At 48.4% G+C, this 55,047-nt stretch carries 62 protein-coding genes, 3 tRNA genes and 1 rRNA gene (1 of these 66 only partly in view); 27 read left to right on the top strand and 39 right to left on the bottom strand.

What is annotated here, in order from left to right; all coding sequences use genetic code 11:
• The 6 genes from KNQ14_RS00330 to rpoE all read right to left on the bottom strand — a co-directional run.
• A protein-coding gene (locus tag KNQ14_RS00330; protein WP_214859190.1) for a GH1 family beta-glucosidase crosses the window boundary here: on the bottom strand, positions 1 to 1,131 show its 5' portion. It extends 276 nt beyond the left edge of the window; 1,131 of the gene's 1,407 nt are visible here — the first part of the coding sequence; the start codon lies at positions 1,129 to 1,131; its stop codon lies off the left edge, out of view.
• 12 nt (positions 1,132 to 1,143) lie between these two features.
• Positions 1,144 to 1,452, bottom strand: a complete 309-nt coding sequence (locus KNQ14_RS00325) for a PTS sugar transporter subunit IIB (RefSeq protein ID WP_055969344.1) — start codon at positions 1,450 to 1,452, stop codon at positions 1,144 to 1,146.
• Positions 1,452 to 1,796 (bottom strand): PTS lactose/cellobiose transporter subunit IIA, encoded by a 345-nt coding sequence (locus KNQ14_RS00320; RefSeq protein WP_214859188.1) that lies wholly within the window; start codon positions 1,794 to 1,796, stop codon positions 1,452 to 1,454. Before KNQ14_RS00320 ends, KNQ14_RS00325 begins: the two co-directional genes overlap by 1 nt.
• A 151-nt stretch (positions 1,797 to 1,947) precedes the next feature.
• Positions 1,948 to 2,655, bottom strand: a complete 708-nt coding sequence (locus tag KNQ14_RS00315) for a GntR family transcriptional regulator (protein WP_023469560.1) — start codon at positions 2,653 to 2,655, stop codon at positions 1,948 to 1,950.
• A 132-nt stretch (positions 2,656 to 2,787) separates the two neighbouring features.
• Positions 2,788 to 4,383, bottom strand: coding sequence for a CTP synthase (locus tag KNQ14_RS00310; RefSeq protein ID WP_023469561.1), 1,596 nt, complete (start codon positions 4,381 to 4,383; stop codon positions 2,788 to 2,790).
• 270 nt (positions 4,384 to 4,653) lie between these two features.
• Positions 4,654 to 5,190, bottom strand: coding sequence for a DNA-directed RNA polymerase subunit delta (rpoE, locus tag KNQ14_RS00305; RefSeq protein ID WP_235609843.1), 537 nt, complete (start codon positions 5,188 to 5,190; stop codon positions 4,654 to 4,656).
• Between the two features lie 158 nt (positions 5,191 to 5,348).
• Here rpoE and KNQ14_RS00300 point away from each other — a divergent pair, with 158 nt between their 5' ends.
• The 4 genes from KNQ14_RS00300 (at position 5,349) to KNQ14_RS00285 (ending at position 7,141) form a co-directional block, all read left to right on the top strand.
• The gene (locus KNQ14_RS00300; protein WP_023469563.1) at positions 5,349 to 5,792 is read left to right on the top strand and encodes a GNAT family N-acetyltransferase; all 444 of its coding nucleotides are present in this window, start codon (positions 5,349 to 5,351) and stop codon (positions 5,790 to 5,792) included.
• Between the two features lie 45 nt (positions 5,793 to 5,837).
• Entirely contained in the window at positions 5,838 to 6,155 is a 318-nt protein-coding gene (locus KNQ14_RS00295) for an ArsR/SmtB family transcription factor (RefSeq protein WP_023469564.1), read from the top strand.
• Between the two features lie 65 nt (positions 6,156 to 6,220).
• Positions 6,221 to 6,649, top strand: a complete 429-nt coding sequence (locus KNQ14_RS00290; protein WP_149427945.1) for a DMT family transporter — start codon at positions 6,221 to 6,223, stop codon at positions 6,647 to 6,649.
• A gap of 12 nt (positions 6,650 to 6,661) precedes the next feature.
• Positions 6,662 to 7,141, top strand: coding sequence for a DMT family transporter (locus tag KNQ14_RS00285; protein WP_035395771.1), 480 nt, complete (start codon positions 6,662 to 6,664; stop codon positions 7,139 to 7,141).
• 394 nt (positions 7,142 to 7,535) lie between these two features.
• Here the strand turns inward: KNQ14_RS00285 and KNQ14_RS00280 are convergent, their stop codons facing one another.
• Genes KNQ14_RS00280 through KNQ14_RS00270 form a run of 3 tightly spaced genes read right to left on the bottom strand, consistent with a single transcriptional unit; the run spans position 7,536 to position 9,795 of the window.
• Positions 7,536 to 8,006, bottom strand: coding sequence for a heme-degrading domain-containing protein (locus KNQ14_RS00280; protein WP_214859186.1), 471 nt, complete (start codon positions 8,004 to 8,006; stop codon positions 7,536 to 7,538).
• On the bottom strand, positions 7,994 to 9,043 hold the full coding sequence (locus KNQ14_RS00275; RefSeq protein WP_214859184.1) for a Gfo/Idh/MocA family oxidoreductase: 1,050 nt from the start codon (positions 9,041 to 9,043) through the stop codon (positions 7,994 to 7,996). The genes KNQ14_RS00280 and KNQ14_RS00275 overlap by 13 nt, the downstream gene beginning before the upstream one ends.
• A complete protein-coding gene (locus KNQ14_RS00270; protein WP_214858482.1) occupies positions 9,040 to 9,795 on the bottom strand; it encodes a DeoR/GlpR family DNA-binding transcription regulator in 756 nt (251 codons plus the stop codon). Before KNQ14_RS00270 ends, KNQ14_RS00275 begins: the two co-directional genes overlap by 4 nt.
• A 127-nt stretch (positions 9,796 to 9,922) precedes the next feature.
• Between KNQ14_RS00270 and KNQ14_RS00265 the strand changes: the two genes are divergently transcribed.
• The 4 genes from KNQ14_RS00265 to KNQ14_RS00250 all read left to right on the top strand — a co-directional run bounded on the left by KNQ14_RS00265 (position 9,923) and on the right by KNQ14_RS00250 (position 13,422).
• Entirely contained in the window at positions 9,923 to 10,756 is an 834-nt protein-coding gene (locus KNQ14_RS00265; RefSeq protein WP_055969361.1) for an SDR family oxidoreductase, read from the top strand.
• 94 nt (positions 10,757 to 10,850) lie between these two features.
• The gene (locus KNQ14_RS00260) at positions 10,851 to 12,416 is read left to right on the top strand and encodes a sensor domain-containing diguanylate cyclase (protein ID WP_055969363.1); all 1,566 of its coding nucleotides are present in this window, start codon (positions 10,851 to 10,853) and stop codon (positions 12,414 to 12,416) included.
• Between the two features lie 12 nt (positions 12,417 to 12,428).
• Positions 12,429 to 12,758 (top strand): potassium channel family protein, encoded by a 330-nt coding sequence (locus KNQ14_RS00255; protein ID WP_023469572.1) that lies wholly within the window; start codon positions 12,429 to 12,431, stop codon positions 12,756 to 12,758.
• 13 nt (positions 12,759 to 12,771) lie between these two features.
• Positions 12,772 to 13,422, top strand: a complete 651-nt coding sequence (locus KNQ14_RS00250; protein WP_055969367.1) for a hypothetical protein — start codon at positions 12,772 to 12,774, stop codon at positions 13,420 to 13,422.
• A 54-nt stretch (positions 13,423 to 13,476) separates the two neighbouring features.
• Here KNQ14_RS00250 and mgtE read toward each other — a convergent pair whose 3' ends face one another.
• The gene (gene mgtE / locus KNQ14_RS00245) at positions 13,477 to 14,829 is read right to left on the bottom strand and encodes a magnesium transporter (RefSeq protein ID WP_023469574.1); all 1,353 of its coding nucleotides are present in this window, start codon (positions 14,827 to 14,829) and stop codon (positions 13,477 to 13,479) included.
• Between the two features lie 230 nt (positions 14,830 to 15,059).
• Here mgtE and KNQ14_RS00240 point away from each other — a divergent pair, with 230 nt between their 5' ends.
• The 4 genes from KNQ14_RS00240 (at position 15,060) to KNQ14_RS00225 (ending at position 18,142) form a co-directional block, all read left to right on the top strand.
• Complete coding sequence (locus tag KNQ14_RS00240) at positions 15,060 to 15,797, top strand: metal ABC transporter ATP-binding protein (protein ID WP_055969370.1); 738 nt, start codon at positions 15,060 to 15,062, stop codon at positions 15,795 to 15,797.
• Entirely contained in the window at positions 15,794 to 16,639 is an 846-nt protein-coding gene (locus KNQ14_RS00235) for a metal ABC transporter permease (RefSeq protein ID WP_214859182.1), read from the top strand. Before KNQ14_RS00240 ends, KNQ14_RS00235 begins: the two co-directional genes overlap by 4 nt.
• Positions 16,636 to 17,553, top strand: coding sequence for a metal ABC transporter substrate-binding protein (locus tag KNQ14_RS00230; RefSeq protein ID WP_214859180.1), 918 nt, complete (start codon positions 16,636 to 16,638; stop codon positions 17,551 to 17,553). The genes KNQ14_RS00235 and KNQ14_RS00230 overlap by 4 nt, the downstream gene beginning before the upstream one ends.
• A gap of 76 nt (positions 17,554 to 17,629) precedes the next feature.
• On the top strand, positions 17,630 to 18,142 hold the full coding sequence (locus tag KNQ14_RS00225; RefSeq protein WP_023469578.1) for a PCYCGC motif-containing (lipo)protein: 513 nt from the start codon (positions 17,630 to 17,632) through the stop codon (positions 18,140 to 18,142).
• 71 nt (positions 18,143 to 18,213) lie between these two features.
• Here the strand turns inward: KNQ14_RS00225 and KNQ14_RS00220 are convergent, their stop codons facing one another.
• Positions 18,214 to 18,654 carry a hypothetical protein gene (locus KNQ14_RS00220; protein ID WP_035395742.1) on the bottom strand — a complete coding sequence of 147 codons (441 nt, stop codon included), beginning with the start codon at positions 18,652 to 18,654 and terminating at the stop codon, positions 18,214 to 18,216.
• A gap of 180 nt (positions 18,655 to 18,834) precedes the next feature.
• On the opposite strand from KNQ14_RS00220, the gene KNQ14_RS00215 reads away from it, so the two are divergent.
• Together KNQ14_RS00215 and KNQ14_RS00210 are read left to right on the top strand one after the other, a co-directional pair.
• The gene (locus tag KNQ14_RS00215) at positions 18,835 to 19,857 is read left to right on the top strand and encodes a zinc-binding alcohol dehydrogenase family protein (RefSeq protein ID WP_055969375.1); all 1,023 of its coding nucleotides are present in this window, start codon (positions 18,835 to 18,837) and stop codon (positions 19,855 to 19,857) included.
• A gap of 215 nt (positions 19,858 to 20,072) precedes the next feature.
• A complete protein-coding gene (locus KNQ14_RS00210) occupies positions 20,073 to 22,505 on the top strand; it encodes a HAMP domain-containing sensor histidine kinase (RefSeq protein ID WP_214859178.1) in 2,433 nt (810 codons plus the stop codon).
• Between the two features lie 61 nt (positions 22,506 to 22,566).
• Here KNQ14_RS00210 and wrbA read toward each other — a convergent pair whose 3' ends face one another.
• A complete protein-coding gene (gene wrbA / locus KNQ14_RS00205) occupies positions 22,567 to 23,169 on the bottom strand; it encodes an NAD(P)H:quinone oxidoreductase (protein ID WP_214859176.1) in 603 nt (200 codons plus the stop codon).
• Positions 23,170 to 23,395: 226 nt separating this feature from the next.
• Here wrbA and KNQ14_RS00200 point away from each other — a divergent pair, with 226 nt between their 5' ends.
• Positions 23,396 to 25,186: an LTA synthase family protein gene (locus tag KNQ14_RS00200; RefSeq protein WP_035395732.1), complete on the top strand. Its 1,791-nt coding sequence runs from the start codon at positions 23,396 to 23,398 to the stop codon at positions 25,184 to 25,186.
• A 107-nt stretch (positions 25,187 to 25,293) separates the two neighbouring features.
• Here the strand turns inward: KNQ14_RS00200 and KNQ14_RS00195 are convergent, their stop codons facing one another.
• The 4 genes from KNQ14_RS00195 to groES all read right to left on the bottom strand — a co-directional run bounded on the left by KNQ14_RS00195 (position 25,294) and on the right by groES (position 28,994).
• Positions 25,294 to 26,196, bottom strand: a complete 903-nt coding sequence (locus tag KNQ14_RS00195) for a HEAT repeat domain-containing protein (protein ID WP_203229904.1) — start codon at positions 26,194 to 26,196, stop codon at positions 25,294 to 25,296.
• A 72-nt stretch (positions 26,197 to 26,268) separates the two neighbouring features.
• Positions 26,269 to 26,889 carry a LysE/ArgO family amino acid transporter gene (locus KNQ14_RS00190; protein WP_035395728.1) on the bottom strand — a complete coding sequence of 207 codons (621 nt, stop codon included), beginning with the start codon at positions 26,887 to 26,889 and terminating at the stop codon, positions 26,269 to 26,271.
• 147 nt (positions 26,890 to 27,036) lie between these two features.
• Complete coding sequence (gene groL, locus KNQ14_RS00185) at positions 27,037 to 28,677, bottom strand: chaperonin GroEL (RefSeq protein ID WP_214859174.1); 1,641 nt, start codon at positions 28,675 to 28,677, stop codon at positions 27,037 to 27,039.
• Between the two features lie 32 nt (positions 28,678 to 28,709).
• A complete protein-coding gene (gene groES / locus KNQ14_RS00180) occupies positions 28,710 to 28,994 on the bottom strand; it encodes a co-chaperone GroES (RefSeq protein WP_023469587.1) in 285 nt (94 codons plus the stop codon).
• 220 nt (positions 28,995 to 29,214) lie between these two features.
• On the opposite strand from groES, the gene KNQ14_RS00175 reads away from it, so the two are divergent.
• Positions 29,215 to 29,907, top strand: coding sequence for a CPBP family intramembrane glutamic endopeptidase (locus KNQ14_RS00175; protein ID WP_023469588.1), 693 nt, complete (start codon positions 29,215 to 29,217; stop codon positions 29,905 to 29,907).
• A gap of 21 nt (positions 29,908 to 29,928) precedes the next feature.
• Positions 29,929 to 30,162 carry a DUF4305 domain-containing protein gene (locus tag KNQ14_RS00170; protein WP_214859172.1) on the top strand — a complete coding sequence of 78 codons (234 nt, stop codon included), beginning with the start codon at positions 29,929 to 29,931 and terminating at the stop codon, positions 30,160 to 30,162.
• Positions 30,163 to 30,203: 41 nt separating this feature from the next.
• On the opposite strand, the gene KNQ14_RS00165 is transcribed toward KNQ14_RS00170, so the two are convergent.
• The 4 genes from KNQ14_RS00165 to KNQ14_RS00150 form a co-directional block, all read right to left on the bottom strand.
• On the bottom strand, positions 30,204 to 30,500 hold the full coding sequence (locus tag KNQ14_RS00165) for a DUF2089 family protein (protein WP_023469590.1): 297 nt from the start codon (positions 30,498 to 30,500) through the stop codon (positions 30,204 to 30,206).
• A gap of 18 nt (positions 30,501 to 30,518) precedes the next feature.
• Positions 30,519 to 30,806, bottom strand: a complete 288-nt coding sequence (locus KNQ14_RS00160; RefSeq protein WP_023469591.1) for a hypothetical protein — start codon at positions 30,804 to 30,806, stop codon at positions 30,519 to 30,521.
• Between the two features lie 181 nt (positions 30,807 to 30,987).
• A complete protein-coding gene (locus tag KNQ14_RS00155) occupies positions 30,988 to 32,283 on the bottom strand; it encodes a cation:dicarboxylate symporter family transporter (RefSeq protein WP_023469592.1) in 1,296 nt (431 codons plus the stop codon).
• 179 nt (positions 32,284 to 32,462) lie between these two features.
• Positions 32,463 to 33,521, bottom strand: coding sequence for an NAD(P)/FAD-dependent oxidoreductase (locus tag KNQ14_RS00150; protein ID WP_023469593.1), 1,059 nt, complete (start codon positions 33,519 to 33,521; stop codon positions 32,463 to 32,465).
• 184 nt (positions 33,522 to 33,705) lie between these two features.
• Between KNQ14_RS00150 and KNQ14_RS00145 the strand changes: the two genes are divergently transcribed.
• From KNQ14_RS00145 to KNQ14_RS00130, 4 genes are all read left to right on the top strand, one after another.
• On the top strand, positions 33,706 to 34,497 hold the full coding sequence (locus KNQ14_RS00145) for an ABC transporter ATP-binding protein (protein WP_023469594.1): 792 nt from the start codon (positions 33,706 to 33,708) through the stop codon (positions 34,495 to 34,497).
• Positions 34,498 to 34,500: 3 nt separating this feature from the next.
• Positions 34,501 to 35,412, top strand: coding sequence for an iron-hydroxamate ABC transporter substrate-binding protein (locus tag KNQ14_RS00140; protein WP_023469595.1), 912 nt, complete (start codon positions 34,501 to 34,503; stop codon positions 35,410 to 35,412).
• Between the two features lie 79 nt (positions 35,413 to 35,491).
• Positions 35,492 to 36,493: a FecCD family ABC transporter permease gene (locus KNQ14_RS00135; RefSeq protein WP_023469596.1), complete on the top strand. Its 1,002-nt coding sequence runs from the start codon at positions 35,492 to 35,494 to the stop codon at positions 36,491 to 36,493.
• Positions 36,490 to 37,497, top strand: a complete 1,008-nt coding sequence (locus KNQ14_RS00130; RefSeq protein ID WP_023469597.1) for a FecCD family ABC transporter permease — start codon at positions 36,490 to 36,492, stop codon at positions 37,495 to 37,497. The genes KNQ14_RS00135 and KNQ14_RS00130 overlap by 4 nt, the downstream gene beginning before the upstream one ends.
• A 54-nt stretch (positions 37,498 to 37,551) precedes the next feature.
• On the opposite strand, the gene KNQ14_RS00125 is transcribed toward KNQ14_RS00130, so the two are convergent.
• The 9 genes from KNQ14_RS00125 to KNQ14_RS00085 form a co-directional block, all read right to left on the bottom strand.
• The gene (locus tag KNQ14_RS00125; protein WP_214859170.1) at positions 37,552 to 37,980 is read right to left on the bottom strand and encodes a hypothetical protein; all 429 of its coding nucleotides are present in this window, start codon (positions 37,978 to 37,980) and stop codon (positions 37,552 to 37,554) included.
• 5 nt (positions 37,981 to 37,985) lie between these two features.
• Complete coding sequence (locus KNQ14_RS00120) at positions 37,986 to 38,495, bottom strand: hypothetical protein (protein ID WP_214859168.1); 510 nt, start codon at positions 38,493 to 38,495, stop codon at positions 37,986 to 37,988.
• 13 nt (positions 38,496 to 38,508) lie between these two features.
• Positions 38,509 to 38,961, bottom strand: coding sequence for a hypothetical protein (locus tag KNQ14_RS00115; RefSeq protein ID WP_023469600.1), 453 nt, complete (start codon positions 38,959 to 38,961; stop codon positions 38,509 to 38,511).
• 119 nt (positions 38,962 to 39,080) lie between these two features.
• A complete protein-coding gene (locus KNQ14_RS00110) occupies positions 39,081 to 39,239 on the bottom strand; it encodes a hypothetical protein (RefSeq protein ID WP_014971497.1) in 159 nt (52 codons plus the stop codon).
• A 127-nt stretch (positions 39,240 to 39,366) separates the two neighbouring features.
• Positions 39,367 to 43,113 (bottom strand): S8 family serine peptidase, encoded by a 3,747-nt coding sequence (locus KNQ14_RS00105; RefSeq protein WP_214859165.1) that lies wholly within the window; start codon positions 43,111 to 43,113, stop codon positions 39,367 to 39,369.
• A gap of 220 nt (positions 43,114 to 43,333) precedes the next feature.
• A tRNA-Ala gene (locus tag KNQ14_RS00100) sits at positions 43,334 to 43,409 on the bottom strand.
• A gap of 104 nt (positions 43,410 to 43,513) precedes the next feature.
• Positions 43,514 to 44,293 carry a twin-arginine translocase subunit TatC gene (gene tatC / locus KNQ14_RS00095; protein WP_214859163.1) on the bottom strand — a complete coding sequence of 260 codons (780 nt, stop codon included), beginning with the start codon at positions 44,291 to 44,293 and terminating at the stop codon, positions 43,514 to 43,516.
• Between the two features lie 7 nt (positions 44,294 to 44,300).
• The gene (locus KNQ14_RS00090) at positions 44,301 to 44,501 is read right to left on the bottom strand and encodes a twin-arginine translocase TatA/TatE family subunit (RefSeq protein ID WP_023469603.1); all 201 of its coding nucleotides are present in this window, start codon (positions 44,499 to 44,501) and stop codon (positions 44,301 to 44,303) included.
• Complete coding sequence (locus KNQ14_RS00085; protein WP_023469604.1) at positions 44,501 to 45,160, bottom strand: redox-sensing transcriptional repressor Rex; 660 nt, start codon at positions 45,158 to 45,160, stop codon at positions 44,501 to 44,503. The genes KNQ14_RS00090 and KNQ14_RS00085 overlap by 1 nt, the downstream gene beginning before the upstream one ends.
• Positions 45,161 to 45,327: 167 nt before the next feature.
• On the opposite strand from KNQ14_RS00085, the gene KNQ14_RS00080 reads away from it, so the two are divergent.
• Entirely contained in the window at positions 45,328 to 47,229 is a 1,902-nt protein-coding gene (locus KNQ14_RS00080; protein WP_041255583.1) for an ATP-binding cassette domain-containing protein, read from the top strand.
• Complete coding sequence (locus tag KNQ14_RS00075; protein ID WP_143404481.1) at positions 47,211 to 47,651, top strand: hypothetical protein; 441 nt, start codon at positions 47,211 to 47,213, stop codon at positions 47,649 to 47,651. Before KNQ14_RS00080 ends, KNQ14_RS00075 begins: the two co-directional genes overlap by 19 nt.
• Before the next feature lie 119 nt (positions 47,652 to 47,770).
• On the opposite strand, the gene KNQ14_RS00070 is transcribed toward KNQ14_RS00075, so the two are convergent.
• Both KNQ14_RS00070 and KNQ14_RS00065 read right to left on the bottom strand, forming a co-directional pair.
• Entirely contained in the window at positions 47,771 to 48,364 is a 594-nt protein-coding gene (locus KNQ14_RS00070; RefSeq protein WP_214859162.1) for a flavin reductase family protein, read from the bottom strand.
• 19 nt (positions 48,365 to 48,383) lie between these two features.
• Positions 48,384 to 48,782, bottom strand: coding sequence for a DoxX family protein (locus KNQ14_RS00065; protein WP_023469608.1), 399 nt, complete (start codon positions 48,780 to 48,782; stop codon positions 48,384 to 48,386).
• 183 nt (positions 48,783 to 48,965) lie between these two features.
• Between KNQ14_RS00065 and KNQ14_RS00060 the strand changes: the two genes are divergently transcribed.
• From KNQ14_RS00060 to KNQ14_RS00050, 3 genes are all read left to right on the top strand, one after another.
• Positions 48,966 to 49,286, top strand: coding sequence for a winged helix-turn-helix transcriptional regulator (locus tag KNQ14_RS00060; RefSeq protein WP_023469609.1), 321 nt, complete (start codon positions 48,966 to 48,968; stop codon positions 49,284 to 49,286).
• Positions 49,287 to 49,391: 105 nt separating this feature from the next.
• Positions 49,392 to 49,847, top strand: coding sequence for a flavodoxin (locus KNQ14_RS00055; RefSeq protein WP_055969417.1), 456 nt, complete (start codon positions 49,392 to 49,394; stop codon positions 49,845 to 49,847).
• A gap of 68 nt (positions 49,848 to 49,915) precedes the next feature.
• A complete protein-coding gene (locus tag KNQ14_RS00050) occupies positions 49,916 to 50,575 on the top strand; it encodes a haloacid dehalogenase type II (RefSeq protein WP_023469611.1) in 660 nt (219 codons plus the stop codon).
• Positions 50,576 to 50,622: 47 nt separating this feature from the next.
• Here the strand turns inward: KNQ14_RS00050 and KNQ14_RS00045 are convergent, their stop codons facing one another.
• The 7 genes from KNQ14_RS00045 to KNQ14_RS00015 form a co-directional block, all read right to left on the bottom strand.
• The gene (locus KNQ14_RS00045) at positions 50,623 to 51,192 is read right to left on the bottom strand and encodes a hypothetical protein (RefSeq protein WP_055969420.1); all 570 of its coding nucleotides are present in this window, start codon (positions 51,190 to 51,192) and stop codon (positions 50,623 to 50,625) included.
• Between the two features lie 28 nt (positions 51,193 to 51,220).
• Positions 51,221 to 52,228 carry a tRNA (adenosine(37)-N6)-threonylcarbamoyltransferase complex transferase subunit TsaD gene (gene tsaD, locus KNQ14_RS00040; RefSeq protein ID WP_214859161.1) on the bottom strand — a complete coding sequence of 336 codons (1,008 nt, stop codon included), beginning with the start codon at positions 52,226 to 52,228 and terminating at the stop codon, positions 51,221 to 51,223.
• On the bottom strand, positions 52,225 to 52,680 hold the full coding sequence (gene rimI / locus KNQ14_RS00035) for a ribosomal protein S18-alanine N-acetyltransferase (protein ID WP_251138247.1): 456 nt from the start codon (positions 52,678 to 52,680) through the stop codon (positions 52,225 to 52,227). The genes tsaD and rimI overlap by 4 nt, the downstream gene beginning before the upstream one ends.
• On the bottom strand, positions 52,673 to 53,326 hold the full coding sequence (gene tsaB / locus KNQ14_RS00030; RefSeq protein WP_214859160.1) for a tRNA (adenosine(37)-N6)-threonylcarbamoyltransferase complex dimerization subunit type 1 TsaB: 654 nt from the start codon (positions 53,324 to 53,326) through the stop codon (positions 52,673 to 52,675). The genes rimI and tsaB overlap by 8 nt, the downstream gene beginning before the upstream one ends.
• A complete protein-coding gene (gene tsaE, locus KNQ14_RS00025) occupies positions 53,323 to 53,772 on the bottom strand; it encodes a tRNA (adenosine(37)-N6)-threonylcarbamoyltransferase complex ATPase subunit type 1 TsaE (RefSeq protein ID WP_023469616.1) in 450 nt (149 codons plus the stop codon). Before tsaE ends, tsaB begins: the two co-directional genes overlap by 4 nt.
• A gap of 118 nt (positions 53,773 to 53,890) precedes the next feature.
• Positions 53,891 to 53,967: transfer RNA gene (locus KNQ14_RS00020), tRNA-Met, on the bottom strand.
• A 34-nt stretch (positions 53,968 to 54,001) separates the two neighbouring features.
• A tRNA-Met gene (locus KNQ14_RS00015) sits at positions 54,002 to 54,078 on the bottom strand.
• A 129-nt stretch (positions 54,079 to 54,207) separates the two neighbouring features.
• Here KNQ14_RS00015 and KNQ14_RS00010 point away from each other — a divergent pair.
• On the top strand, positions 54,208 to 54,678 hold the full coding sequence (locus tag KNQ14_RS00010; protein WP_214859159.1) for an NUDIX hydrolase: 471 nt from the start codon (positions 54,208 to 54,210) through the stop codon (positions 54,676 to 54,678).
• A 125-nt stretch (positions 54,679 to 54,803) separates the two neighbouring features.
• Here the strand turns inward: KNQ14_RS00010 and rrf are convergent.
• A 5S ribosomal RNA gene (gene rrf, locus KNQ14_RS00005) occupies positions 54,804 to 54,919 on the bottom strand.
• Positions 54,920 to 55,047 lie beyond the last annotated feature (128 nt).

Below are 55,047 nucleotides of genomic sequence, written 5' to 3'. Positions count from 1 at the left end.
ACCGAGACCGTTCTCCGTGATGTAGATTTTGATATCGCCGTATCGTGCTTGGAGCATCCGCATTCCTTCAAGGAAGGCATCCGGTGCGATTTCCCAGCCCCACTTCGTGTAGACTTTATCGTCCATCAAGACTGTCTTATAGACGCCATCGAACGATGGGTTCCCAGGACGTCCGGTTGAGTTTTCACGGCCACCTGCCATGACGAGCGCCGAATCATTCTTCATGACACGTTGTGGACAATAGTAGTTCAGTCCGATGAAGTCGTTCAGCGGTGCTGTCCGTTTCAAGAGATCGAGCTCTTCTTCTGTCCATTCCGGCAACAAGCCCTGCTTTTCTAAATCCTTCACGACATACGCTGGGTACTCACCTTTTAGAATCGGATCATAGAACCAGTGTGTCGCGTATTCATTCGCATGTACTTCGGCTTGTTTGTTCTCTGGCGCTTCATCGATGCTGAATGCCGGGTTGAAGACGTGGGTGATCCCGATTTCTCCTTCATATCCCGCTTCCTTGAACGCTTCGACTGCGCGAGCGTGAGCGACGAAGACGTTGTGCGTCGTTTGGAAGTACGCTTTTGCATCGCCTGTGATGCCGGGTGGGTGTGCGCCCGTCAAGTAGCCGAGTGAACAGAAAATGACCGTCTCGTTGAAGGTAATCCAGTTGCGAACACGATCGCTGAACGCTTCGAAACAAGTCTTCGCAAAACGCACGAAGGCATCTGCTGTTTCAGGACTACGCCAGCCACCTTGTTCTTCAAGGACTTGTGGTAAATCCCAGTGATAAAGTGTCACGAACGGGATGATCCCGTGCTTAAGGCACTCATCGATCACGTTGTTATAGAACTCAAGTCCTTTTTCATTCACTTCACCTGTGCCGTTCGGGAAGATGCGTGGCCATGAGATCGAGAAGCGATACGATTCAAGACCCATCTCGGCCATCAGACCGATATCTTCTTTGTAACGGTGGTAATGATCGATTGCGACATCCCCGTTCGTCGCTTCAAACGTTTTTCCGGGAATCTTCGAGAAGACATCCCAGTTCGAGACGCCTTTTCCGTCTACGTTCCAAGCACCCTCTACTTGATAAGAAGCAGAAGCAGCGCCGAATAGAAAATCTTTTGGCATTTTCATCGTCTTCACCTCTTATTTGTTTGCGAGTTTGATTGCTTGGTCGAGTACTTTCGTTCCGTTCATCATGCCGTAATCAATCGTGTTGATGACATCGATCGGCACACCTTTTGGTTCACAGATCTGTTTTCCTTTCGAAAGAAGGTATTTCACCTGTGGTCCGAGGAGAGCGACGTCAAGCTCATTGACGTACGTTTCCATCTCTGATTCCGGGTATGCTGCGATGTCTGCTTCTAAGCCGCGCTCCGAGGCAACCGCTTTCATTTTTTCTACTAACATACTCGTCGACATACCTGCCGCACAAAAGAGTCCGATTTTCATCATTATTGATCCATTCCCTTCAATTGGTTGATTTCGTTTTGCATGTTCATCATATATCCGAGCATTTCCTTGACGAGGATCGTGTTCATGAGGTGATCCTGCGCGTGTACCATCAGGACGCCAACGGTTGCTGTCTTGCCTTGTGCTTCGAGTGTGACGAATTTCGTCTGAATGCTATGGGCATCCTTGAGTGTCGCGTCACCTTCTGTAACGGCAGCTTGTGCCTCTTCGACTTTACCTTCTTGCATCATTAACATTGCTTGGTGGTAGCTTGCTTTGGCGTCGCCCGACAAGGCGATCAATCCAAAAATATCTTCCGGGGTAATTTCAATCGTTTCAGAAGTCATGCTGTCTCTCCTTTGTTGTATGGATAACTTAAATTCATAGGTACAAATTCTACAGTTCGATAATAGCATGCGCTTTCATAACGTGTAAACCCTTTCTTTTTAAAAAATTTAAATAAAAAAACACACGAAATTCGCTTCGTGTGTTTCCTTCTTATTTAATATTCGAGACTTTCAGCATCTTCACATGTCGGAAATGATGCGTCGCCCGTGAGACGTCGAAGATCTTCCCATTCGTCAAATAGACCGTATTATCGACGAGTAAGGATGGATCGTTCTCTTTTAATCCAAGCAACTCCGCGTCACTGCTATTCAAGTAATCCGCATAGATGACGCGATCCGCAAATCCGATCGATAGATTTTGATCGTTGCGTAAATACGTATAGATCGATTTTTGAACGATGTTCTCATCGAGATACATGACGAGATTTTTTCGGAAATAAGACGCTTCGATCGAAAACGGGTGATCATCGACGAGACGCAGTCGTTTGACGTAATAGACCGGTGTACCGACCGGACATTTCATGCGTTCCGCGACCTCTTCGTCTGCCTTCGTCTGTTCGAAAGCGAGAACGCGCGTCTCGACCTTCCGTCCACTGAAGTCGCTCGTCAATCCTTGTAGCTTTTCGAGATTAACGTAATCACTCTTATAATGATCGCGGACGAAGACACCGCTCCCTTGCACTTGGTAAACGTATCCTTTATTGACAAGAATCTCGATCGCCTTCCGGATCGTGTTCCGGCTGACATCGAATTTTTGGGCGTATTCGTCTTCCGTCAACAGTTTGTTCGTATGTTGATAGACGTGCTCATTGATCTCGATCTCGATTTGTTCAGCGACATGTTTATACTTCGGAATCAATGATATTCCCCCCTCTATCTAAAATTTGTAGGAATGAATCCGCTACCATTATAGCAGATATGTATTTTGACGATAGGAATAAATGAAAATAAACCCGTCTTCTTGAAGAAGACAGGTCTATTTGAACATGACTTATTCACCAAGTGAAGCTTGGATGAAGTCATGGAAAAGTGCTTGTGGACGTTCTGGACGCGAGATCAATTCTGGGTGGAATTGACACGCGACGAACCATTTGTGTTCTGGAATTTCGATGATCTCAACGAGACGACCGTCTGGGCTCGTACCTGAGAAGACCATGCCGTTTGCTTCGAACTGCTCGCGGAATTCGTTACCGAACTCATAACGGTGACGGTGACGTTCGTAGACGAGCTCGCTTGAGTACGCGGCACGTGCTTTCGTTCCATCTTCGAGTTTACATGGGTAGAGTCCGAGACGGAGTGTACCACCGAGGTCCTCGATGTCTTTTTGTTCTGGCAACAAGTCGATGATCGGGTATGGTGTCGCTGGGTCGATTTCCGCTGAGTGTGCGCCTTCAAGGTTGAGGACGTTACGTGCGAATTCGACTGTCGCGAGTTGCATCCCGAGACAGATACCGAAGAACGGTACGTTGTTCTCACGTGCGAAACGTGTCGCTTCGATTTTCCCTTCGATACCGCGTTCTCCGAATCCACCAGGAACGAGGATTCCGTCTGCTGAACCAAGTAATTCGTTGACGTTTTCGCGTGTCACGTCTTCTGCGTTGATCCAGTCGATTTCGATGTCACTGTTGAAGGCGAATCCAGCGTGTTTCAATGCTTCCGCGACCGAAATGTACGCATCGCGCAATTCGACGTATTTTCCGACGAGTGCGATCTTCGTCGTCTTCTCGAGGTGCGTCACTGTGTGAACGAGTTGTTTCCAAGCCGTCATGTCAGCAGCTGGCGTATCGAACTTGAAGTAGTCACAGACGAGTTGGTCCATGCCTTGGCGTTGTAAGTTGAGTGGTACTTCATAGAGTGTCGATGCATCTTGTGCTTCGATGACTGCTTCCGGACGTGTGTCACAGAAGAGAGCGATTTTATCTTTCATCTCTTGTGGGACTGGGTGCTCCGCACGTAAGACGATGATGTCTGGTTGAATACCGTAGCTACGGAGTTCTTTGACACTGTGTTGTGTCGGTTTCGTCTTGAGCTCACCTGCCGCTGCAAGATACGGAACGAGCGTACAGTGAACGTACATGACGTTTTCTTTCCCGATATCGTTTTTCACCTGACGAATGGCTTCGATGAACGGAAGCGATTCAATATCCCCTACTGTTCCACCAATCTCTGTGATGACGACGTCAGCGCCCGTTTCTTTTCCAGCACGGAAGACGCGATCCTTGATTTCGTTCGTGATGTGCGGAATGACTTGGACCGTTCCACCGTTGTAGTCGCCACGGCGTTCCTTCTTGAGGATCGTCGAGTAGATACGTCCAGACGTGACGTTCGCGTTCTGGCTCAAGTTGATGTCGATGAAACGCTCGTAGTGACCAAGGTCAAGGTCTGTCTCCGCGCCATCATCCGTGACGAACACTTCCCCGTGTTGATACGGGCTCATCGTACCTGGGTCGATGTTGATGTACGGATCGAATTTTTGGATCGTGACATTGAGGCCACGGTTTTTCAAGAGACGAGCGAGCGATGCAGCGGTGATCCCTTTACCGAGTGACGATACGACGCCACCTGTTACGAAAATATACTTTGTCATGTTAAATATTGCTCCCTTCTCTAATTCACATCTCAACAATACAGAGGTGGTAAAAACAAAAAAGCAAAAGTGCCCCCATTGGAATAGGAGACACTTTTGCTGAAATAAGCACGTTGCTTAAAGAAGCCCATGACTAACTTACGTCATTCGGAAAACTTCGTCAAGCCTAATTTTTCAAAGAAAAATTTCCGTGCTCGTTCGTCAGCCGTCAACGAAAAAACTGCCATTTCTATAGGGAAATAGCAGCTGTACAGTTGTGGTTGATCGTGCTTAGACTTCCTCTTCTTCTTCGAAGTCTTCTAAGTCTTCTTCGTCGAGATCATCATCGAGATCATCGATGGCTGCGACTTTTTTGAACGTATCATCGTCTTCGCTGTCGTCAGCTGAATCATAGTCCGCTGTCTTCGCGAATGTATCGAGATCGTCTTCGATCGTCTCGAACTCATCTTCTTCTGCATCATAGTTGAACTCTTCTTCAAACTCATCGAGTTCTCCACGTTGACGCGCTTCGATGACGAGATCCTCATCCGACTTATCGAACGGATACCAAGCGCGGAGTGACCAACGGTTTGCTCCGACGTTGACGAAGTTTCCGTCGATGTTCATGTCTGTATAGAGTTGAGCAAGTTTCTCGAACTTGTCTTCTTCATCTGTAAACGTATGGTACTTTTCGATTTCTGACGTGATGTCATCGAACGTGATTGGCTGTTCGCCAGCTTCTTGCAACATTTCGTTGACGAATTCGATCAGCGAAAGATCAGTAATCTCTTCTTTACTTAAACGGCTGAGGCTCATTGTGACGGCCACTTCCTTTCATTTGCGTTCAATCCATTACTTCTCATTATACGCAAAACGGCTTTTAAAAATCCAGTCTCTATTTAAAAAAAGCTCGAATTGATTCTCGATTCGTGTTTTTCCCACTCCCGAAAAAGGAATATCCAAGGGAGAAGAAGGAGGAATGACAGATGGAGATGACAATCGAACGGGTCAACGATTTTGATGACTTCAACTGGTTACCAATCTTATCAAAGAGTACACAGGAAGGCTATCCCTTCATCGAACGGATGCTACGTGAACGCCGAAATGAAACGTATCGAGAAGACGGAGAAGCAATGTTCGTCGTTTTGTCGCTCTCCGGTCACGTCATCGCGTGCGGGGGTTATATGAAACAAACCGACGCGATTGACGTCGGTCGGATTCGTCATGTCTATGTCTTACCGGAAATGCGACATCACGGTGTCGGTACGCAACTGCTTGAGAAAATCATCCCAGAAGCGCTGTTGACGTATTCCGAGCTCTGGCTCTATACGGACGATGCCAGTACATTTTATGAACGATTTGGTTTTGAGCCGTATACGGCAACTAAGGTGACACATCGACTTTTAAAGCATGCATTCGTCCAACCTTAAGTGTCTTGGATTGACATATCGAGAATCATCGATTAGTTTAAGCGTATGACAAATCAAGTGGATCTATTCAAGGCATTATCAAACGAGGTACGTCTTGATATCTTACGCTGGCTCAAGGATCCCGAGACTCATTTCAATAAGCCGACGGCCCATCTCGCGACGAATCTGTCGGACAAGGGAGGCATTTGCGTCGGAGATATCCAAGAGAAGGCGAACTTATCTCAATCGACCGTCTCCCAATATCTTGCGATGTTGCAAAAAGTCGGATTGCTCGAATCCGAACGTCACGGCAAATGGACGTATTACCGGCGAAATGAAGAAAAAATCCAGGAGCTCGCAGCGTACCTCAAAGGAGAACTTTGATCCGTTCTCCTTGCCTTACATATCGACATTTCTCGATATCTAGATTCGTGAAAGGATGAATTCTGTTGAAAATCGTGTATTACGTACTCGCGTTACTTGCGGGTATCGCTTTAAGTGTCGAAGGGGCCATCTATGGTGAGCTCGGGAACTTCGTCGGAAAACTCGAAAGTAGCTTTTATAATTTCTTCGCCGGTACGATCATCATTGGGCTGATCGTCCTCTTCTTCGGAAAAGGTTCACTCGGCTATACATTTCGCGCACCGAAATGGACCTTGCTCGGTGGTCTACTCGGTAGTATCTACTTGACGATCTTGATCATCAGCATCCCGCTCGTCGGTGTCGGTCTCGCCATGATCAGTGTCATCATCGGACAGATGATTGCCAGCATGGTCATCGAACATTACGGCTGGCTCGGTAGTCCGAAACGTCCGATCAATCGTGACAAGCTGACGGCTTCTGCTTTGATGCTCGTCGCTCTATTTTTCATCTTTTAAGGAGGTTCGCTCGTGAATATTCTATTACTCGGTTTTACATTACTCGGCGGCGTGATGCTGAGCGCCCAGTCCTCGATCAACGGTGCCTTCAGTCAAAAGGCAGGGGCTCTCGAAAGTACGTTCCTGACTTTTTTCACCGGAATGCTGATTCTCGCACTCGCCATCTTGTTCTTTGGTCAAGGGAACGTCTTGCTCTTGCTTGAAGCACCACGTTGGCAACTCAGTGCCGTCTTGTTTGGGGTCAGTTATCTCTTCCTGACGATTCTTGCTGTCCCGCAAATCGGTGTCACGGCAGCTAGTATCGCGACCGTCATCGGTCAACTCGCAGCAGGGATGGTCATCGACCACATCGGTGCATTCGGTGGCGTCGTCGTGCCGCTCGACGGAAAACGTCTGCTCGGTCTGCTTGCGATGCTTGCTGCGCTTTACTTCGTCTATCGCGGGAACACACGCAAAGACGTGTCCGCTTCATCTGATTCGATGGCATCGTGACGATTGTGCTCACGATTCGTTCACGCGCTTTCCTCAGGCGAGACACAAGCCAGTCTCGGCTGTCAGTGACAGCCGACACGGGTCTTGTTTGTCTCTGACAGCGCAATATCTTGCGCTTTTTCCTGTAGGAGTCGCGTGAACAACGTGAGTCCTACTGTTTCTCATGATCTGTCAAATAGAACATAAAAAAACCGAAATGCTGAAGTGGATCTACTTCAGCATTTCGGTTTTTTCGTGTCGAACGATCCGTTGATGAACGTGCAAGACGAAGACTCCTGTGGGAAAAGCGGAATGGGTGAGACCCCGTAGGCGCGAATGCGGCGAGGAGGCTCGCCTTCCGCCCGCGGAAAGCGAAGTCTTGCACGAGAATCAACACTTGTGTTTTATAAATACCTTATTGCCCCAGCTGTTGTCTCTTAAGTAAGCGCAACGCTTCCGTCGCGAGGCGATGATCCGCTTCCTGCGATAAACCGGAAACGGTGATCGTACCGACGACACCGACTCCTTCGATCCGAATCGGGAACGATCCACCGGCATCGGCATAATCAGCTGGCGAAACGGCATACATCGAGTGGTACGAGCGATGTTTACTTTCATTATACCGACGCATGTAGAGCGAGCTATAGCCATGCCGCAAGACGACGTTCGATTTCCGGCGGATCCACTCTTCCTGATCCGGTGCCGTACCGTCGAGCGCCGCGTAATATAAACGCTGTCCATTCCATTTGATTTCAACGGCGATCGATAAGTTCTCCTTCATCGCCCGTCCGATCAATTCATGCCCCATCCCGATCGCTTCCGCATTCGTCAGGGACGTCAGGACGAGTTCGTCCTCTTCCGCTAGCAACACCTTCAATTCTTCCATGCATCCCATTCCTTTCGTAAGAGGCGTCGTCCTTCATCACTGCTGATGCGCACTGCTTCAATCAGACGCATCGTTTTTTCAGCGTCGCGTAAATCGACAGGTACTCGTCCCCCGCGAAGTCCTTCCGCCAACTGTTCATAAAACGTCGCATAACTGCCTGGAAGTGTCGCGAGACGCTCGACTGGCTGATCAGCGATTTGAAGGTAACCGTAGGAATCTACTTCATCTTCACCGAGCTGTTCGTCCACCGGATGACCTTTCGCAAGCCGTCCTTCTTGTGGGTCCATTCCGTATTTAATGTAACTGCCGCGCGTCGCATGAAACTCGAAACGTGGTGTTGGTCCTTGAATGAAGGACGTCGAACGGAGAATGACACGACGCGTCCCGTAATGCAGCATGATGTGGAAACCATCATCGACGACAGCACCGTCACGTTGCAGGTAGACGTCGCCTGTGAGTGCATCCGGTTCTCCGAACAAAGCGAGTGCTTGATCGAGTAAGTGTGAGCCGAGATCAAACAGGATGCCGGCGCCACTTCCCGCTTGTTCCCGCCAGCGTTCCCGAACGACCGGGCGATAGCGATCAAAGCGTGATTCGATGACTTGCCAGTCGCCGATCTCGTTCATTTCCATCAATTGTTCAAGTGTCAGGAAGTCACCGTCAAAGCGACGATTTTGATAGACGGCGACTTGAACGCCGTGTTGTTTCGCTAACGTTTGCAGCGCCAGTGCTTCTTCGATCGTTACGACAGCCGGCTTTTCGAGTAAGACGTGCTTTTTTGCTTCAATCGCTTGTTTTGCCATTTCGAAATGGAGTGCCGTTGGTGTCGTGATGATGACGAGCTCCGTGTTCTCATCCTGTAAGGCTTCAGCAAGTGTCGCGACGACCGTCGCCTCACTGAAATAGCGCGCTACCTGTTCCGGTCGACTGGAGACGACTTGTGTCACTTCAAATGCCGGTAATGCCTGTAAGAACGGAACGTGGAACGTCACCGCTGAAAAGCCGAATCCGACGAGCGTTGTTTGAATCGGGTTCATGTTGTTTCCTCCTCTGTCACGTCGAGATTGACATGATAATGATCTAGTCGTTCTTGCCACGTTGCATCTGGTACTTGATCCGTAACGAGTACATCGATTTGCTCCCAGTCACAGACCTTATGCAAAAAACGCTTATTGAATTTCGTATGGTCTGCGAGGACGATGACACGGGTCGCACTTCGAATCATCGCTTTCTTTACGACCGCTTCTTCGAGTTGTTCCGCAAAAAGTCCTTCTTCCGTCAATCCACATGCTCCAAGAAAAACACAATCAACTTGATAATTCAGGATGTCGTCTGCCGTCTTGATCCCACTCAAGCTACGCGCATGCCGGTCGAAACGTCCTCCCGTGACGTACAGCTCAATATCCGTGCGAGCTCCGACATAGTCTGCGATATCGAGGGAGTTCGTGATGACTTGTAGTGGATAAGGCGGAAGTGCTCGTGCCATCTCAGATACCGTCGTTGCAGCGTCGAGCAATAAGCGATCGTTCGCTTGGACGTGACGCGCTGCACGCTGCCCGATCCGCCGTTTTTCCGGTTTCTCTGTCCGCTGTTCATACGCAAGCGTTCCGCCAGCGCGGACTAATCCATTCTTAACGCGAATGATCTCCCCTTCTTGTTCGAGGGCGATGACGTCGCGACGTGCAGTATCCCGTGAAATCTGATACTCCTGCATCAATTGATCGAGCGAAATTTCAGGACTCGTCTTGATCCATTCCCGCATCTGTTGCAACCGTTCGATTTGCCCCATCGATTCCTGCCTCCTTTTTTCTTTATATTAAGTTTTTTCATTACAATATGCAATTTTAATGCAAATAGTTCAACAGTAATTCGGGTAAATAATAGAAGACAACTACTTTCAGAACGGAGGAATAGATATGCAAACGATGTTGATCACGGGTGCTTCTTCCGGTATCGGTCTTGCGACGGCGCGGCGATTCGCAGACGCCGGATGGTTCGTCTACGCTGGTGTCCGGAGTCCAGACGAAATGACCGTGTCATTACCGACGCTTACCTTCTTGCCGCTCGATGTGACGGATGAAACAAGCGTGAAAGCAGCCGTTCGTCAAATTGAACAAGAAGTCGAACATCTCGACGTCGTGTTCTGTAATGCCGGTCATGGTTTGCTGCGCGCACTCGGTCAAGCGACGAGTTATGAAATCAAGCAACTCTTCGAAACGAACGTCTTCGGTGTCATCCGAACGATCGAAGCTTGTCTCCCCTTACTCAAACAAGCACCGGACGGTAGTCACTTACTTGCGACTTCAAGCGTCAGTGGTCTCGTCGGTCAACCGATGAATGAACTGTATTGTGCCAGTAAGTTTGCGATCGAAGGGCTGTTCGAAAGTCTTGCGACCTACTATAAACCGTACTTCAACATCGACGTCACCCTGATTGAACCAGCCGCCGTCGAGACGAACTTTACCGCAACTGTGCTCGATCAACTCGAACGGACGGGCGGCTTACACGAAGACGACTTCAAACCGATCATCACGGCCTATTTGCAGACGTATCGGACGCGACATGCCGATCGCCAATCGGCAGAAGCTCTGGCTGAGGTGATCTTCGAGGTCGTCCACCGTGACGAACGTCCGTTACGGATCCGGACGACAGAAGCCGATGAACATTTCGTCGCCCATAAGACACATCATGATCCGTCAGGTCTCGAAGGGATCGCCAAAATACGACGGCTGACATTAAATCTCGACTGATTTCCCTTTTTTTGAAATTTCAATCCGCCTAAGTAATCTTCGCCCACTATACTGAGACTATCTACCTAAAAATTATCTAGAAGGGCGGAACGCCATGCCATCCTTGTTTCTTTTTACGATCGTCTATCTGATTCCGACCTTCATCATGTTCTACATGTCGATTGATATATTTTTACGCAATCCATCACGTCCGCAACACCGACTGCTTAGCTTATTCACGTTCGCTTACGGGATGTTGTTCCTTGGTGAATTTTTCCGGAATGCCTCCCCGATCGAGTTTAGTCCGGCATTCGTGACCTACTGGTTCGGAAATGCTGGTCTGATCGTCTTCAGTACATCGCTCCACTTCATCTTTCGCGTCTCGAATTTGTGGAAACGAATGCCACGCTTACTGTACCCATGGATCTTCTATCTGCCGATGGGCGTCGTGTTGACGACATACGTCTTCCAGACGAACGTCATCAACAGTCAGCAATTCACACAGGTCGGACAGTTCATCTACCCTGAATTCAACACACAATATCTAGTGACGATGACGATCGGGAACATCTTCCATCTCCTCGTCATCAGTCTGCTCGTGTACGCACGGACACACTTGAAAGATGCGCGTCGTGGCATTATCAATGTCTTACTCAGTGTCGCGATTCTCGTTCTCGCGTGGGATATCGTCTTCGGCTACTGGTCGTTCTACGGCATCATGCCACCGTATGCCTATATGTATGGCGGTTTGTTCTGGGCAGGAGCACTGGCAATCGCAATGCGCCGATTCGATTATCTCGCGTCCTATCAGAAGCGTTTCGCGACGCTCTACAATTTGAATCCTTCGGCAATCCTGCTGCTCGACCGGGATGGACGAATCGAGAGTGCCAACCCAGCCGCTCATCGGCTGTTTGAGACCGATGACTTAACGGCATGTACGTTTTCGACCTACTTGCCGGATAAAAAACAAGCCGATTGGTCGCTGCATTATATGACGCACTTTTTATCGCAACGTAAGTTCAATGAATTCGAGACGAAGATTTTGACAGCACAACAACAAGAACGCTACGTCGTCATGGATGCCGATTTCGTCTTCATCGAACAAGAGCTGCACGGGATGTTGTTGATTCGTGATATCCAGTCCTTCAAGGAGGCCGAGCAGACGATTCGTTTCTTCGCCTACCACGATCCGTTGACGAAGATTGCGAATCGCCGGAGCTTTTATGAACGTGCGGCGCAAGAGTTACTCGAGCTTGATCATATAGCGATCATCGTCGTCGACCTCGACGGTTTCAAAGCGATCAACGATACGTATGGACATCAAATCGGTGACGCCTTCTTGATTCATATCGCTCGCCTACTAGAACATCATGCGGAACAGAATGGGTTCGCTGCCCGTGTCGGTGGCGACGAATTCTTCTTACTCTATCGTCATCCGTCTGTCGCTATACTCCATGCCTATGCTGCGAACCTGTTGACGTACTTGCAAGACAACCCTTACCGGTTCGCTGAAGAAACCATCGAAATCCGAACGAGCATCGGACTCAGTTACTCACCCAATCATGGCGTCGATCTCGACACGCTGATTCAGCATGCTGACCAAGCGATGTATCGTGTCAAACATGCTGGAAAGAACGATTATTTCATTCATGATACGATGGACTCGACGCAACGATCCTAAAGGAGAGATTCCATGATTTCTGTACTGACGATTTTTTCACGCTTATTCAAGGGATTGCGCCGCGCCTTTCACTTATCTTACTTTCGTGGTCTATTGATTCTCTGCCTGTTGACGCTCGTCTCCGGTACGATCTTCTATAGCACGGAAGAAAACCTGTCGATAGTGGATGCACTTTACTTTTGTATCACGACATTAAGTACGGTTGGGCATCCAACGTTCGTTCCGACGACGACGCTCGGTAAGGTCTTTACGATGGCATACATCACGATTGGCTGCGGGCTGTTCTTAACACTGATTGCCACGTTATCGTATGTCCTGATTAAACAACCGGAGGATGAATAAGGGGGAATGATCCATGCGCCAAGCTGCCATCCAAAATAACTTCGATTGGTGTCGCCTCGTCTGTGAGTCAGCCGGTTGCCGGGTGACAGAAACTGATTCGACCTGGCACGCTCAAGGAAACGTACCAAGCTATTATCCGGAACTGATGGTCCGGCTTCCCCATCAGCGAATTGGTGTCACGGATGTCTACAGTATCAAGGACTGCACGGCAAGCTATGATTTCTCGAGTGCCGGTCTCAGTCATCTGTTCACAGCGGAATGGATGACCCGCCCTGCCATACTCGATCGCCGTGCTCTTCCCGTCGATTGGTCCGTCGTGACGGATCTCGATCAGTTCGCTCGCTTCCAGTCGATCCAGGTAACACCGGAGTTGCCCACAACGTTATGGCAACATCCCGCTGTCCGATTCTTCTATTCGGAGGCGCAACAAGCAAGTTGCATCGCCTACTCGAATCAAGTGACGACCGGACTGACGTACGTCAATTCCGATTACCTCGACGAACGCTTATGGGATGATATCGCACGTTTGAGTTCAGCACATTTTCCCGGTCAATCGCTCGTCGGTTACGAGTATGGCGATCACCTGATCACAGCGCTTGAAGCCGGCTTTGACGACGTTGGTCCACTCGCGATCTGGATTCGCACGACGCATGATCACACATGAAAAAACCGAACCGATTCCCTTCCTCTTGACGAAGATGAATCGGTTCGGTTTTTTTTACATCAAGCGGCTAATGAATGCCGTTGCAATCCCGAAGTAGACGAGGAGCGATAAGATATCGTTCAACGTTGTGATCAATGGTCCGGATGCGATTGCTGGGTCAATCTTTAGGCGATGTAAGATGAGCGGAATGATCGTTCCAGCAAGTGTCCCGAAGATCAACGTGATGACGAGCGAACTGCCGACGACAAGACCTAAGACGGCACTCCCTTGCCAGACGTAGGCAATGATGGCGATCAAGATACCACAAATGACACCAATGATTAAACCAACCCAGAGCTCCCGTAGGATCAACCGAGTCGCGACCCGCTTATCGACTTCACGCGTGATCAATCCGCGGACGACAACCGCGAGCGATTGGGTACCAGTATTTCCGGTCATACCAGCAATCATCGGCATGAAGAAGGCGAGCGCGACGACTTTTGAGAGCGTCTCTTCGAACTGACTGATGATTGATCCGGAGACGAGCCCGATGAACAGTAGCAAGACGAGCCACGGTAAGCGACGGGTCGCAGCAATCCACGGCTTCGTCTCGAAATCAATCGATTTACCGGATGCCGAGAGTTTCTCGATGTCTTCGTTTGCTTCTTCCCGTAAGACGTCAAGCGCATCATCGACCGTGATCAATCCAACGAGAATGTCGCCCTCGACGACGGGTAACGAGACGAGATCATAGCGTTCGAACAATTGCGCGACTTCTTCTTGGTCGGTCTCTGCCGCTACCCGAATCACCTTCGTCTCCATGACGTCACTAATCCGTTCCGTGTTTTCAGCTAAGATGACATCCCGGTATGAGATGACACCAACGAGTTCACTGAGTTGATTGACGACGTAGACATAGTTGATCGTCTCCGAATATTCGATGTAGTCGCGCATCTTCTCGACTGTCTCACCGACCGTGAAATCCTCTCCGACCCAGATGAACCGGTTCGTCATCAAGCGCCCTGCCGTTTCCGGTGGATACGTCAAGAGATTGCGGACGATCAGAGCCTCGTCCGTCCGCATGCTTCCAAGCAAGCGGTCGGTCTCTTCCGGTCCAAGTTCCTCGAGTAAATCCGCGACGTCATCGTTCTCCATTAAATCGAGGACGTGCCCGGCACGCTCGACGTCTAAACGACGTAAGACGGCGAGACGTTGCTCCCCTTCGAGCTCCTCGAGGACATCCGCCAATCGCTCGTGATCCAGATAGTCGAGGAGTCGTGCCTGATCGTCTTCGCCCAACTCTTCATACACTTGCGCGATATCATACGGATAGACCTCTTCGATGACTTGCTGTGCTTGCTCCCGCTTTTCCTTCGCGAGCGCATCGAGCAATAACCACTTCCATTGTTGTTCTGCTGTCTGACGCAATCTCCTCACCCCCATTACGATTCTGCCTTTTCATCTTAGCACGAGTTGATTCGCGATCGATATCGAAAAACAGTTGACATCTGTTTCCTACGGCTTTAAAGTTTGCCTTAAGGAAACATTATTTGTAGACCGAATCTTTATCCAGTAATTGGAGTTAAAATTTTTACCCTATTTTTTGCCCTAAGGAAACTTTCCTTCTATACACCACAAAACCAAAGGAGTGATCATTCATGTACGCCCTTGACGTTGATCGTCTCACCGTCTCTTATTTTGATACCCATGCACTCGACGGAGTGTCCGTTCGCCTCCCGGTCGCTTCGTTGATTGGCATCATCGGACCGAACGGTGCTGGTAAATCCACATTCTTAAAAGCCGTCCTCGGTCTGATCCCGGCTCGTATCGAGCAGTTACGCGTGCTCGACCAATCACTCGAAGACGTCCGGTCACGCGTCGCTTATGTCCCACAACGAAGTGCAATTGATTGGGATTTCCCGGTTCGTGTGCAGGATGTCGTGTTGATGGGCTGTTATCCGAAGCTCGGCTTATTCAAACGACCATCGAAAGCACAAAAAGCGTTCGCCATGGATTGTCTCGAACGCGTCGGTATGTCCGATCATGCTGAACGCCAAATCGGTGAACTGTCAGGCGGACAGCAACAACGGGTCTTTCTGGCGCGTGCCCTTGCCCAAGAAGCAGAGCTACTATTGCTGGACGAACCGTTCGTCGGCATCGATGTCGCGAGTGAGCAGATGATCATCGAGCTCTTACGGACACTCCGAGCCGAAGGGCGGACGATTGTCGTCGTCCACCATGATTTGCATAAAGCAGAAGACTACTTCGACACATTGATGCTGTTGAACAAACAACTAATCGCTGTCGGTCCGCCGTCTGATATCTTGACACCGGAATGGCTCGAACCAGCGTATGGCTTACCGCTATTCGAACGACGCAAGGAGGGACGAGGATGACGTTCATCGAGGCATTACTTCAGTATGAATTCTTACAAAAAGCGATGATCACCGCCGTCATGGTCGGCATCATCTGTGGTGTGATCGGCTGTTTCATCATCCTTCGCGGAATGTCGTTGATGGGGGATGCAATCTCGCACGCCGTTTTACCTGGTGTTGCGATTTCCTATCTACTCGGAATCAACTTCCTGATCGGTGCTGTCGTGACGGGTCTCGTGACCGCACTCGGAATCGGCTTCGTTAGCCAGAACAGTCGCATCAAGAACGATACGGCAATCGGAATCATGTTCACATCCGCCTTCGCCCTCGGGATCATCCTGATTTCGTTCTTGCGTAGCAGTAGCGATCTCTATCACATTCTGTTTGGTAACGTCCTCGCGGTCCGTCCGAGCGACATGTGGATGACCGTCATCATCGGATTGATCGTCCTCGGTGGAATCTTCTTGTTCTACAAAGAGTTGCTGATCAGCTCGTTTGATCCGACGATGGCGCAAGCCTATGGACTATCGACGCGTTGGATTCATTACGGACTGATGACGTTACTAACACTCGTCACCGTCGCTTCACTTCAGACCGTCGGCATCATCCTCGTCGTCGCGATGCTGATCACACCGGCAGCGACCGCGTATTTACTGACGAACCGCCTCTCACGGATGCTGTTCCTAGCGGGAGGCTTCGGTACGTTGTCCGCCATCATCGGACTGTATTTCAGCTTTACCTATGATCTATCTTCCGGTGCGTCGATCGTCCTCGTCGCGACGACGTTGTTCGCCCTCGTCTTCGTCTTCTCACCACGTCACGGTCTGATGCGTCACCGGAAACGAAAGGAGTCTACTGTATGAAAGTAAAACTTTTTCTGTTCGTCCTCCTCAGCACGGTCTTGCTTGCTGCTTGTTCGACACCTGCAGAAGATAACGGGAAGCTGAAGGTCGTTGCGACATATTCGATTCTCGCTGACCTCGCACGTGAGGTCGGTGGTGAACATGTCGATGTCCACAGCATGGTCAAGATCGGGGCAAACCCGCACGAGTATGATCCACTTCCGGCAGACGTACAAGCGATGGCAGATGCTGACGTCGTCTTCTACAACGGGTTGAACCTGGAAGCCGGCGGTGCGTGGTTCGATAAACTCCGGGCAACGACTGGCAAAGACGCGTCTGACGCACCAGTCTATCGTTTAAGCAAAGGCGTCGAACCGAAATACCTGACGACGAAGGGCAAAGAATCGGAGACTGATCCGCATGCGTGGCTCGATATAAGCAATGGGATTCGCTACGTCGAAAACGTCAAGCAGGCATTAATCAAGGAAGATCCGAAGCACAAAGCCGACTACGAAAAAAATGCCGATGCCTATATTAAAAAATTGCAGACGCTTAATCAGGAAGCGAAAAAGCAGTTTGCCGCTATTCCGAAAGCAGAACGTCATCTCGTCACGAGCGAAGGAGCCTTCAAATACTTCGGAACTGCCTATGACGTCAAAGCGGATTATATTTGGGAGATCAACTCAGATAATCAAGGAACTCCGGCTCAAGTCCGCCGGATCGTCGATACGATCAAGGAGCAAGATATGCCTGTCCTGTTCGTCGAAACGAGCGTCGATCGGCGGAGCATGGAAACCGTCTCAAGGGAGACTGGTGTTCCGATCGGTGGTACTCTCTTCACCGACTCACTCGGTGCACCGGGTAAGGATGGCGACACCTACTACAGCATGATGCAAGCAAACATCGAGACGATCACGGAAGCACTCGCCAAGTAAGCGTCAACAAATCGTCACGCCTTCTCGATACGTCTTTCCTTATAATGAAGGCAAGACGATGAAAGAGAGGCACATTATGCAAACAGGACTATATCGTTACGCCTTTCCCCTTAGTATCAGCCTGTTGCTCGCTGCATGCGGAACAGCTGATCAAACGGGTGCTCCAAAAACAGAACAGACGAATCACGGAGATCATGCGGACCATGCCAGCCACGGTGCTGGTGATCAACTCGAGAAGACCGCGGGACCAGACACGTTACCCGCTTTTCTGAACGAACAGGATGAGTCGATCCAGACGATTTACCGCTCCGTCGCTAAACATCCTGATCTCTTGAAGAAGATGCCTTGTTATTGTGGTTGCGGTGAATCTGCTGGTCATACAAGCAACTATGACTGCTTCATCGAGGAGCAGACTGCTAGTTCCACGACCTGGACGACGCACGGCATCACGTGCGGCACGTGTCTCGATATCGCAGCACAGTCGATTGTCGCTTATCAAAAAGGTAGCTCCGTCAAGGAAATCCGGACTGCCATCGATCAAGCTTATAAAAAGACCGGTGTCACACCGACGCCAACTCCGGCACTCTAATAAACAGTCCGCCCTCCTCGCGATGAACGTCAGGAAAGGCGGACTGCTTTTTTTATGTTCTTTTTTCTGTCTCATGTGGAGCGCATTTGACTTCCAGCACGCAAAACGAGCGGTCGACCCGACAACAGCTCATCCAGTTGATAGTACGTATGTGCCCGAATCGGTCGATCCGTTCGTGGCAGGTGACGGAGTTCGTATGCTACTTCGAGTAAGTAAAATTTGTATTCCTCCCCTTCATCAAAACCGAAGCTTGCGCGCCGTTCTTCGATATACGCAAGGACACGCTCCTGTTGCGAGAACGAGAGCCGCTGGACTTGTGGGGCAAGTGCCTCGTGCGGAGAGAGCACGATTTCCCGCTCCGTGCGATACAGTCGATGCATGACGCCACCACTTTGACGCAAGGCAATCAAACGCGCGGGTCGATATGGACGTGGGTGCGGATGCGCATGGACGAGGTAACGTTCAATCGTGACTTGAGTCGGTCCTGCCGGTAGAGAGATGACGTCATACATACAAAATCGCTCCTTCTCAAAAAATAATAGCTACTCTCATATGCTACCATATCTATCCAGCATTCTTACGTTGACGACAGAAGGGGAATCCGTTTTCAAAGTTTCGCAATTGGTTTTAAGACCGAGCGGGGGTGGAACAGATGGAGAGAAACGATTCCTATCTGGAAAGGATGATTGTCGATGTCGAATATGTCCGCTGTCGGTTTCCACCGACACTTACCACTAACGGAACAAGAGAGTCTGATTGATTTAGAACTGCCACGCCCGGAAGCAACCGGACACGATTTATTGGTTGAGATCAAAGCCGTATCGGTTAACCCGGTCGATACGAAAGTCCGTGCTCACGGGAAAGACGAAGACGCCCCGAAGGTCATCGGTTACGATGCAGCCGGAGTCGTCGTTGAAGTCGGCGATGATGCCTCCCTCTTCCAAGTCGGTGATGAAGTCTATTACGCCGGTGCGATTCAGCGCCCTGGGTCAAACAGTGACTTCCAACTCGTCGATGAACGGATCGTCGCCAAAAAGCCGGAACGGTTGACGTTCAGTGAAGCCGCTGCTCTCCCGTTGACGACGCTGACAGCTTACGAAGCATTGACCGATCGTCTCGGATTGACGTTTGATGCTAAGTCGAATCTCGAGAAGACGATTCTCATCATCGGAGCCGCTGGTGGTGTCGGTTCAATCGCGACACAACTCGCAAATCACGCTGGACTAACTGTCATCGGAACGGCGTCACGCGACGAGACGATTGAGTGGGCGAAGGAACACGGTGCACATCATACGATCAATCACCACGAGGCATTCCGTCCTCAGCTGGAAGCCCTCGGCTACAAATACGTCGACTATATCTTCTGTCTCAATGCGACGGACCAACATTTTGAGACGATGGTCGATGTAATTGCACCGCAAGGGAAAATCTGTAGCATCGTCGAGACAGATCAAAAACTCGATTTAAGTGCGCTCCAACAAAAGAGTGCGACGTTCGTTTGGGAGTTCATGTTCACGCGTCCGCTGTTCGAGACAGAGGACATGATCCGCCAACATGAGATTCTGACGCAAGTCGCAGCATGGATCGAAGAGCATACACTCGAGACGACGGTCACACAGACGCTAATCGGCATGAATGCCGACAACCTAAAAGAAGCACATCGTCTTGTCGAAAGCGGAAAAACGATTGGGAAGATTGTCGTCGAACATCATTAATGGGCATCGGAGCAGGATGGGAGTAAGATCCCGTTCTGCTTTTTTGTCGTTCTTTGTTTTCTTTGTGAACCTGAATCTCTTACTTTGAAGATAATTTAAGCATTATGACTATATTTATTCGTCTAAAAAATGTACGATTACGGTAACAAATATTCCAATGTAATACATCTAATCGACGCTTGATACACATAGACAAAGGAGCATCCATAATCCATATGCGAAAATGGTTCAATCAAAAGATCAGCCGACAGATCATGTCGTCGTTTTATCTCATTCTTATCACACTATCGATCTCTTCCCTGGCTGCTTATTTTTACACGAACCACCAAGTCACGGATGCGAAACAGGAGCTCGATGCGATCAGCTTACGTGAAGATCGAGCGACGAAACTTTGGGACGATTGGCAGTCCCTTCAATACGAGATGCGGGGCTATATCGTCTTCGGTGACGATGCCGTGCTCGACGTGATTGATGAAAAAAAAGCCTCACTTGAACAACAGACCGCTTGGTTTGAGAAAAATCGTCTCTACAAAGCGGATCAAATCTATGCGTCTGATATCCGGTCGCTCTATAACTCGTATACGAACTTCGTCATGCCAAGCTTGATTAAATATGTTCAAGCGAAGCAGTCAGGCACGATCGACGAACGTTTCTTGCAGATGCCGAGTCTGAAGGCGATGATGCCAGAAGTGCCACGGGACCCGAACCGGAAATTCAAGATGAATGCCTCGAATAGTGAGACGATGCGTAAAAGCGTCAACACGATGGAGAGCACGTTCACGAACTACCGGAGTAGTCTCCGTGCGAAAGAACTTGGTGCAAAAGAACAACTCGTCACCCAGACGAAGTATGCTGAGTGGATTTGGCTCGTCAATTTGCTCGTCCTATTCCTTGTTATCTTGCTGATCGTCCGCCCGTTCATCGAACGGACGACGCGACAGATCCATCTTCTTAGCAAGGAGAGTAAACTTCTTGCAAGCGGTGAGCATACGTTACCGTTGATTCCACTCAACCGTGCTGACGAGATTGGTGAATTGAGTAAATCGTTCCATCAGATGGCGACAGCTTTGATTGAAAACAAACATCAATTGATGTCAACGAACGTCAATCTCGAAGATGCCTTAAAACTGACGCAACGGAACGAGTCCCACTTGCGTCTACGGAATCAATTGACGGAGACACTGGCGTCGCGCGATAGCATCAGCGCTTATCCTTCTGTCATCCAAAAGATGGTTGAGATCACGCAGTCTGATCAAGGCGCACTGATCTTTAAAGAAGGAACAAAAGTCATCGATATCGTCTTTTATCCACAGACACCGCTCACAGTCGAGGATTGGATGCCAACGATTAAGCCGTTATTGCGTGAGTCGCGACAAGATAAACGACCGCATACACAGTTCGAGGACGAAGTCGCACGCGCTGTCACACCGGTTCTTGATCCGAGTCAAAATGAGATCATCGCCTATATCTTCTTGTCCCGCGATCAGGATCGGTTTGATCGTTACGAACAGGAAGAACTAGCCGCCTTCGCGCGCCAACTGGCATTGTCACTCTTGCGGATGCGGACGTTCGACGAGATTGAACGTGAGCGGGAAAAAACGGCGCGACTATTGAACTCGATTCGTGAATCGATCGTCTATATCGAACCCGAAGGCGATATTCAATTGATCAACCGACCATTGCTCGATCTGTTTGACCATCCGGTTGATGACAGTATCGATGAGAACGGACTGATGAACATCACTCCGTCTGTCGTCCAACTTAAGCATCGCGTCGACCAACTACCGGAATTCGAACGTTACTTGAAAAAGACGTTCGTTCAGCGTGAAATCGGTGAAGGAATCACCTTCTCAATCGATCACGAGCGACGCTTCATCAAGACGTATTCCGAGAGCATTCATTATGGTGGACAGTTCCGCGGGATTCTACTCGTCTTACGTGACGTGACGAACGAAGTCGAGATTGACCGGATCAAAAACGAACTCGTCTCGACGATCTCGCACGAACTGCGGACACCACTCTCGTCGATCTATGGCTTTACTGAGCTGATGATTCAGCGTGACCTGCCACCGAAGCGACAGAAGAAGTATCTCGAAGCGGTCCATTCGGAAACAGAACGTCTTTCGCTGTTGATCAATGACTTCCTCGACCTGCAACGGATGGAAGCAAACCGTCAGGAATATGAGATGGCACCGTTTGATATCGTCGCGATGATTCGGGATTTGAAACAGTTGCATAGCCTGTCGTCGTCTTCCCACGCGATTGAAATATTCCGAAACGTCGAACCGCTGATCGTCGAAGGGGATGCGAAGAAGATTCGCCAATTGTTCAGTAACCTGATCAACAATGCGATCAAATACTCACCAGCTGGTGGAACGATCGATATCCAACTGACGCGACACGCGTCACGTGTCACCGTCGCGATTCAAGATGAGGGTATCGGGATTCCTGCTTCTGCGATGAGTAACTTGTTCCAAAAATTCTATCGTGTCGACAATTCGGACACCCGTCAAATCGGCGGTACTGGTCTTGGGCTCTCAATCTGTCGCGAAATTGCGCGTGGGCATGATGGAGAAATCCATGTCGAGTCGATCGAAGGACAAGGTTCGACGTTCACAGTCGAACTTCCGTTGACGCAAAATACATGATGCATATGAAAAAGCGCCAGAATGCGAATCAGCATTCCGGCGCTTTTTGAATTAGGTAATGTTATGAGTTGAGACGGCTTGCCACTTCAATCGTCCGTTTCGCTTGATGGCGCACGGCTGGTTCGACCGATTCGACCATGTTGCCGTCTTGGTCGACAGTGACCGATGTACCATATGGATTTCCGCCCGCTGCGAACAAGACAGGATCCGAATAACCTGGTGCTGCAACGATTGCACCCCAGTGGAACATCGTCGTATAAACTGCGAGAACAGTCGCTTCCTGACCGCCATGCGGATTCTGTGCCGACGACATCGCACTGACGACTTTATTAACGAGTTTGCCTTGTGCCCACAGTCCGCCTGTCGTGTCGAGGAACTGTTGGAATTGTCCTGGGACATGACCGTAACGTGTCGGGACGCTAAAGATAATCGCATCTGCCCAGTCGAGTAGATCCCGTGTCGCTTCTTCGATATCACGTGTGGCATCCGCATGCTTTTGCCACAATGGGTTCGAAGCAATCGCTTCTGCTGGGGCTGTCTCCTTGATTTTCGCAAGGCGGACTTCTGCTCCTGCCGCTTCTCCCGCTTCTTTTGCCCATGAGGCAAGTTGATGGTTCGTTCCGGTTGCGCTGTAATAGATGACCGCTAGTTTCACGTTTGACATGACTTCGCTCCTTTTTTAAAAGACAGTGACGGACGATGGACGTACACGCTTTCTATTCCCGCTTTCTGCGCAAATTAACGTCAATTGTTTGAATTCAAGAGGAAATATAGACCAATTTTTCGACTACATCATGGAACAAGCGAACATGGCTGTCCACATCTGGGCGTTCCACCATTAAACGTTTAGGGTAAAGAACGTGTGACGACACACGTAAGGAGTACTGACCATGGCGATTCGCTACACCCTTTATCTGTTACTCGGCATGCTGAAGTTCATGCTGTTTAGTTACTTTACAAAGACCGATCTTTCGCTCCATTTAACACTCATGAACCTGGCCGGGATGCTGATCCTGTCGAGCTGGACGTTACTGATTCCGTGGAATAAACGCCGCTGGGTCTGGCTCGGTCTACTGCTCGCGCACAGTTTTCTACTGGCTTCCGACATGTGGTACTATCGTTACTTCGAGGACTTTCTCTCCGTCTCGCTCCTCTCACAGATGACGCAGATGAGTGACGTCAGTAGCGGCTTCACCGCCTTGATCGTACCGCAAGACTTCCTCTTGTTCGCTGATAGTTTGATCTTTGTACTACTGCTTTTTGTTTTCCACAAACGACCGGAAGTGACGACGAAGCAAACACGACGCCGGACGGCGGGAATCCTTGCAGTCAGTGGTATCGTCTTGTCTGCTTCGCTACTGACGTACCGGACGCTAACGGAAGAGCGTCAACCGACGGCAACGATCTCCGATATGCGTGACTACTACCTGTTTGGCTTTTGGGGTTATCACGGATGGGATGTGTTTAAAGGCGTGACTGGACGACCCGGCGACGGACTGACGGCACAGGAACAACAGCGCATCAATCAAAAGGAACAGACGAATCCAACGGGTCCGAAGCAGACGCCAAATATCATTCTGGTGCAGCTCGAGTCGTTCCAGGCTTCAGTCATCGACCAGACCATCAACGGTGAAGAAGTGACGCCGAACCTGAATCAATTGAAGAAGGAATCACTCTACTTCTCGTCGTTCTACCACCAGACGCATGAAGGACGAACTTCGGACGCTGAGTTCATCACGAACACGTCACTTTATCCATTAAAATCAGGCTCTGTCTATACGCGATATCCGACGAATGAATTCGAGCCGCTCCCTGCATTACTTGAGAAAAACGGATACGATACGGCAGCGATGCATGCCTACGAAAAAGGCTTCTGGAATCGTGACGATGTCTACAAGAACATCGGTTTTAAGCACTTCTTCAGCCAAAAGGATTATTCAAAAGAGAAGAAAATCGGCATGGCACTGAACGATCAACAGTTCTTCCTCGAATCGATTGATCACATGGAGACGTTGCAAGAACCGTTCTTCTCGTTTTTAGTCGCGCTGACGAGTCATACACCGTATGAAATTGACAAGGAAGACCAGACGCTTGATCTATCTGGTTATGAGGATCCAATGCTGAAACGGTATTATCAGACCGTCCATTACGTCGATACCGGTGTCGGAAAGATGATCGACGAGTTGAAACAACGCGATCTTTGGGATCAGTCTCTCGTCATCTTTTATGGCGATCACGATAGTGGACTTGTCAATGAAGACAGCGAGATGCGCAAAAAAGCGGATATCTCGTCCCCGGTTGCTGCCTTTGAACTCGAGCGCCGCATCCCACTCTTCATCAAAAAACCCGACCAGCAAACCGGTCGGGTCATGAAAGAGAATGGCGGACAGATCGATATCGCACCAACAATCATTGATCTATTGAATCTTAAGACGTCCTATATGATGGGACAATCCCTCGTCGATGATCAACCGAATCTGACCGGCTTCCGTGATGGTTCGTTTCGCTACAAGGACTATTACTATGAAGCGGATTTGACGAAAGCATCCGGTGAAGGCACCTGCTATGACGTCTCGACAAAAAAGAAAGTTGAGCTGAAGTTCTGTCGAAATCAAGTCAAGGATGTGAGTAAGCAGTTAAAGCTGTCGGATAAGATTATTGAGGAGAATGAACTGGAGTAATCAAAGGACATCTGATTTTCTTAAAATAAACAAGCCTGACTTCTCACTAGACGTGAAGAAGGTCAGGTTTGTTTATTGATTGTTATCTCCACCTATCCTCGAGCCCATCAATAGCAAGTAAAATGGTCTTCGATCCATTGCCATTCTTCGTCAAACAAGACTTCTCTTTTTGTTTGAATGATCCAATGAAATAATTTAGGAATCGCCTGATGGGAATGCTGGTATCGATGTAAAAATCGAAGAGCGATTAGGACTTCATCTGTTTGTATTTGTCGCGTTCGCTTCAATAATATTTGTACACGTTTGATCACCGGTTCAATCGCTACTTCATCACCATGTCGCTCGATTGCGACTAACGCATACTCTCTCACATTGCTAGATCGATCTTTTAGTCCATGCAAAAATATCGAAAGATCTAACCCATTTCCAAGTTCACTTAGCGTTGCTAAAGCCGAATGTCTCACGTCTCCTCGAGAATGATCCAACAAAGGAGTCAAATAAGGAACGGCTCGCTCTGTTCCAATCGTGGCTAAAACAAAATTAGCACTCATGATATCAAAAGAGTTATTTGATGTCGTAATCAAACGAATTAGCACATCCTCTGCTATCTCATCTCGACAGGCTCGCAATGCTTGAATCGCAGCTTCTCGAACTGACGACCGAGAATCGTCTATATATTTTACGATTCGTTCTGTATCAGGAATGCATTGCTGTTTTGCTAGTTCTTCCAAAATGCTTTCGAGAAGACTCGGCTTTGTCTCTTGCTCCAGTTTTTCAAGCAGTAACATCCCTGCACGAACATCTCCCGAATTCACACCAATCGTCCCAATCATAAAATAAAGATGTTGTTTTTGTTCTGCTTGTTTCACTTTATCGAGTAAATCGTTCAATATCGGAAGCATCTTCGCGTCCCTAAATTGACGGACTCTTGCATAAGCTAAGTCGGATGGTGAGCCTTCGTTCGTATAGCACTTCAATTCTTCATGATAGAGGTATTCTTCATCAGACATCTGTTCAACTAAATATAAAATCTCATCGTCCTTCATATTTTGTAGTTGCTCCTTAACCCTTTAAATATCTATTTAACTTTGTTCTAAAGCAAACTGAATTAATTGATACGATAGCCAGAACATTAAGCATCCTATTCCAAAATCTAGTACTTTCCACGCTTTTGGTTGTTTAAACACAGGAATGAGCCATCTCGATCCATATCCTAATCCAAAAAACCAGACAAATGAGGCAATCAAAGCTCCGATCAAGAAATTGACTTTTTGATCAAATGTCAAAGTCCCAGCTATACCACCAATGATGACGACCGTATCTAAGTAGACATGTGGATTTAAAAGTGTAATCGCTAATGTGAGTAAGATCGTTTTGTGAATAGGCATGATTTTAGAATCTGTTGAAACATTCATTGTATGTGATGACGAAAATGCACTACGAAAAGATTTAAATCCATACAAGAGAAGAAACAGTCCTCCAACAATCGCAAGTCCAATATTTGCAAACGTATTATTCTTAATGACGGTACCAACTCCCAGTACGCCCGCACACATCAACAACACATCGCACAAGAAACATACTAGCGCCACCCAGAAAATATTGTTTTTAAGTAAACCTTGTTTAAGGACGAACGCATTTTGAGCGCCGATTGCGACGATGAGTGTACCCGAGGTTACTATGCCTTTTAAAATTTCATTCACTTGACGTCTCCTCTCTCGTTATCGCTATCTTTATTTTTAAATTGATGAATACTGTTTATGTAATTCTTTCAACTATTAAGTATACTATCGCAAACAAAAAGTACCGAACCCTATTTACTAGGATTCGGTACTTTTAGATGAAATGTCTTACATCATGCCGCCCATTCCACCCATGCCGCCCATATCAGGCATTGCAGGAGCAGATCCGGCTGGTTCTGGTTTATCGGCGATGACGGCTTCCGTCGTCAAGAACATCGCTGAAACGGACGCTGCGTTTTGAAGTGCTGAACGCGTTACTTTCGCTGGATCGACGATTCCTGTCTCGATCATGTCGACATACTCGTCCGTTGCCGCATTGTAGCCCATTCCTGGCGCTTCATGCTTGAGACGCTCGACGATGACCGAACCTTCTTGACCTGCGTTTTCCGCGATTTGACGAAGCGGTGCTTCAAGTGCGCGAAGCACGATGTTGACACCTGTTGCTTCGTCACCTGTTGAGACCGACAGAATCGATTCGACGGCTTTCTTAACGTGAATGAGAGCTGTTCCCCCACCTGCTACGATACCTTCTTCGACCGCTGCGCGTGTCGCGTTAAGTGCATCTTCAATCCGGAGCTTGCGTTCTTTGAGTTCTGTCTCGGTTGCTGCCCCGACTTTGACGACTGCTACGCCGCCTGCGAGTTTCGCCAGACGCTCTTGTAATTTCTCACGATCGAAGTCACTTGTCGTCTCTTCGATTTGCGCACGGATCGTACCGACACGTGCTTCGATCGAATCCCCGTGTCCGTGACCTTCGACGATTGTCGTGTTGTCTTTTGAGACGACGACTTTCGACGCGCGACCGAGTTGCGTGATTTGTGTTTCTTTCAGATCAAGACCGAGGTCTTCTGTGATCAATTCTGCGCCTGTGACAATTGAAATGTCTTCAAGCATTGCTTTCCGGCGGTCACCAAAGCCTGGTGCTTTGACTGCTACCGCGTTGAACGTACCACGGAGTTTGTTGACGACGAGTGTCGCCAGTGCTTCGCCTTCAACGTCTTCTGCGATAATAAGGAGTGGTTTGTTTTGTTGAACGACTTGCTCGAGGACTGGAAGAATCTCTTGGATGTTCGAGATCTTTTTGTCCGTGACGAGGATGTACGGGTTCTCAAGGACCGCTTCCATCTTATCTGAATCCGTAATCATGTATGGTGACGCGTAACCACGATCGAACTGCATGCCTTCGACGACGTCGAGTTCTGTCGTGAAGCCGCGTGATTCTTCGATCGTGATGACACCATCTTGACCGACACGTTCCATCGCTTCTGCAATCAATTGACCAACTTCTTCGTCTGCTGCTGAGATTGCTGCGACTTGGGCGATTGCTTCTTTACCTTCGATTGGTTTTGCGATCGTGTGCAACTCTTCGACAGCGCGACGGACCGCTTTTTCGATTCCTTTACGGATGACCATCGGGTTTGCGCCCGCTGTAACGTTTTTAAGACCTTCACGAATCATCGCTTGTGCGAGGACTGTCGCTGTTGTCGTACCATCCCCTGCGATCTCATTCGTTTTTGAGGCAACTTCTGCAACGAGTTTTGCACCCATGTTCTCGAAATGATCTTCGAGTTCGATTTCTTTTGCGATCGTCACACCATCATTCGTGATGAGTGGTGAACCGAACTTCCGCTCGAGGACGACGTTGCGTCCTTTTGGTCCGATCGTGACTTTGACTGCATCCGCTAATGCGTCGACCCCGCGGAGCATTGCTCGACGTGCTTCTTCACTGAATAAAATGTCTTTTGCCATGACTGAAATCCCCCTTTAGATGATTGACTGAATTACTCGGCTACTGCCAAAATATCGCTTTCGCGTAAAATTAAGTATTCATTGCCGTCGACTTTGACCTCTGAACCGGCATATTGTGCATAGATGACGTGATCTCCGACACTCACTTCAAGTGGTACACGTACGCCTTGCTCTGTCACACGGCCTGTACCGACAGCGACGACTTTACCCTCTTGTGGTTTTTCTTTCGCTGACCCAGGAAGAACGATTCCTCCGAGTGTTGTTTCTTCTTTTTTAACGACTTCGATCACGATGCGATCACCAAGTGGTTTTAACATGCGAAACATCCTCCTTGAAAATGACTGTTTTTTAGCACTCACTTTAGTTGAGTGCTAACATATTTTTATCTTATACGCTTTCTCTTCTGAATTCAAGCCTGAACCTTTATCCGTTTTCCCGAAATCGACACCTTTGAATCATCGTCAATCGTGCGCCAAGACCGTTTGTTTGTTACAATCGGGACAGTACCTTCATTACAAAGGAGTTGTGTCCTGTACGATGAAAAATCCAATCAGTCTGCCTTTCGTGATGGCGGAGAAGTGGCAAAAGCGTCACGTCATTCCGATCATCATCTATCTGATCGTCCAATTGGTTCCGGGTTCGTTCCAGTATTTCCTTCCGAAAAACGTCATTGCTGACGTCGCCGGTTGGTGGCTTGCGATCGGCTTCACGGTCGCCGTCATCGTCTCCTACTACTGCCTGCGTCCCGATTGGCAGAAGTGGAAGGCAGAGGGACGTCAAACCGATCCGATGGATACGTTGAAATGGATCGGAATCGGGATCGTGCTCCTGTATGCGCTCTTGATCAGCGTCAACTTGATCGATGCCTGGATGGCAGGCGGGATCGAGAATGTCGCGAAATCGCAAAATACGGATCAGATCATCCAAGCGATCCAAGTCATCCCACTCCTTCAAGTCATGGTCGTTCTGCTCGGACCGATCATGGAAGAGTTCTTGTTCCGGCATATCCTGTTCGGGAATCTCTCCTCGAAGCTCGGTTTCTTCTTCAGCTTCATCTTGACGGGTGCCTTGTTCGGACTGATTCACCAAGACAACAAATTTTTAATCTATGTCGCGATGAGTTTTGTCTTCTCGCTCGTCTTCGTCAAGACGCGCCGGATCATTGCTCCGATCGCCATCCATGTCTTTAACAACGGAATCGTCGTACTCGCCATCTACGCGATGTCTTAATTTACGAAAGGTCGTGTTTTCATGCGTCAAAGCTCGAACTTCATGGCAGCATTCTATGCCATATTCGGTATTCTCTTCATGTTCCTCGCCTACAACAACTCGGTCGAAGCAGGAACGGTCTTTAACTTCTGGACGATCCTGCTGACGTTGTTTGCCGCGATCGACTTCTACCGTCTCTACTTGATCTTCCGCTTCCGCGCAGCAGCAAAGAAGATGATCAAGAAGGAACAGGACAAAAAGAACGACAAACAATAAAAAAACGAGATTTCCGTCAGACGGGAATCTCGTTTTTTGGTTTATTCTTTCGCTTGACCCTTGCGGTAGGAATCGATGATCGTCTTCGCCACATCGAGACTCAACCGTTCATCTAAGACCAAGTTCTTGATCATATTGACGAACTCGACATCCTCTTGCTGCACCGAATCAATCCGCTCGATCAACTGGTTCAACTTCGCCCGGACGGTCGGGTAGGATACTTGATAGGCCGTTGCCATATCCTTCAATGAACCAGAGCTCAAGACGAACTTGCGGATGAACTCGAGATGCTCCTGTTCGAGTGCCAGTACCCAAGCGGGCACGTCTTGTCGTTCCATCGTGTTCCCTCACTTCTCTTACAAATCTTGAATCTCCATTCGTTCTTTTTCACGCTTCAGTTGCTTGCGACGTGAGTTAACTCCCATCTCGGCCATTGAGATCATGAGTGATAAACAGGCAAACGTTCCCATCCGAATCACTGACTCCCGATCCGACGTGTGTGGTCCTGTTCCGAAATACCAGTAAATTCCGAGCCCGATGATGATCGCTGGAATGATGAGGCTCCAGACTCTTCCTCGCCGTGCTAAATAAAATTGTACGATACAGACTGTGACAATACCAATGACGATTCCTACCGTTTCCATCCTATCGCCTCTCCCCTATGATTATATCAATAATATTAACTTTATAATTAATAATATTCAACATAATTTTAACTATAATCAAAAATAAGGGATTTTATTTAAAAATAATCGACTTTAATCTATTTTCAAGGACGAAAAAAAGAAGGACTGACGATTCAGTCCTTCCTTATATTTACGACAATCACGCACTGCGGACGTCGTCTTTTTTACCTTCTGTCGACATGAACGTCTCGAGTTGGTCTTCGTCAAGGACACCTTCCCACTTCGCGATGACGAGTGAAGCGAGCGTGTTTCCTGTGACGTTGACGACCGAGCGCATCATATCCATGATTCGGTCAATCCCCGCGATGAAGGCAAGTCCTTCTGCCGGGATACCGACCGTACCGAGTGTTGCGAGTAAAACGACGAATGAGACGCCAGGAACGGCAGCCATCCCTTTTGATGTCAGCATTAAGACGAAGACAAGCGTCAGCTGTGTTCCAATCGAGAGATCAATCCCGTACATCTGTGCGATGAACAAGGCTGCGAGCGCTTGATAAAGCGCAGATCCATCAAGGTTAAACGAATAACCCGTCGGTACGACGAAGCTAACGATTGATTTCGGAACACCCATCTTCTCGAGTTTTTCCATGATCCGTGGCAGTACCGTCTCAGACGACGCCGTCGAATACGTCAGCAAGAGCTCATCCTTAAAGATACGCGTGAAATCAGATACCCGAATGCCAACCCACTTCATGATGGCACCGAAGACGACGACCATGAAGAGAAGCGCTGTGACGTATAACGTCGCAATCAATTTAAACAATGAACCGAGCGATTCAATCCCGAACGTCGAGACCGTGACACCGATTAAAGCGAAGACACCAATCGGCGCAAATTTCATGACGATATTGACGAGATTGAACATCGCTGCTGCGACGCCTTCAAAGAAACGAACGACCGGTTGGCCCTTCTCTCCTGCAAAACCGACACCGAGTCCGAATAAGACCGAGAAGAAAATAATTGCAAGCATGTCACCGCGGACCATCGCGTCCAAGATGTTCGTCGGGACGATGTTGACGATCTTGTCGACGAGTCCTGCGTCTTGTGTCGTCTCTTCCGTTTCGACATATGTCGAAATGTCCGTTTTATCGAGTGTCGACATGTTAATACCAGCACCCGGTTCAACGAGATTGGCTGCGAACAGCCCCGTGAAGATGGCGATCATCGTCACGATCGTGAAGTAACCGAGCGTTTTGACGCCAAGACGTCCGAGACTTTTCGGACTACCGACTGATGAGACACCGAGGACGATCGTCGTGAAGACAATCGGAACGACAATCATTTTCATCATCCGGATAAAGATGTCACCGATTGGCTTGAGCCACTCCGCGACATGGGGATTCCCATAAAATACACCACCGACTGTGATCCCGAGAATCAAGCCGATTAAAATTTGCCAGGCAAGACCAATTGGCTTACGTTTCGTAGTTGTCATACTCTTCCTCCTTATACATCCGTCTTACTTGTATCCTACATGTAGTGGAACATAAGTAGAATTTTGTCCTAAATACAGTACGTTGTCAAATCGTTCTGTTATAGTACAAAACTAGATTCTGTATAAAAAAACGTCCAAAATCCGCTTGTTTCCAAGCATTTTGGACGTTTGAACATTATTCAAGATTGTTGATTGACGCGTTCCTCAATCAACGCACGATTGCGTTTTTTAAAGACTTCGTTATGTGACGAGACCATCGCCACTTTTGGCGCTTCCGGCTCAATGAAGCGTTTTGCCCGGTTGACGGCATTCGCCGCATCTTGAAAGGCACCTGAGATCAAATGGACCTTCCCGTCGTGTGAAAGAATATCTCCGGCAGCATATAGTCCCGGTACACTCGACTCGCTCGCTGCGTTACCCGCGATATAGAAGTCATCGACCCGTGCGATATCGAGATCACAGGCGTCAAGCAGTGCCGCGTCCTGCTCGTAGCCGTGATTGATGATGACTTCATCAATTGGAATCTCAACGATTTCCTCTGTTTGACAGTCGATCAATTCGACTGATGCGATCCGTTGATGATCAGGACTTGCGATCAGCTTGTGAATCGTCGTGTTGAGGAGACAAACAGCCGAACTTTTAACGAGCTGGTCGACTTGCGCCTCGTGCCCCGAGAAACAATCCCGGCGATACGTGACGTAGACTTTTTTCGCGACCGGTTCGAGCTCGTTCGCCCAGTCGATCGCAGAGTTCCCACCACCTGAGACGATGACGGTCTTTCCTTTAAAGCGTTCAATCGATTTGACCGTATAGTTCAAGTTCGACACTTCAAAGCGTTCCGCACCTTCGACTTTTAATTTTTGTGGATTGAGGATGCCGCCGCCGACCGCGACGATGACCGTCTTCGAATAATGGATCCGACCCGATTCTGCCTCTAAGACGAAGTTGCCGAAGACGTCTTTTGCGATCGAGATGATCTTTTCATTCAATTGAACAGTCGGTTGGAACGTCAGTCCTTGTTCGACGAGTTGAGCCATGAGTTTTTCACCAGTGATCGGTGGCTGTCCGCCGACGTCCCAGATCATCTTTTCCGGATAGACGTGCAATTTTCCTCCGAGTTCTGCTTGATACTCGATCAATTTCGTCTTCATGCCCCGAAGACCACTATAGAACGTCGAATATAACCCTGCAGGTCCTCCGCCGATGATCGTTACGTCGAACAACTCCTGTTCCCTCATCTCACTCACTCCTCATCTTTGATTACGATTGATTATCATTCTCACTCCCTCATGATAACGTGAACATCTCTTGAACACAAGAAAAAATGTTGACAGCGTTTTTACAGGACTGGTATGGTTAATGAGACGATAGTGATAATCATTATCATTGAAAACGGAGAGAACAACGAAGGAGTCGTCGCGTATGGTACGTCTAGCAACAGAAGAAATCAATATCGGCTACGGTGATCGTCCCATCGTCAAAGACTTGTCCGTCCAAATTCCCGATCGACAAATCACGACGATCATTGGGGCGAACGGATGTGGCAAATCGACTTTATTGAAAGCGATGACACGGATCATTCCTCATCAATCAGGACGTGCATTGCTCGATGGTCTCGATATCGCCAAGGAAAGTACGAAGCTACTTGCCCGGAAAATGGCTATTCTGCCACAAACTCCAGAGAGCGCAAGTGGTCTGACGGTCGCAGAGCTCGTCTCATACGGTCGTTTCCCGTACCAAAAAGGATTTGGACGCTTGACGAAACACGATTACGAGATCATCGATTGGGCACTCGAAGCAACGGATACGATGGCATTCAAACATCGTCCCGTCGATGCGCTGTCGGGTGGTCAACGTCAACGGGTCTGGATTGCGATGGCACTCGCCCAAGAGACGGACATCATCTTCCTCGATGAACCGACGACTTATCTTGATCTCGCCCACCAACTCGAGGTACTCGAACTACTCGAGCATCTCAACCGGACTGAAGGACGGACGATCGTCATGGTCCTGCATGATTTGAATCAAGCGGCACGGTTCGCCGACTATATCATCGCCATGAAAAACGGTGAAGTCGTCAAAGCCGGAACGTGTGAGGAAGTCATCGCAAAAGACGTCTTACAAGAAGTATTCCATATCGATGCTGAAATCGGACGCGATCCGCGGACGAACAAGCCGATGTGTATCACCTACAACTTAATCAAGGGAGATTGAATCATGAAGAAACTACTTTTACCGGTTCTACTCATTCTCACGCTCGTCATCGCAGCGTGTGGCAATACGGAGAAAAAAGACGACGCAGCGTCTGGGTCGAAAAACGAGACGATTACGTACAAATCGGAGAACGGTGACATCAAAGTTCCGGCTAATCCAAAACGTGTCGTTGTTCTCGCTGGTTTTGCCGGCAACGTCATGGCACTCGACGTACCTGTCGTTGGTGTCGATTCGTGGTCAAAAGCGAATCCGAAGTTCGACAAGCTCAAAGATGTCACGGAAGTATCGGAAGAGAACGTTGAAAAAATCATCGAACTCGAACCAGACTTGATCATCGGCTACTCAACAACGAAAAACCTTGATAAAATCAAAAAGATTGCTCCGACGGTCACGTACACATACGGAAAAGTCGACTACTTGACGCAACATATCGAAATCGGTAAATTGCTCAACAAAGAGCAAGAAGCACGCGACTGGGTCAAAGACTTTAAAACACGCGCTGCTGCTGCCGGTAAAGACATCAAAGCAAAAATCGGTGAAGATGCTACTGTTTCTGTCATCGAAAGCTTCGATAAACAACTCTACGTCTTCGGCGATAACTGGGGTCGTGGAACAGAGATTCTCTATCAGGAAATGAAATTGAAAATGCCAGATAAAGTCACGAAGATGGCATTAAAAGACGGATACTACGCGTTGTCACCAGAAGTCCTTCCTGAATACGCAGGCGACTACCTCATCTTCAGTAAGAGTGCGGAAGCGGACAACTCATTCACGAAAACGGATACGTTCAAGAACATTCCAGCCGTCAAAAACGATCGTGTCTTCGAAGTCGATTCGAAGGAGTTCTACTTCAACGATCCGCTCACACTCGAACGTCAACTCGAGTTCTTCAAGAAAAGTTTCCTTGGCGCATAATGAATAAGGGAGGGAACCTGCGGGATCCCTCCCTTTTTTTTGCGGCTCACTCACTGAATCAGAAATGGAGGCGACATTCATGTCAGCTGGTCGAATTCCGTTCGGCATTAAAATCACACTCGGTCTCGTCCTCTTTTTCGGGATGTTCTGGATCGCAATGACGTTCGGTGCTGCCGATACGACGACGCGCGAAGTCTGGAACGCTTTGACGTTCGGACCGTTGAATGAAAAAGCAAAAATCGTCCAAGAAATCCGCTTGCCACGGGAACTGGCAGCAATCCTCGTCGGTGCGGCACTCGGTGTCTCAGGTGCCATCATGCAAGCAATGACACGCAATCCCCTCGCAGATCCTGGTCTGCTCGGTCTGACAGCAGGTGCGAATGCGGCACTGGCGCTCGTCATCGTCCTGTTCCCGAAAATTGACTACTTCGGGATCATGATCGCGTGTTTCGTCGGAGCAGCACTCGGGGCAGCACTTGTCTTTGGAATCGGCGCTTCGAAAAAAGGCGGCTTCTCCCCGCTCCGGATCGTCCTTGCTGGTTCTGCGATCTCAGCGTTTCTGTATGCGATTGCAGAAGGCATCGGGATTTACTTCAAGATTGCCCAAGATGTCTCACAATGGACGTCCGGGGGACTCGTCGGGTCGACCTGGGGACAACTGCAAGTCATTGCGCCAGTCATCGCAATTGGAATTTTGATTTCGTTCATTTTCTCACGACAATTGACAATCCTCAGTCTTTCGGAAGAAGTCGCGCTCGGACTCGGACAGAACATCCAGCGGATCAAAGCGGTCCTCTACGTCGTCGTCATCCTGCTTGCCGGTGCTGCCGTAGCCCTCGTCGGTAACATGGCATTCATCGGGCTGATGATTCCGCATATCGTCCGCGCGATCGTCGGGACGGACTATCGGTTCATCCTGCCGATGACCGCGATCTTTGGTGCGACGTTCATGTTGCTTGCTGATACGATTGGACGGACACTATACGCACCCTATGAGACGCCGGTCATCGCGATCGTTTCGATGCTCGGGCTACCATTCTTCCTCTTAATCGTTCGGAAAGGAGGGCGTGCTTTCTCATGATGGAATCTCGTTTACGCCGTCGCCAGCAACTGACGTTTTGGACGTTACTGGCACTATTGATCGCAACACTCGTCGTCAGCATCGGTCTTGGACCTGCTTCCCTGTCGTATGATCGTTTACTGCCGACGTTACTTGGAAACGGATCGTTCAAAGAGGAGTTCGTCCTCTATTCGCTTCGCTTGCCCCGACTGCTCATCACCGTCATGGCGGGAATGGCACTTGCCTTATCCGGTGCAATCCTTCAAGGGATCACACGCAACGAACTCGCTGATCCTGGTATCATCGGCATCAACACGGGAGCTGGCGTCGCCGTCGCCTTGTTCTTCCTGTACTTCCCAACCGATGTCGGGTCATTCATCTATCTGTTACCAATCGCTGCCTTCTTCGGTGCACTCGTCACCGCGACAGCGATCTACCTGTTCTCGTACGACCGTGTACAAGGACTCCAACCGATCCGCTTGATCTTAACGGGTGTCGGCTTCTCGATGGCACTGTCTGGAATCATGGTCATCCTGATTTCATCGACGCGTCGTGAAAAGGTCGACTTCATCGCCAAATGGCTCGCCGGTAACATTTGGGGAACGGACTGGATTTTCGTCTACTCGCTGTTACCGTGGTTACTCGTCTTGATTCCGCTCACGTTCTATAAGGCGAATAAGCTCAATCTACTTGCCTTGAATGAACCGGTCGCGATCGGTGTTGGCGTCGCGATTGAAAAAGAACGGATCCAACTCTTGTTGACAGCCGTCGCGCTCGCTGCTGCTGCCGTCTCCGTGACAGGGGGAATCTCCTTCATTGGTCTGATGGCGCCACATATCGCCCGTGCGCTTGTCGGACCACGGCATCAGTTCTTCCTGCCGATCGCCCTCTTGCTCGGCGGCTGGTTGCTTGCGTTCGCTGATACGATCGGACGCAACATCGCGGGACCAGACGGGGTACCGGCTGGGATCGTCGTCGCCTTGATTGGAGCACCATACTTCATCTATCTACTGTTGAAGAAATAATCAAAAATCCGTATCAATCAGCGTCTTTCACTGATTGATACGGATTTTTTTGCTTTACCGTTTCCACCACGCACGTTCAATTTCTCCCATCGAGACGTACGCAGGATCGATTTGTTTAGCCAATCGATTCATTCGAGTGACACCAAGACCGACTCCGCCGCTCCAGACAAGTAAGAGAACGAATAAATAACCGGGAGCATTTGGAATCGAAAGCATGACGAAAGCGATTAGCCACGCCACGACATATCCTATGATCGTCAGGTGAGCAACCTTCTGAACAGTCTGTTGATAGATACCTTGCGTTAAATAGGACTTCATGAGTCGTAGCCGGACGATTTCTCGAGCGACTCCAATTCCACAAAGACAGAAAAACAAGGTTTGTCCAAAGACGGATTCAACCGCTGGTAAAAACCAAGCAAGTATGGCGACAATCAATCCAGGAATCGAAAAGAAATAGGTGACGACATGCACTGGACGTTTCATTACATTCAGACGTGCTTGTCGCTCGAATAGGTGTTCCACTTCGATGTTCCTTTCTGTTTGACGAAGCGGGCTACTTCTCCGTCACTGATATAATCCGGGTCACGCGCTCCGTCACGTCGGATGATCCATTCGCTGATGAAGTAGAGCGGTGTTAAAATCGCAAAAATGGCCACCAGCATCTTCCAGAACGGTTCCTCGATCGTCTGGATGATGACGATCGTCAAGACAGCGTACAGCAGGACGTGACTACCGACACGTAGTAAAAATTGCCGACGGACTTGTGCGTTTGAGATATAGCCGTCTAAAATTTTTTGTTTTTTTAATTGATAGCGAAAATCGGAGGCGAGAAAAACGGCTGGAATCGCCAAAATCAACATCGGGAGATCCGTCCATTCAATTAAGATACCGACTGTTATGAATAGAAACATGTTCCAATACCAGCGTGTGCCGAGCCACTCGACGTCTCGGTACGCGAGCGCAAGTTTTTGTAGACGTTCTTCACGAGCTGTTTGCATGACATCGTCTCCTTTAGCGCGCTTTGTGAATTTCTTTTTCCGTGATATACGTTGGATCAATCTTTCGTGAGATGAACTCTAACGTCTTTCGACAGAGCCAGTAGAACGGAATGACGACGATGACGAGACCGATCAAGAAGTACGTGTTCGGTCGATCGACCGCCCAAACGATCAGACCGGCGAGTGCTCCGTACTGTAAGATGCCGATCAGGACATGTACCTGATAGAGCCGTCTTGCTGAATCCTTTGATGTGTATTCCGCGACAAGCGCGAACCGCTTCCGTTGTAGCAACATGTCATAGCCAAAATACAATAACGGGACGATCATCGCGTAGATTGGTTTCTCGAGTGTGTTACTGAGCGCTAAGAATGCCGCAAGCATGACCCACATGCCAGTCTTCGTCTTCTGATGCATCTCTTCGTACAGCGCCGCTAAGGCATCTGTTTGTGTATGTACGTGTTCCATGATCATCCACCTTTCTATACTGTCATATACTTACATTTTACTCGATCGGTTTCATCTGTAGTACGATTTTTGAAAAAAAAGACGTCCTACCGCTTAGGGTAAGACGTTTTCCATGAAGACTACGCACTGACCTGAATGATCAGATAGATGACGCTATAGGCAACGATCGCGAGCGGTATCATCGCGACACCGATCAGCCAGCCGTTTTTGTCGCGGATACCGAGATATAAGACGAGACACCCTACAATGAAGGCGATTAAGGTCGTGAACGGATTCATGGTTGTTCCCCCTCTGACTTGTTTCTGTTCTTAAAATTCCCCCTCTTCTCGTCTCATAAACCCTTCAAGACGCTTCGGCACGCAAGAAAAGCCAAACGGATTTCCGCCTGGCTTTATCTTTTGTTTCTTATTTTTTCGTGATAACGACTGTTTTCGTAACAACGTGTCCACCGATATCCTTCAATTTCAAGTTGTACGTGTTTTTCCCCTTCTTGAGCGTCACTTTTTTCGTGATTGTCTTTTTGAAGGATCTCATTTGGTATGGTTCCTTGAAGGTATGACGGTATACCGCATTATCATTCATATCAAATCGAATCTCATCATAATTATCTTGAAGAACGATTTTAAGAGATGCTGTCTTTGTTTTTGCTGATACTGTTTTTGGTGCTGTCACTTTTAAAGTCGGCAATGTCGAATCTAGAATGACTTGACGACTAAATACCAAGCGATTTCCTTTTCCATCATAAGCTTCGACTTTAAACGATTTGACGCCATCTTTCGTATAGGTCACATCATGGCTGAACACATACTGCTGTTTTGCTGCATCAAAACGAAGCTGGACGGCTTTTCCGTTAATTTTGAATGATTTGATCCCTGACTCATCGGATACATGACCCGCGATAGTAACTACTTTAGATGTCGACAGACCGAGTGCGACCGGTGTGTCGATTTGGACGGTCGGTACCGCCTTGTCGATGCCTGTCGTGTTCACCGATTTCGTCACGGTATTTCCTGCATAATCCTTGACGACAAAATCAATCTTCGCTGACTTCGAGAGACCTTTGAGTTCATATGCTTTTTCTGTCGGTGCAAGCGGCTGTTTGAGGACACTTGTTCCATCGACGAGAATGTCATACGACGCTACACCTGTTCCCTGATCGCCTGCTGTCCAAGAAAGTGTTTCTTTTGCAGTATCCCATTGAACAGTTGCTGCTGGTTTTTTCGTATCAATATAGACGGGGAAGAGATTCGACTGCCACTTCGCATTCGGATAATCGATGACTGATTTCACTTGGTAATAGTAAAGACCGTCTTTGACTGGTTTTCCATTGACTGTTCCATCCCAAGCCGCACTTGTGACGGGTGTGAATCCATCTTCAGAACCGCTATCATAATAGTTCTTCACAACGTCTGTTTGTAGATCTAATTTACGGAGTGTTGCTTTATTCCGGTCAAGAATCGAATACTCGACTTTTCGTGCATTACGAAGGAACGAGAGGACTGGGAACGCCTCGTCAACGCTACCATCGTTGTTCGGTGAGAACGCAACCTTGTTTTCAACGACTTTTCCCGCCGTGTTCGTGCCGAGGAACTCGAAATCATCTTTTACTTCTGTCGCTAATCCAGTTAATCCGTAGAATGTCTTCTCTTCGTCATAACGCGGTGCATCGACGATCGGTGCCTGATCCCACTTTCCTTTGAATCCGACGTACGGCACTGTCAATTCCGGATTTTTACTCTTCGTATCGATTAAACGAACGAAACCTTCAACGAAGTAGCCATTTTCAAAGACTTGCTCAAGTGGAAGACCGTTTGCCCAATCGACTGTATCTTTCAAATCGACCGATACACTTACTTTCGTTGAGCTCTTCGGATTGATGGAGACAGAACTTGCTTTTTTCGAACCGACTGCGAATGAGATTGGGAACGTTCCTTTATTCGGATCGACCGCATCCACTGAGTTTTTCTTATAAATATTGTTGGCTTCCAGGAAGTTCGTTCCTTCTGCACCGAGATCCGATTGTACCGTTCCGGCCAATTGATATGTCACTTTTTCGCTACTATAGTTTTTCAAATCGAGCGTGAACGTAAATTTCTCACCGACCTCTTTGAGTGCAGCCTTTCCTTCACCCGATTTCGTTTCCGTAACGACGACTGGTGTTTTCATCGCAGCACGTAGATCCATTAAACCAGCACCTTCACGACGTGGTGAATAGAAGCTACCAGTTTTCGCTTCAGCATTATACTGCCCTTTATCAAGCTGTGGACGTGACGTGTTCATGAGGATATTCTTCGCGAGTTTAACGCGTGTCGCACCATCGACTTTGAAATCCTTCGCGATTCGTTGCATGACAAGTGCCGTTCCTCCGGCGACGTGTGGTGCTGCCATCGATGTTCCACTCATGACGCCATATTCGTTATCATTGAGCGTCGAGTAGATTTTTCCACCCGGTGCCGTGATTTCAGGTTTGAAATCAAGATTTGGTGTGACACCCCATGACGTGAAATCAGACATCTCGCCCGCTACTGGGTTATCTGCTGAGACCGCTTTTCCATCGAACGTGACAGCAATTGCTTTACCTGCTTTCGCTTTTTCTTCAAGATCATTCCCATCCGCGATGCTGAGCGTCACCATCGGAATCGTCGGATTGTTAAGTGCCATGCTGACATAATCCCCATGATCGACTCGTCCACGAACGATGACACCGGCTGCTCCTTGTTTCTCAGCTTCTGCTTGAATCATACCGTAATTGAAACTGCCGTTACGCACAACAAAAACAACTTTTCCTTTGACATCTTTTCCTTGATAGTTCGATGCTTGACCATCGCCGACATAAATGACGTCTTGCTTCTCCTTGTTGAATACCTTAATCGGATTCGGCGAGTCCTGTTTTTGGTACGCCAAATACCCAGCATCCTGTCCGTCAATCGTCAGTGCCATACCTTCAAGCGTTAATTTCGTATTCTCTAGCGATGCGACTTGTAGCGCTTGGCTGATCAACCCTGGAGATCCTACAACACCGATGTCAGGATTCGCTGTATACGGATTGCCTGCACCATGTCCTGTGAATGCCGAGTTTCCAGCAGAGATCGCACATAAGATCCCGTTGTTCATCGCGTTGACGATCGCGCGTTGCTCTGGATCATCTGCGTTGACGAATGATGCCGTCGAACCGAGACTCATGTTGATGACATCCGCTCCGAGGGCGATCGCATCATCAATCGCTTTGATGTAGATATCACTGAATGTCGATGGCATGCCTGGATCATTTCCGAATACTTTCATCGCGAGGAGTTGTGTTTCCGGTGCGACCCCTTTGATACCACCGTTCGCTTCGTCTCCATTAGCACCGACCGTACCCGCTACGTGCATTCCGTGCATCGATGCACCTGCACCTAAATCACGGATTTCGCTATCGTGATCAGCGTAGTTATAGCCGTATGGGACTTTTTCCGTGAAATACTTACCTTTTAGTCCTTTTGTTTCTTTAGCACTCTCGACCTTCGAAGAAGTCAAATCAATCTTCGTCTCTGGGCTCAACACCATATCTTTATGCGACGGATCAATCCCCGTATCGATGACCGCTACAATTGTCCCTTCCCCTTTGAAGCCGTAGTCCTGCCATGTTTCTTTTGCATTAACCATATCTTTGCTATATAACATATCTGGTTTTGCACCTTTATCGGCTTTCGGTCGCGCGTATTCATGGGCGATATGTACGCTCTTGACTCCGTCGAGTTGTTTGATGTCTTCGATGTCGCCGAACTTGACTTCACCACTGAATCCGTTAATGACGGTCGTGAAGCTTTCCTTATATGTAACGGGAATCGATTTTTTAGCGATCGCTGACTTGACTGATTTTTGGACACTTACGAGGCGATCCTTAATCGACTCTTTTTCGGCATTGCTCAATGTGCTATACCGCTTGTTTTGTGCCTGCGCAATTTGAATCGCCGGCTTCTGCTCCATCTCGATGACGACACGGACCTTGTCAGACTGCTTATACACCTTCTCCTGTCCTGTTTTCTTAAGTGAGAGGGCGTGCGGCTTTTGACCGCTTGCCTTATCTTGCGAGGACAGTGCTCCTTGAGCACTGACCAAGTTGGAAGATGTCATCAAGACAGCTGCCAAGAGTGCGATTTCCTTTTTCATGCTTCTTTTCCCCTTTTCTAAAAAACTATAATGATGTTACCAACAAAACAGTTAAACGAAAATTCTGTATATTTAGTTTAATGAAATAGATGGAAATAAACAATTCAGTTCTGTCTGTTTTATATAATTATTTGTTTTTATTGACACTTTATATTGCATTTCCATATTTTGAAAACAACAAAAAACTCTTGAATGCTCAAGAGTTTGAAGTGTACGAATATGGTGGAGACTATCGGGATCGAACCGACGACCTTTTGGCTGCCAGCCAAACGCTCTCCCAGCTGAGCTAAGCCCCCATGAATTAACTTTAGTATACGCATCGCTAACTGCTTTATCAATATAAAAATAACGCTTTCATAAAAAAGAATTCCTTCCAAAATCGTCGGAAGGAATTCACGATTCATTTATTCAATTCACGCATCAAATCCGCCTGTCGTTCAAGCTCTGCCTGTTGCTCGAGGATCAAGGCCTTTTTGTACGTCCGCGCAGAAATCAAGATGCTGATCTCATAGAGAACGAACAATGGGACCGAGATCATCAAATGTGACGTCACGTCCGGCGGTGCGATCAATGCCGCAACGACGAACAGCGCAAAGTACGCATATTTCCGATTCTTTCGCATGAAAATTGGCGTCACGAGACCAAGACGTGTCAGAAACATCGTCACGACCGGCAATTGGAAAAGAAGACCGAACGGAATCGTTAATCGGATTAAGAAACTGAAGTAGTTCTCAACTCCGATGACTTGTTCGATTCCGAGTTCCTTCCCTAGTTCAGTCGAAACTTTTAATAAGAAAGGTAACAACCAAAAGTATGAGAAGGCTACACCAGCCAAAAATAGAAAGAAGATGACCGGAATATACGTCAATGTCGCTTTTTGCTCCTTATCATACAGACCAGGGCGGACGAATGCCCAGAGTTGATACATCCAGAACGGCGATGCCAGCACGATTGCGATGATGAACGCAAGATTCAAATACAACATTAAAGGATCTGCGACGTTGAAGGCATTCAAACCGATACCGAGCTCTTTTAAGTCCGCTTGCAAGAAGCGAACGAGCGGTCGGACGAGCGGAAATGCAACAGCGAACAGGACGACGACGATGATAAGCGACCAGACGATTCGTTTACGCAGTTCGTCTAGATGCGACGTCACGCTTTGTTCTTGATCAATCGCCATGATTCAATCACTTCTCTTTCGGTTCATCCTTTTTATCGTCGTCCATGATACCGTTCGTTGCGCTCTTGAACTCTTTCAATGTCTGACCCGCAGCACGACCAAGTTCAGGTAACTTTTTCGGTCCGAAGATGATTAATGCGACGACACCGATTAGTGCTAAGCTACCTGGTCCGATGAATGCTATAGTTGACGGGATAAGGTTTTCCATTATGATTTCACTCCTTCAGCTGATTGCGAATAATGCTTCATGAAATAAACTAACGACTGCAACTCGATCGATAAATCGATGTGATGGACCCGGACGCTCGCTGGCACGTTCAACCGCGCGGGCGTAAAGTTCAGGATGCCCGTCACACCATACTCGACTAACTCATCCGCTACTGACTGCGCGAACTGGGATGGAACCGTCAAGATGGCAACATCGACCTGATTCGCTTCGATTTGTTCTTTCATGTCCGAAACATGATAGATTGGAACGTCATGCGTCGTTGTTCCGACCTTCTCTTCGTCCGCATCAAACGCAACGACTATCCGAGTACTATTATTCTTTAAAAAGTTATAATTTGCAAACGCTGTTCCGAGATGACCGACCCCGATTAAGGCAACATTCGTCACCTCATCTTGATTCAAGGTTTTGCGGAAAAACGTTAAGAGATGTTGAACGTTATATCCATACCCCTTCTTCCCTAATGCCCCAAAGTAGGAAAAATCGCGACGAATCGTTGCTGAATCAACCTTCACCGCCTCGCTTAACTCAGCAGAAGAGACGCGGAGCTTGCCTGAATTGTATAAACTTTGGATGAAGCGATAATATAGCGGCAACCGTTTTGCTGTCGCTTGTGGAATTTTTGTGTCTGGTCCATTCATCCTGCAGTTCCCCCTTCGGCCACATCCATCGTGGCACCCAAATCTTTGCAAAAAGCTTTCTACTCTCCTTGATTGTAAACCACTTCACATAGAGTCACAAATAATATATTCCGCAGGACCTCGCGCTTTTGTTCGTGATAGACTAAAGGGTGGAAGGATGGATGGAAATGATACTCTTACAAGTCAACCAACTCTCGAAATCATTCGGCGTTGAGCCGATTTTAGAAAATATCAAATTGGAAGTACAAGAGCGTGACCGGATTGCGCTCGTCGGACGAAACGGTGCCGGTAAATCGACCTTGCTCAAAATCATCGCTGGCGAACTCAGTCATGACTCGGGCGACATCATGAAAGGCAAGGATGTCAAAATCGGTTATCTCGCGCAAGACAGTGGTCTTGAATCGAACGAGACGATCTGGAACGAGATGCTGACCGTCTTTGAACATCTCCAAGAACAAGAACGAACACTACGCCGGATGGAAATCGAAATGGGCATGGAGCATATCTTGAACGATCCGGTCGCGTACGATCGTCTCCTAAAGACGTACGATCAAGCGCAACACGACTTCTCAGAAGCGGGTGGTTATCAGTTCGAAGCGAATATCCGCTCCGTCCTGCACGGCATGCGCTTTTATCCGGACGATTATTCGCGCCGGATCCAAACGTTATCCGGTGGTCAACGGACACGTCTCGCCTTAGCGAAGATGCTCCTGCAAGCACCAGAGCTCCTCATTCTCGATGAGCCAACCAACCACCTCGATATCGATACGCTCGCTTGGCTCGAAAGTTACCTCGGCGGTTATCGTGGTGCCGTTCTGATCGTCTCGCACGACCGGTACTTCCTTGACCAAGTCGTCAATGTCGTCTATGAGCTGTCACGCAATGTCTGCCGTAAGTTCACCGGTAACTACACGAAGTACTTGGAACAAAAAGCGGCATTGTACGATCAAGAAATGAAACAGTTCGAACAGCAACAAGAAGAGATCGCGAAGATGCAGGACTTCATTCAACGCAACATCGCTCGGGCGACGACGACAAAACGTGCCCAAAGTGTCCGGAAGCGACTCGAGAAGGTCGACCGACTCGACCGACCAGATGGCGATGAGCGTAGCACGGTCCTGTCCTTCCCGATTGAAAAACAGAGCGGGAACGACGTTCTTCAAGTCAATCAACTGGCGATCGGTTACGAAGAAGCTGTCTCAAAAGACATCACGTTCCGCTTGCAACGCGGTGAATCACTGGCACTCGTCGGACCGAACGGCATCGGAAAGTCGACGCTTCTAAAAGTCCTCGTCGGTCGCTTACGCCCCCTCTTCGGTGATTTCCGTTTCGGAACTGGCGTCTCGATCGGATATTACGATCAAGAGCAGGCAGAACTCAATGACCGGAACCGCGTCATCGATGAGATTTGGAACGAATGGCCTTTGATGCGTGAACAAGAAGTCCGGTCTGTCCTCGGGCAATTCTTGTTTAGCGGTGACGATGTCTTCAAGATCGTCCATGAGTTATCTGGTGGCGAACGCGGACGTCTCGCGCTTGCGAAACTGAAACTCCGGAAGACGAACGTCCTCGTCCTCGATGAGCCGACGAACCACTTGGATCTAGATTCGAAGATGGTCCTCGAAAATGCGCTCGTCGACTATGAAGGAACGCTACTATTCGTCTCTCACGACCGTTACTTCATCGACCGGATCGCGACCCGTGTCATCGAGATGAGTGAAACCGGCGTGACGGAATACCTCGGTGATTATTCGTACTACACGGAGAAGAAGGCGGAGCAAGAAGAGATTGCGCGTCTTGAAGCCGAGGAAGCAAAAGCTGCAAAGGTCACGGCGTCGAAGACGATCGATAAAGAAGCGCAGAAGGAAGAGCGCAAGCGCCGTCAGCAAATCGAACAACTCGAACAAGACATTGAGCGGCTCGAACAGCGTTCAGCGGAGATCGAACAGTTGCTTTGCGAACCGGAAGTCTTCAATGACATTCCGAAAGCAACGGCACTTTCGGCAGAACGTGATCAGATTGATGTCGATTTGCTCGAATTAATGGAACGATGGGAGAACCAACACTGATGCGGACGAAGAGCTTTTTCATCAATCTCATCTTAGGATTACTATCCGGTGTTCTCTATTTCGTACCGTTATATGCCGATTATGTATCCGTCTTTATTCGTCCAGATGCCTTCAATGCTGCACTTCCTTTGTTCCTCTTGATTTCCTGCATGATCGGTCTCGTCATCCAGACATGGAGTGGGCTCTTCATCAGTTTACTCTCGGGATTATGCTGTACGCTCCTGACGATACAGCTATTCGTCGAACTCAATGATCCGTTGATCTTATCGTATTACGGTAGTGTCTCTCCAATCAGCGCTTTCTTGATCAGCTGCGTCGGAATATGGGCACTCGCAATCGTCTTTTATTTGCTCGATGGCTATCAGTACAGTAAACGTCATGGACTTGAAGCCTCTTCAAACGAAATCGATCCGCAGCCTTGATGAATCAGATGAACGACATGAAAAAAGGAGTGGAGATTCCGGTAGTTAGACCGGTCTCTCCACTCCTTTTTGTTTGAATCAAAACGAATCATACGATGAGTCAGGCATTCACACTTCGATCATTTCGTCGGTCGGGCAATCGTAAACGTCTTCCCGATCGTCGCATAATCATTCCCTGCTAAACGAGCGACAGCCTTCAAGCCTGCCGCGTCAATTCGGAACGACTCGACGAGTTCATCTGCAACGTGATAGCGCAGTACTTCCCCGATTAGAAGATCGGCACCTTTTAGCTCGACGTGTTGCGTCAAGCGCATCTCGAAGCGAATTTTCGCTTCCGCGATTCCGGGTACTTCGATTGCGTCACTATCGACGAGTGTTAAATCCGTCCGCTTAAGCTCACTCTCACCGTAAGCAAGTGGCGCTGCTGTCTCATTGACTGCGTCGACGATCTCTTCGCTGACGATATGGATGACATAACTTTGTTTCGCTAAGATGTTACGTGCCGTATCCTTCTGCCCCTGATCCGTCCGTTGTACGGCGATCACCAGTTGCGGCGGACTGCTTGAAGCGACCGTAAAGAAGGAAAACGGTGCAGCGTTGACCGTCCCGTCTTCTCCTTGCGTTGTCACGAAAGCAATCGGACGCGGAATGATGCTTCCGATCAGTAATTTATAATTGTCTTTTGCGCTAAGCGTTGATGCCTCGAACTTCATGAATGACCCACCTTTTTCTTTACCCGATGAGTGCAGCGAGTGAATAGTCTCCAGCACCGATCATCGCTACACCAAGCGCGATGACGATCAATGCCATGTTGTATTCGTACCCGTTCTGCGTCACCCAGTAACCATTTGCACCGTGTACTTTAACGATCGCAACAAGCATCGATCCGATGATGAGGAGCGCTGCGATCCAGAGGAATACGCCTCCTGCAAACAACAAGCCGCCGATCAATTCAGCAAGACCTGCTGTAATCGCGAGTGCCTTCCCTGGCTTCATGCCGATTGATTCGAACCAACCGCCTGTTCCAGCGATTCCGTGTCCACCGAACCAACCAAATAATTTTTGTGTCCCGTGTGCAGCGAATGTTAAGCCGATGATTAAACGAATGATTAAAAGTCCTGTATCCATCATTGCTCTCTTCTCCTTTTACCTAATGTATTTTAGTTACTTTAAGTAACTCAATAAACAGACTATATCTTATCACTTACTAAAAGTAAATAGATTTGTTTTAGTTCTTTTTGTTACATTAAGTAAAATGATTCGATTTTTTTAGCAGAAGCGGGTATACTACAACTATAGAAAGGATGAGTGCTGATGGAAGAAGTCGCAATCCAACCGGCTCTTTGTCCCAAAGTCGAACATGCCTTTGAAATCTTAGGTAAGAAATGGACGGGTCTGATCTTACGTCACTTGTTGACGAAGACATGTCGTTTCAATGAGATTCAAGATGCCATTCCCGAATTATCAGGTCGTATGCTCACGGAACGTATGAAGGAGCTCGAAGCGGAAGGCATCGTCATCCGGACTGTCATTCCCGATCGTCCGATTAAGATTCAATACAGTTTGACCGACAAAGGGCGCCAACTCGAACCGGTCATTCGTTCCATTGAGGAATGGGCCGAACTACAAGACTAATGTATAGAAAAGCATCTTCTTCGGAAGGTGCTTTTTTATATGTCCTTTGACATTGATAATCATTATCAATTAAAGTAGAGAAGTACAGTGAAAGGAGGAAGATGCATGCATATCGCGATTGGATTCGTCAGCATGTCCGGTAATACGGAAGATATCGTCTCGCTCATTCAACATGAACTCGAGCAACACGGTGTCAACGTGACGATCACGGAACTAGATCAATTCGTCGGGGAGGACTTATCACGTTTTGATGGTCTATTACTCGGCTCATATACATGGGGAGACGGTGATTTACCGTATGAAGCAGAAGACTTCGTTGAGGAGCTAAGGGAACAATCCTTAGACGGGATACCGGCGGCTGCTTTTGGTTCGGGGGATCTTGATTATCCGAAGTACTGCGCAGCCGTTGATTTGATTGAAGACGCATTAAAAGAAGCTGGGGCGACCCTCGTCACGGATGGCTTGAAGATTGAGTTTGATCCGAATACCCCGGAGAAACAAGCCGCTTGTCGTGCATTCGCGCAAACGTTTCATCGCTTTTTACAACAGGTTCATTCTTGAGTGTCGTTTGAATCCGTACTGTAAGGGAATCGTTAAAGCAGACTCTATGAAAGTGAGATGAATGTTTTATGACGATTCAAGCACTCGTCTTTGACGTCTACGGTACATTATTCGATGTCCATTCCGTCAAAGAACAAGCCGAAGCGCTTTATCCGGATCACGGAGAAGCGATCAGCAAACGCTGGCGGGAGAAACAACTGGAGTACTCTTTCCTCCGACAATTGAACGGACAGTATGTGCCGTTCAGCCAAGTGACACAAGATGCTCTCCGCTATACGTTACTCGAACTGAAGCTCCATGTGACCGAGGAACAAATCACGACCTTAATGGAGACGTACCTGACGCTTGATGTATATCCTGAAGTCAGCTCCGTTCTCGAGACGATGGCGGACAAGCGTCTGGTCGTCTTCTCGAATGGTTCCCATGATATGCTCGATCCGCTCATTGAGCAGTCAGGCTTAGCCGATCGGTTCGAACATCTCGTCAGTGTCGATGATATCAAACAGTATAAGCCAGCACCTGCATCCTATATGCATGCCTTAAACACGCTCGGTCTAAAACGCGAGGAGATCCTCTTCATGTCCTCGAACGGTTGGGACATCACCGGGGCGAAGAGTTTCGGCTTCAAAACGGCATGGATCAATCGAAATGGACTTCCGGTCGAGGAATTGAATCTCGATCCCGATCGTATCTATGATGACTTGACGGGTATCACTGAATGGCAATGAACGAACAACAGCGGACTCCTATTTAGGAATCCGCTGTTTTCATGGATTTAGTAATTAGACAAACGTGAGTAACCCTTCTTAAATAGATCGAGTTTCAGACCGCCTTCTTTTTCGATGAAGAAGAGGTATTCGTTTTGATCCGTATCCTTATAGAAGACCTTAAATAACGTCAACGTCCGTTTTTTATTGTTCTCGACAGCCGTCACCTCATGCTTTGAGATGACCTCGGCTTGGACTTGTTCTGCATCCATCTTTTGAATCATTGGTTCGAATGACTTCTTTTCTTGATCCGTCACCGGTGTTCCGGAAGCAATCATGAAATAATCATCACTCGCCTTGTTCGTTAAACCATACTTCCGATCGACGATGACGACGTTACTGAGCTTACCATTGATTGTCTGATCAAAAGCATATAACTTTTGAATCCGGGTCTTTTCCCCTTCTGCTCGTCCGATTTCGTAAAGTGGACGTTGTTTCGTATTCGTCTCGACCGCTTTTTTATCGGGTACGAGTTCTTCCTTATAGGCGACTTGGTATGCGTTGACGATTTCTCGGACCTGAAGTCCGATCGCGACGATGACCAGTACCGCTAACAATGCGATGATGACTTTTTTCATTCCATTTCCCCCAAGTTGTTCGGATTCCTTACTTTAAATCTAGCCCAGGTTCTGCGTTCATGGCAAGTGTCGAATAGCGTAACGCGCGATATGGATGAATTGCAGCCGCTCCGATCATCGCTGCATTGTCTCCACACAGGTGCATCGGCGGAATGACGAGATCGATTCCTTCCTTCGCACACGCCGCTTCGAGACCTTGGCGTAATCCTTTGTTAGCAGCGACGCCACCAGCAAGTAGCAATTGACGTCCCCCTTTATCCTTCACGGCACGAACCGCCTTTGTCACGAGTACCTCGACGACGCTCGCTTGGAAACTTGCAGCTAAATCTTCCGGAATGATCGTTTCTCCCCGTTGTTCGGCGTTATGCACGGCATTGATGACCGCTGACTTCAAACCGCTGAAGCTAAAGTCGTACGAGTCCTTCTCAAGCCAGACGCGTGGAAAATGGAACGTATCCTGACCGGTCTGTGCCAATTGGTCGATTCGTGGACCACCTGGATACGGTAACTTCAACGTTCGAGCAACTTTATCATAGGCTTCCCCCGCGGCATCATCCCGTGTTTCACCAATGACTTCATATACACCGTCTTCTGGCATGTAGATCAGTTCCGTGTGCCCACCTGATGCAATCAAACAGACGAGCGGGAACTCAAGCTCTTGCACGAGACGATTCGCATAGATATGACCTGCGATATGATGAACACCGATCAATGGTTTATTGTGCGCAAAGGCGAGTGCCTTCGCTGCGCTGACACCAACGAGTAATGCTCCGACAAGTCCAGGTCCTTCCGTGACGGCGATCGCATCAATATCGTCGATCGTGACGTTCGCTTCCGTCAAGGCGTCATCAATGACGTATGTGATTCGTTCGACGTGATGCCGTGAAGCCACTTCAGGCACGACGCCACCGAATCGTTTATGACTTTCGATTTGAGACGAGACGACGTTCGATAAGACGTCGGTTCCTCCACGGACGACGGCAGCTGCCGTTTCGTCGCAACTCGATTCGATTGCTAGAATCAATGGTTGTGTCATAGGTCTTCTCCCTCCAGCTCCAGCCAGTAGATGGCAGCATCTTCATTGTTATCTTGATAATATCGTTTTCGGGCACCGACATACTGAAATCCGAGTTTTTCATATAAAGTCCGCGCTGGTGTGTTCGAGACACGTACTTCGAGCGTCATCGCCCGCAAATCAAGCTCACGACCGACAGCGATCAATGCCGTTAGCAGATCTTCCCCGAGCCCTTGTCCGCGATGCGACTGCTTGACGGCAATATTCGTAATATGTCCTTCATCCGCGATATGCCACAGACCAGCAAACCCAACGATACCATCTTGATCGGCAACGACATAATAGGCATTCGGATTTTGTGTCATTTCCGCTTCGAAGGCATCTAGCGTCCACGGTGTCGCAAATGATTCGAGTTCAACCGCATGAACACCTGCAGCATCCTGTAAGGTCATGCGACGAATGCCCTTACTCATGACGCTGTGCCTCGATCCATTTCGCTTCTGCTTCAGCCAGACGCAGGTAACGTGGCTCAAACGCATGCGCTTCGACCGTCCGGCGTGTTGCACCGAGTAAAGCGAGTACGCCGGCACGTGGCGTCCGGAAAGCAGGAGCCGCCTTTTCAAATGGCTGAAGAATCTCTTCGAACGCATCGACGTCTCCTGTGACGAGCGTATCTGGCGGTAACGTCTTCACAAAAGAAGAGATCTCGACATGCTGTTCTTCACCGATTCGTTTCCCGGCGTCGTACACTCCGACAAACCCTGCTCCACGCCGCGCATCTTGAATTGCTGCGACACGTCCCGTATGACCTGTCGAAGCCGCCATCAGTTCAAGTGTCGAGATGGCAACAAGCTCGATACCGAGTGTATAGGCAAGCGTCTTCGCTGTCGTCGCTCCAATCCGTAATCCCGTATAAGAACCAGGACCGTCAGCAACAACGATGCGTGTCAGTTGAGCCGGTGTCCATTTTGCTTCTACCATCAAGCGCTCAAGCAACGGCATGAGTTTCGTCGCATGATTCAAAGACGTGACGTAAGAAGCTTCTGCTACAATCTGTTTCCCGTCTGAAAGAGCGACTGATAATTGTTTCGTCGATGTATCAATAGCTACGATTTTCATGATTTCAATCCCTCACATAATGTAATGTATCGTTCTCCGATCGGCGTCAGCTCAAAACGTCGACTATCATCACCTGTTCGCGTAATCGTGATTGCCAACCGTTCAGGTGGAAGACTGTCCGCAATTAACTCAGACCACTCGACGACGGCGACGCCTTCACCATTCAAATATTCTTCAAGTCCGATATCATCACCGGAACCTTCCAGGCGATAAACATCCATATGATAAAGAGGAAGACGTCCCGTATAGACTTTCATGATCGTAAAGGTAGGGCTGTTGACGTGACGCGTCACACCTAATCCTTTCGCAAAGCTTTGCGTAAAAGTCGTTTTCCCAGCACCTAAATCCCCATCGAGCGTAATGACCATCCCTGCTTCAGCACGTCGTCCGAGTTCAAGAGCCAAGGCAGTCGTTTCTTCCAAGCTGTTCATTTCCAGTTCTATCATACGATGTCTCCTCCTTAATACGTACTGTTCGTCCTTCTCTATTGTACCGGACGAAAAAGGCAAAAAAAAATACGAAACGCTGAACGTTTCGTAGTAAAGTTGAAGTTAAGTTTAAAATTGGTTGCGGGGGCCGGATTTGAACCGACGACCTTTGGGTTATGAGCCCAACGAGCTACCAGACTGCTCCACCCCGCGACGATAAACGTTTCGGATTTAATTATTTAAAAATTGGTTGCGGGGGCCGGATTTGAACCGACGACCTTTGGGTTATGAGCCCAACGAGCTACCAGACTGCTCCACCCCGCGATGATATAACGTTTCGACAGATATTAATATAACATGTGTCTTTTAAATTGGCAAGTCTTTTTGCCTTATTTCTTTTTACTAACTGTCATAATGAATATTCTTCTATACTGATACGAAAGGAGTGAGCAGATGGGATACTTATTAGATTTACGAAAAATCGTAGGCAACCGACCGTTAATCAGCGTGGGTGCGACCGTACTCGTCATAAATCCACAACATGAACTGCTATTTCAATATCGTTCGGATACCCACAGTTGGGGACTTCCCGGTGGTTCGATGGAACCAGGTGAGACACTTGAAGAAGTCGCGATGCGTGAATTACAGGAAGAAACCGGACTTCAAGCACGCAGCGTTCAGCTGCTAGACGTCTTCTCGGGTCCTGATTACTTTTTCCGTTATCCAAATGGCGATCAAACCTACAGTGTGATCCATCTCTTTCAAGCAAAAGGCGTATCGGGTACATTACAAATGACGGACGGAGAGAGTCTCGACTTACGGTATTTCCCGCTGAATCAATTGCCAACACCGCTTGAAGCGCGTGCTGCAGCGCTCTTACAGCAAGTTACGCCTCGTCTTCTTGACACACCTTCTTCTTTTTAATCTAGATGCTTCGCTTAAACTGACTCGATGGCGGATTAACGTCCATTCGTCAGTTTTTTTATTTCTTTCCTATTCTAAAATGATTACACAAAAAGACCGACCTGCAATCTGCAGATCGGTCAAGTGCCTGGCAACGTCCTATCCTCACAGGGGGAAGCCCCCAACTACTTTCGGCGTTCAAGTGCTTAACTTCCGTGTTCGGCATGGGAACGGGTGTGACCACTTGGCTATCGTCACCAGACGATCGGGCTCGCGCCCTCAAAACTGAAGTCATCAACAAGCATCTGCTAGAACAAGGCCTCGACCGATTAGTATCACTCAGCTCCACATGTCGCCATGCTTCCACCCGTGACCTATCTACCTCATCGT

The organism is Exiguobacterium sp. s161 (genome assembly GCF_018619045.1).
Lineage (GTDB): Bacteria > Bacillota > Bacilli > Exiguobacteriales > Exiguobacteriaceae > Exiguobacterium_A > Exiguobacterium_A indicum.
The sequence above is the reverse complement of the archived record's forward strand: the minus strand, read 5'-3'. Positions and strand labels throughout refer to the sequence as shown.

What these genes read in the sequence shown, in the direction of transcription:
- KNQ14_RS00065 (WP_023469608.1), bottom strand. Translation starts at nt 48,782, where the DNA reads ATGATGGATACAGGACTTTTAATCATTCGTTTAATCATCGGCTTAACA.
- tsaE (WP_023469616.1), bottom strand. Translation starts at nt 53,772, where the DNA reads ATGATAGAACTGGAAATGAACAGCTTGGAAGAAACGACTGCCTTGGCT.
- KNQ14_RS00130 (WP_023469597.1), top strand. Translation starts at nt 36,490, where the DNA reads ATGATGGAATCTCGTTTACGCCGTCGCCAGCAACTGACGTTTTGGACG.
- KNQ14_RS00255 (WP_023469572.1), top strand. Translation starts at nt 12,429, where the DNA reads ATGATTTCTGTACTGACGATTTTTTCACGCTTATTCAAGGGATTGCGC.
- tsaB (WP_214859160.1), bottom strand. Translation starts at nt 53,326, where the DNA reads ATGAAAATCGTAGCTATTGATACATCGACGAAACAATTATCAGTCGCT.
- wrbA (WP_214859176.1), bottom strand. Translation starts at nt 23,169, where the DNA reads ATGTCAAACGTGAAACTAGCGGTCATCTATTACAGCGCAACCGGAACG.
- KNQ14_RS00280 (WP_214859186.1), bottom strand. Translation starts at nt 8,006, where the DNA reads ATGGAAGAATTGAAGGTGTTGCTAGCGGAAGAGGACGAACTCGTCCTG.
- KNQ14_RS00325 (WP_055969344.1), bottom strand. Translation starts at nt 1,452, where the DNA reads ATGATGAAAATCGGACTCTTTTGTGCGGCAGGTATGTCGACGAGTATG.
- KNQ14_RS00060 (WP_023469609.1), top strand. Translation starts at nt 48,966, where the DNA reads ATGGAAGAAGTCGCAATCCAACCGGCTCTTTGTCCCAAAGTCGAACAT.
- KNQ14_RS00115 (WP_023469600.1), bottom strand. Translation starts at nt 38,961, where the DNA reads ATGGAACACGTACATACACAAACAGATGCCTTAGCGGCGCTGTACGAA.
- tatC (WP_214859163.1), bottom strand. Translation starts at nt 44,293, where the DNA reads ATGGCGATTGATCAAGAACAAAGCGTGACGTCGCATCTAGACGAACTG.
- KNQ14_RS00085 (WP_023469604.1), bottom strand. Translation starts at nt 45,160, where the DNA reads ATGAATGGACCAGACACAAAAATTCCACAAGCGACAGCAAAACGGTTG.
- KNQ14_RS00260 (WP_055969363.1), top strand. Translation starts at nt 10,851, where the DNA reads ATGCCATCCTTGTTTCTTTTTACGATCGTCTATCTGATTCCGACCTTC.
- KNQ14_RS00300 (WP_023469563.1), top strand. Translation starts at nt 5,349, where the DNA reads ATGGAGATGACAATCGAACGGGTCAACGATTTTGATGACTTCAACTGG.
- KNQ14_RS00175 (WP_023469588.1), top strand. Translation starts at nt 29,215, where the DNA reads ATGAAAAATCCAATCAGTCTGCCTTTCGTGATGGCGGAGAAGTGGCAA.
- KNQ14_RS00265 (WP_055969361.1), top strand. Translation starts at nt 9,923, where the DNA reads ATGCAAACGATGTTGATCACGGGTGCTTCTTCCGGTATCGGTCTTGCG.
- KNQ14_RS00200 (WP_035395732.1), top strand. Translation starts at nt 23,396, where the DNA reads ATGGCGATTCGCTACACCCTTTATCTGTTACTCGGCATGCTGAAGTTC.
- KNQ14_RS00250 (WP_055969367.1), top strand. Translation starts at nt 12,772, where the DNA reads ATGCGCCAAGCTGCCATCCAAAATAACTTCGATTGGTGTCGCCTCGTC.
- KNQ14_RS00070 (WP_214859162.1), bottom strand. Translation starts at nt 48,364, where the DNA reads ATGAAGTTCGAGGCATCAACGCTTAGCGCAAAAGACAATTATAAATTA.
- KNQ14_RS00125 (WP_214859170.1), bottom strand. Translation starts at nt 37,980, where the DNA reads ATGAAACGTCCAGTGCATGTCGTCACCTATTTCTTTTCGATTCCTGGA.
- KNQ14_RS00110 (WP_014971497.1), bottom strand. Translation starts at nt 39,239, where the DNA reads ATGAATCCGTTCACGACCTTAATCGCCTTCATTGTAGGGTGTCTCGTC.
- KNQ14_RS00230 (WP_214859180.1), top strand. Translation starts at nt 16,636, where the DNA reads ATGAAAGTAAAACTTTTTCTGTTCGTCCTCCTCAGCACGGTCTTGCTT.
- KNQ14_RS00055 (WP_055969417.1), top strand. Translation starts at nt 49,392, where the DNA reads ATGCATATCGCGATTGGATTCGTCAGCATGTCCGGTAATACGGAAGAT.
- KNQ14_RS00220 (WP_035395742.1), bottom strand. Translation starts at nt 18,654, where the DNA reads ATGTATGACGTCATCTCTCTACCGGCAGGACCGACTCAAGTCACGATT.
- KNQ14_RS00140 (WP_023469595.1), top strand. Translation starts at nt 34,501, where the DNA reads ATGAAGAAACTACTTTTACCGGTTCTACTCATTCTCACGCTCGTCATC.
- tsaD (WP_214859161.1), bottom strand. Translation starts at nt 52,228, where the DNA reads ATGACACAACCATTGATTCTAGCAATCGAATCGAGTTGCGACGAAACG.
- KNQ14_RS00225 (WP_023469578.1), top strand. Translation starts at nt 17,630, where the DNA reads ATGCAAACAGGACTATATCGTTACGCCTTTCCCCTTAGTATCAGCCTG.
- KNQ14_RS00050 (WP_023469611.1), top strand. Translation starts at nt 49,916, where the DNA reads ATGACGATTCAAGCACTCGTCTTTGACGTCTACGGTACATTATTCGAT.
- KNQ14_RS00165 (WP_023469590.1), bottom strand. Translation starts at nt 30,500, where the DNA reads ATGGAACGACAAGACGTGCCCGCTTGGGTACTGGCACTCGAACAGGAG.
- KNQ14_RS00195 (WP_203229904.1), bottom strand. Translation starts at nt 26,196, where the DNA reads ATGTCTGATGAAGAATACCTCTATCATGAAGAATTGAAGTGCTATACG.
- KNQ14_RS00320 (WP_214859188.1), bottom strand. Translation starts at nt 1,796, where the DNA reads ATGACTTCTGAAACGATTGAAATTACCCCGGAAGATATTTTTGGATTG.
- groES (WP_023469587.1), bottom strand. Translation starts at nt 28,994, where the DNA reads ATGTTAAAACCACTTGGTGATCGCATCGTGATCGAAGTCGTTAAAAAA.
- KNQ14_RS00270 (WP_214858482.1), bottom strand. Translation starts at nt 9,795, where the DNA reads ATGGGGCAAATCGAACGGTTGCAACAGATGCGGGAATGGATCAAGACG.
- KNQ14_RS00275 (WP_214859184.1), bottom strand. Translation starts at nt 9,043, where the DNA reads ATGAACCCGATTCAAACAACGCTCGTCGGATTCGGCTTTTCAGCGGTG.
- KNQ14_RS00215 (WP_055969375.1), top strand. Translation starts at nt 18,835, where the DNA reads ATGTCGAATATGTCCGCTGTCGGTTTCCACCGACACTTACCACTAACG.
- KNQ14_RS00010 (WP_214859159.1), top strand. Translation starts at nt 54,208, where the DNA reads ATGGGATACTTATTAGATTTACGAAAAATCGTAGGCAACCGACCGTTA.
- KNQ14_RS00045 (WP_055969420.1), bottom strand. Translation starts at nt 51,192, where the DNA reads ATGAAAAAAGTCATCATCGCATTGTTAGCGGTACTGGTCATCGTCGCG.
- KNQ14_RS00295 (WP_023469564.1), top strand. Translation starts at nt 5,838, where the DNA reads ATGACAAATCAAGTGGATCTATTCAAGGCATTATCAAACGAGGTACGT.
- KNQ14_RS00150 (WP_023469593.1), bottom strand. Translation starts at nt 33,521, where the DNA reads ATGAGGGAACAGGAGTTGTTCGACGTAACGATCATCGGCGGAGGACCT.
- groL (WP_214859174.1), bottom strand. Translation starts at nt 28,677, where the DNA reads ATGGCAAAAGACATTTTATTCAGTGAAGAAGCACGTCGAGCAATGCTC.
- KNQ14_RS00090 (WP_023469603.1), bottom strand. Translation starts at nt 44,501, where the DNA reads ATGGAAAACCTTATCCCGTCAACTATAGCATTCATCGGACCAGGTAGC.
- KNQ14_RS00310 (WP_023469561.1), bottom strand. Translation starts at nt 4,383, where the DNA reads ATGACAAAGTATATTTTCGTAACAGGTGGCGTCGTATCGTCACTCGGT.
- KNQ14_RS00155 (WP_023469592.1), bottom strand. Translation starts at nt 32,283, where the DNA reads ATGACAACTACGAAACGTAAGCCAATTGGTCTTGCCTGGCAAATTTTA.
- KNQ14_RS00160 (WP_023469591.1), bottom strand. Translation starts at nt 30,806, where the DNA reads ATGGAAACGGTAGGAATCGTCATTGGTATTGTCACAGTCTGTATCGTA.
- KNQ14_RS00235 (WP_214859182.1), top strand. Translation starts at nt 15,794, where the DNA reads ATGACGTTCATCGAGGCATTACTTCAGTATGAATTCTTACAAAAAGCG.
- KNQ14_RS00080 (WP_041255583.1), top strand. Translation starts at nt 45,328, where the DNA reads ATGATACTCTTACAAGTCAACCAACTCTCGAAATCATTCGGCGTTGAG.
- rimI (WP_251138247.1), bottom strand. Translation starts at nt 52,680, where the DNA reads ATGAGTAAGGGCATTCGTCGCATGACCTTACAGGATGCTGCAGGTGTT.
- KNQ14_RS00120 (WP_214859168.1), bottom strand. Translation starts at nt 38,495, where the DNA reads ATGCAAACAGCTCGTGAAGAACGTCTACAAAAACTTGCGCTCGCGTAC.
- KNQ14_RS00075 (WP_143404481.1), top strand. Translation starts at nt 47,211, where the DNA reads ATGGGAGAACCAACACTGATGCGGACGAAGAGCTTTTTCATCAATCTC.
- KNQ14_RS00170 (WP_214859172.1), top strand. Translation starts at nt 29,929, where the DNA reads ATGCGTCAAAGCTCGAACTTCATGGCAGCATTCTATGCCATATTCGGT.
- KNQ14_RS00135 (WP_023469596.1), top strand. Translation starts at nt 35,492, where the DNA reads ATGTCAGCTGGTCGAATTCCGTTCGGCATTAAAATCACACTCGGTCTC.
- KNQ14_RS00210 (WP_214859178.1), top strand. Translation starts at nt 20,073, where the DNA reads ATGCGAAAATGGTTCAATCAAAAGATCAGCCGACAGATCATGTCGTCG.
- KNQ14_RS00105 (WP_214859165.1), bottom strand. Translation starts at nt 43,113, where the DNA reads ATGAAAAAGGAAATCGCACTCTTGGCAGCTGTCTTGATGACATCTTCC.
- KNQ14_RS00240 (WP_055969370.1), top strand. Translation starts at nt 15,060, where the DNA reads ATGTACGCCCTTGACGTTGATCGTCTCACCGTCTCTTATTTTGATACC.
- KNQ14_RS00145 (WP_023469594.1), top strand. Translation starts at nt 33,706, where the DNA reads ATGGTACGTCTAGCAACAGAAGAAATCAATATCGGCTACGGTGATCGT.